Source organism: Streptomyces radicis, from assembly GCF_003626575.1.
Taxonomy (GTDB): domain Bacteria; phylum Actinomycetota; class Actinomycetes; order Streptomycetales; family Streptomycetaceae; genus Streptomyces; species Streptomyces radicis.
Genome location: NZ_RBDY01000004.1, coordinates 1 through 55,402, shown reverse-complemented (window position 1 = coordinate 55,402; position 55,402 = coordinate 1). Strand labels below are relative to the sequence as shown.

The following is a 55,402-nucleotide window of genomic DNA, read 5'->3' as shown; positions in this document are numbered from 1 at the left end:
GCGCGCCGTTCCTCCCCTCGTACGCCACCGACGCCAGCATGGAGACCCGCTGGGCCAGCGACTGGAGCGATCCGCAGTGGATCCAGGTCGACCTGGGCGAGGTGACGGACGTCGACCATGTGCAGCTGGTGTGGGAGAGCGCTCACGCGCGCTCGTACCAGGTGCAGATCTCGGACAACGGCACCGACTGGCGCACCCTCCACGAGGTGACCGAGGGCCAGGGCGGCGCCGAGACGTTCGCGGTCTCGGGGTCGGGCCGCCACGTGCGCGTGCTGGGCACGGCGCGCGGCACCGGATGGGGCTACTCCCTCTACGAGTTCGGCGTCTACCGCTCCTGAAAGGGGGCGGTGGAGAGCGCTCTCCCGGCTCTCGGCCCCCACCGGAAATCGCTCTCCCGGTCGGAGAGCGCTCCCCAACGCCATATGGGGGAGAGCGCTCTCCCCGGCCGATCGAGGAGAGCGCTCTCCCCCACCCACCCCCATCCCCCGCCCGGCCGGGCGGGGGACAGGGGCCTTCGGTCAGCTCACGTTGAGGTTGGAGCTGCCGCTGCTCTGGTAGCCCTCGGTCGCGAGGATCATGTAGTAGCTGAAGTTGCCCAGGCCCATCCCGGCGCGGGACCACGCGTCGAAGTGCGTGCCGGTGTTGATGGTCCCGCCCGTCTTCTTCGACTGCCGGACGCTCCAGAACTGGGGGAACGTCCTGGTGCCCTCGACGGACGGGGCGTTGTAACGCATCGTGCGGTAGATGTCGAACGTGCCGCCGTCCGCGTTGACCGTGCCACGGTGCTCGCCCGTGGGCCGGTAGGTGCCCCAGTTGTCGACGATGTAGTACTCGACGAGGGGGTTGGACGTCCAGCCGTAGAGGCACAGGTAGCCGTTGCCGGACGGGCTGAAGCTGCCCGAGTAGTTGACGTTGCGGCGGCTGCCGTTGCTCCAGCCCTTGCCGCAGACGAAGTTCCCGGTGTTGCGCCACGACGTGCCGTAGTTGCCACCGGAGCCCAGGGTCATGGAGACGGTTCCCTGGGCGTCGGTCCAGAACGAGTAGTAGTACCCGTTGTGGACGCCGGTCTGGTTCTGGGTGATGGTCTCCTGGGCACGGGCGATGCCGGGGACCACGAGCGCGGAGGCGCCGAGCGCCAAGGCGCCGGCACCGCCGACGAAGCCCCTTCGACTGAGCGAACGGGCGGGGGCGTTGTCCATCTCCATGCTTCCTCCTCATGGCGGCTGGCGGAGGCCAGGCAGCGCGATATGGCCCCGGAGGGGCCTGTCGGTGGGGGGTGGCGCTCAACCGCGCGTCGGCGTCGTCCAACGCCGCGGCGGTGTGCCGGTCGTCGTGCGCGGTCGACGCCGGAGAGCCGGGTCACAAGGGGCGGCCCGGACCGACAGTGGTGCGGGTCTGTCGATGGCAGCAGTGTTGGACCGGCCCCGTGACTTGTCAACAGTTCCCGCAAGTATTCCGGAAGCATCCTCCTGGCCTGAGGTCTCCCCGAAAGACATGATGACTGGTCAACGCCGTGCATCCCGCGTTGAATCGGCGAACGGTCGATGGGTTATCGGCTCAACGGGCGTGATCACGGCCGCAGTTGCCGAAAATTATCGGAAGTCTTCCGGAGTGTATGGGGCGTGCCGAGGTGGCCCCGAGGGGGAGTTGGGGGGCGCGCGCCGGTCAGTGTTCGTCGCAGGTCTCGCGCCCGTCGGGCCCGACGGTGACCAGCTCCACCAGGAGAACTCCCGAGCCACCGAGCCGCCCGAGGTCCACCTCCGCGACGGCCGCGGGGCCCGCGTGGATCCCGCCCACGAACCACCGTTCACCGGCGCGCCGGGCCAGCGCCGCGTCCCGCGTGAACGCGGTGGCCTCGCCGGTGACGACGGCGCCCGCCGATTCGGGCAGCTCGTAGCGGAAGGCGACCCCGTCGCGGGCGACGCGGACGACGAGGTCGAGGCGCACCGCGCCCTCGCCCGGAAGGCGAACACGGCCTCGTTCATGGGGCCTTGGACGTGCCGCCGCTTGCCCGTGGTCGTCGTATACGCCTCGGTGACACCCCGGTCGGCACGGCCGAGGAACGTCAGGCCCCGTTCCGCGCTGATGTTTCGCTACGTGGTGTGTCGGCACGTGATGTCCGGATGAGTGGATTCCCGTCCTGGCGGCCTGTCGAGGACCGTTGCCGGACATCGGCGCCGGACGCGCGAAGTCCCCGCCCGGTGGCTCCGGGCGGGGACCGTGGGTGTGCGTCGGCGTTCAGCGTTCCAACGTTCAGCGCTCAGTGCTCAGCGTTCAACGCGCGGCCGACACACGAGAGTTCGGCGGACGCGCCTGGTCAGGGCAGCGTCACCCCGGAGACGGCGGCCGCCTCCGTGACCCGCTGGTAGAACGTCGTGCCGCCGGAGGAGCAGTTGCCGCTGCCGCCGGAGGTCAGGCCGTAGCCCACGCTGCCGTACCAGAGCGGGCCGCCGCTGTCGCCGGGCTCGGCGCAGACGTTGGTCATGATCATGTCGTAGACCACGTCACCGCCGCCGTAGTCGACGGTGTAGCCGAGGCCGGTGACGCTGCCGCACCACACGCCGGTGGTGCTGCCGCTGCGGCAGACCGCCTGGCCGACCGCGGGGTCGGCGAACGCGGTGATGGTGCCGCCGCCGAGCACCGTGCTCGGCACGGACGCCGGCTGCGGGTCGTACTGCACGAGCCCGAAGTCGTCACCGGGGAAGTACGAGCTGACGGTGTAGCCGATCTGGCTCACCCCGTCGCTCCACAGCGGGTAGGGCGGGGTCGGGCCGTAGGGGTCCTCGGTGCAGTGGCCCGCGGTCAGGAAGTAGAACGTGCTGCCGGAGCGGACGTTGAAGCCGAGCGAGCAACGCCACCCGAGGTCCGCGTAGATGGCGTCACCGCCCTGGAGGTACTGCTCGAACGTACCGGGGGTGCGTTCGATGTCGAGCGCGCCGGAGAGCGCTCCCGCGCTCTCCTCGATCGCCGCGATCTCCGCCTTGCCGACGGTCTCGTCGACCAGGACGTGGACGGATCCTGTGGCCTCGTCGACGGCCCAGGCGGTGCCACCCACGTCGGCCGCGTCGACGGCCTCGGCGGCGGTGGTGAGTTGGGCCGCGCTGAACGGCTCCGCCGAGTCGGCCCGGGCGGCCCCGGGCACGGCGAGGGCGGTCAGGGCGATCAGGCCCGAGGCGACGGCGAGGGCCCTGAGGCCACGGGCCGTCCGGCCACGGGAGATGGTGCGCATCGGTCTCACTGTGCTTCCTCCCAAGGGATTCATGGATCCGGTGGATGAGCTGGCCGTGAGGTGCGGGAGATGTGACGTGCACGCGCGTAGACGGCATGACCACGACAAGTGCTGCACGAAATCCTCCCACCGTGACGCGCATTGACAAGGAGGGCATTCGGCCATGCGGGCCGTGACGCGGCGGCCCCCGTGGGGCGGCCGACCAGTGGCGCGGCGTGGCTCCGGCGGGCCTCGTGGGCTCAACGGGCCGCCGCGCCCGGCGGCCGAAGCGCCGAAACGGCATGTCACGGCCGGATGAACGCCGATGAACGGCCGCCGGGCCCCGTTCCTCGCCCCGCATGGCCTGAACGCCGCGCCCGCGCCCGCCGTTCAGCGGTCGGCGTGACCCAGGCTCCTGCCGGGCGCCACCATGTCGCGGACGAGCCGCTTGACCGCCGTCGGCTCGGGAAAGCCCTGGTCCTCGCGGTCCCAGACCACCTCGTCGTCCACGCTCACCCGGAACACCCCACCGGTTCCCGGCACCAGCGCGACCTCGCCCACCTCGGCCTCGAACGTCCCGAGCAACTCCTGCGCCAGCCACGCCGCCCGCGGCAGCCACCGGCACCGGGTGCAGTACTCGATCCGCACCACGGGGCCGCCCCCGCCACCGGATGAACCCGCCATCGTCCGCCACCTTTCGCGAGGGAGTGCTCCCACGCCCGAAGCGTCTCACCCGCCACGGGGCGCGCGGCGTACCACCCGTTCCGGCCCGGGTCTCGACCGCGCCGTCGCACGGACGACACCGCACGGACGACACCGCACGGACGACACCGCGCGGACGACACCGCATGGCCGCCGTCGTACGGACGCGGAAAACCGTTGGAGCCCTCCCTTCGCGTTCCCGTAGAGTGCCCGCGGCCCATCGCCGTGAGGACAGAGGACAGACCCGCGTGACCCCGCCCGCTCTTCAGATCTGACACGTTCCGCTCACCTGTGGCCGACGCTCTCGTCGGCGCCGCCGGGCTGCCCTTGCGCGCCCGGTCGTACAGCGTTTGAGGTCGCGCGCAATCGGCCTCGTGTCAGGTCTTGAGAGATCATGTCTTCACAACCTCATATCGTGCTGCCCTGGGTCGTCCGCCGGACCAGGCTGCCTCTGCTGTCGTTGCGGTGCGTGGACTGCCGGTCGGAGTCGGCCACCACGGGCAAGGGCAGGTTCCGCGTCAACGCCAACGGCAAGCTCCTTGACGTGTGGCTGCTGGTCCGCTGCGTGTCCTGCGATCGCACGAGCAAGCTCACCGTGCACGAGCGCGCGCCGGTCAGGTCCTTCGACCCGGCCGAGCTCCACGGCTATCACGTCAACGATCCGGAGCTGGTGGCGTCCAGGCTGCTGGACCCGTTGCTCGCCCGGCGCGGCCGCTTCACCCTGGACTGGACGGGGGCCTGGCGGCTGGACACCCCGGCGGTGTGGCTCGACGGGCCATGGCCGGTCCGGGTGGAGGTCGCGTTCGACGATCCGGTACCGGTGCGCCCCGAACGGCTCATCGCGCACGGGCTCGGCCTCAGCAGGAACGAAGCGCTGCGCCGGATCAAGTGCGGCATTCCGCTGCGCCGCCCGACGAGCACCGGATTCACCTTCACCGTGCTCGGGGGCGACTGACGGATGTGGCCGCGGCGGGTCACCCGGCCCGCCGCGGTGAGGTCCGCGGCACGACAAGACCGCCGACTCCTCGGGAGCGGCGGTCTCAGACCCGCCCAATCCTCCGGGCAGGGGTGTACCCGGCTCTGGTGCACCATGCGGACCAGAGGAGGCGGAGTCGCGCCGGGCCTTGGCGGACATGGCGATGGCCACCGAGCAGGCCGAGACGGTTTCTCTTCGCGACCGGACGAAATGGAAGGCGGGCCGCTCCCTCTCGCCCCTGACCTCCCGAGCGGAGATCGCGGACGAGCGCGGGACGCAGACGTTCGGCTGAGCCTTCCGATGTTCCGGCCGGTTCGCGGCGCGCCGGTGACGATCGACGCGGCCGAGGGCCGCTGCGCGGGCGGCCTGCTCCCGTGGGAGCAGGGCCGGACTCCCTTGGGCGGATGTGGCGTTGCCGGTGGCGTTGGTTGACTGGCCAGCCGCGGGACGGGCGCGCGGCGGGCGCGTTCGGGGCCGCGGGAGGGAAGGTGACGCGGTGTTCATGGCGATGAGGTGGCTCCTGGTGGGCGCGTCGGTCCTGCTGGCGGCGGCGCCCACCGCACCGGCGCGGGGGGCCGAAGGCGCGCGGGTCGTCGAGGAACGGGAGACCGGCGAGCGGATCACCGATCTGACGATCTCCTCACCGGCGTCGGGCGGCGAGGGCCGGGTCCGGCTGCTCACCCCCGACGGGTGGGACGAGCGGGGCGCGGACGACGCATGGCCCGTGCTGTATCTGCTGCCGGGCGGCGACGGCGACCATCTGACCTGGACCGTCGACTTCGGGATCCAGGACCTGCCCGAGCTGCGCGACACCCTGGTGGTCATGCCGGACATGCCGTTGTTCGGCTTCTTCACCGACTGGTGGAACGGCGGCGCGGGCGGCCCGCCCGCCGTCGCCACGTATCACCTGGCCGAGGTCATGCCGCTGCTCGAACGCGACTACGGCGCCGGGGAGCGGCGGGTCGCGGCCGGGCTCTCGCAGGGCGGCTTCGGCGCGGTGTCGTACGCGGCGCGGAACCCCGGGATGTTCCGCGCGGTGGCCAGCTACAGCGGCTTCGTCCACCCGCTGCGGCACCCGCACGCCGTGGCGGCGGCGATGCGCTACCTGGGCCTCGACCCGCTGGCGCTGTGGGGCGACCCGGTGGAGCAGCGGCGCGTGTGGGCGGCCCACGACCCGTACCACCTCGCCCACCGGCTGCGGGGCGTTCCCGTCTACCTGGCGTCCGGCGACGGCAGGCTCGGCGCCCTCGACCCGCCTGGCACGCCGCCGGACGAGGAGGTCCCGGGGCTCGAGGACCCGGAGAACCCGTTCCCCGACGACGTCCTGTCGCCCACGGAGACGCTCATGGGCGAGGAGTCCCGCCTGCTGGCCGAGCGGCTGCGCGCCGTGGGCGCGGACGTGACGACCCACTTCTACGCGGGCACGCACGCCCCGGCGTACTGGGAGGCGGAGTTGCGCCGGTCGCTGCCGATGCTCCTGGAAGCGCTGCACGGCGAAACGTGGTTCGTACCATCGGCGCCGATGGCGTAGGGTGGGAACCACGACGCGGGGTGGAGCAGCTCGGTAGCTCGCTGGGCTCATAACCCAGAGGTCGCAGGTTCAAATCCTGTCCCCGCTACTGCCCGACGGCGCCCCGGCACCCCAAGTGCCGGGGCGCCGCGTCGCGTTCACGCCCTTCGCACGGACGGCACATCCGCCGCCCGCGGAGCACGGCGAGGCTCTGTACCGTGACCGGCGGCGGAACGGAGGAGCCCACCATGAACGACACGCTCGTGACCAGGCTGTGGCGCGCGGCGCCCATGTCGCTGCGCGGGCGGCTCGTCCTCGGCGTCACCGTGCTGGCCACCGCGGCGGTGCTGGCCTCCCAGCTCATCGGGTACGCGGTCCTGCGCTCCTGGCTGCTCGATCGGACCGACCGGCAGCTGACCGGGTTCGTGCCGCCCTCTCCCGCCTTCCTCGACGCGCGCGACGGCGCGCTGCCCGTTTCCGACGAGGGGCTGCCGAACGCACTGCCCTCCGACTTCCAGGTTCACTTCTACGACGCGTCGGGCCGCCTGCTGCCCCGGGCCCTGGCCGCCGACGACCGGCCGGGGCCCCGGCTGCCTGACTCGGCGGACGACCTGGGGCTGCGGGAGGGGCACCCGGAGACCGTGGCCGCGGTCGGCGGCGACACCGACTGGCGGGTCCTGCTGGACTCGGGACCCGACGGCCTGCGGGCCGTCGTGGCGCTGCCGCTCGACACCGTCGAGGACGCGACCTCCGCGTTCCTGTGGCTGGGCGCGGCGCTGCTCGTCGCCACCGTCGCGGCCCTGCTCGCGCTCGGCCGCTGGGTGGTGCGCCTGGGGCTGCTGCCGTTGACGCGGACCGAACGCGTCGCCGCGCGGATCGCCGCGGGGAACCTCGACCTGCGGCTGCCCGACACCGACCCGCGCACCGAGGTCGGGCGCCTCGGCCACGTCCTCGACTCCATGCTCGACCGCCTGCGCACCGCCCTGGCGGAGCGCGAGGCGTCCGAGGAACGACTGCGCCGGTTCGTCGCCGACGCCGGGCACGAGCTGCGCACGCCCCTCACCACGATCCAGGGCTACGCCGAGCTCGCGCGGCGCGGGGACCGGCGGTCGCCCGACGAGATCGCCGAGGCCGACCGGCTCATCCTCCAGAACGCCCAACGCATGAGCCTGCTCGTCGACGACCTCCACCTGCTCGCCCGGCTCGACAGGGAGCCCTCCTACCGGAAGGCCCCCGTGGACCTGCTGTCGCTGGCGGCCGACGCGGTGAGCGCCGCCGCCGTGGACGGCTCGTCCCACCCGGTGGACCTCGGCCCCCTGCGCGACCGCGCCGACGCGGACGATCTCGAGCTCGTCGGGACCCTGGGCGACCCGCACCGGCTGCGGCAGGTCCTCGAGAACCTGTTGTCCAACGCGCGCACGCACACCCCCGACGGCACCCCGGTCCATGTGCGGGTGGGCACCGCCACGGTCGGCCCCGCCACGGGAGGGACCGAACGCCCCGGGCGCGTCAGCTCGTCGCCGCCCCTCGAGGCCGGGACCCCCGTCGGCGTCGTCGAGGTGGCCGACGAGGGCCCCGGGATCCCGGCCCGGCACGCCGAGCACGTCTTCGAGCGCTTCTACCGCGTCGACCCGTCCCGTTCCCGCGCCCACGGCGGAAGCGGCCTCGGACTGGCCATCGCCGCCGCCATCGCCGAGGGACACGGCGGCCGCCTCGAGCTCGACACCGCGCCGCGCGCGGGCAGTACGTTCCGGCTGGTCGTGCCGCTGCGCCCGTGCGACGACGACCCCGTCGGCTGAGCACGCCCCGGGCTCACGCCTGCCCCGCGCCCGCGTCCCCGCGTGGCAGGCGCAGGCAGTACCCGACCCCGCGAACGGTGTGGATCAACGGCGGGGGACGCGCGTCCACCTTCTTGCGCAGATACTTGATGAACGTGTCCACGATCCGGGTGTCACCCGCGAAGTCGTAACGCCACACCTCCTGAAGGATCTCGGCCTTGCCGAGCACCCGGCAGGGGCGGGACAGCAGGCAGACGAGCAGGCGCAGCTCGGTGGGCGACAGCCGCAGCGGCCGCCCGGCGCGGCTCACGTCGTGGGCCAGCAGGTCCACCTCGAGATCGGCGAAGCGCAGCACGCCCTCATCCGCCGCGCCCTCCCTGGCGGCGACGCCCGCCCTCCTGAGGATCGCGCGGACGCGCAGCAGCACTTCCTCGACGTGGAACGGCTTGGGAACGTAGTCGTCGCCGCCCGAGCTCAGCCCCGTGATGCGATCGGCGAGGTCCCCGAGGGCCGTCAGGAAGAGGACGGGGGTGTAGACGCCCGCCGCACGCATCCGGCGGGTCACGTCGAACCCCGAGATGTCGGGCAGCATCACGTCGAGGACCACCAGGTCGGGCCCAGGGCCGCCGACCTCGGCGAGCGCCTCGCCGCCCGTGCGGGCGCCACTGACCGCGTACCCGGCCGCGCGCAGGGCGGTGACCAGCAGGGAGTGGATGTCGGGGTCGTCCTCGACGACGAGGATGTGCGGGGGAGCGGGCGGGAGCGGTGGGTCAGCCATGGCGCCGAGATGTCCGTTCTGCTGTGGGGGCGAGGGGGAAGGGGTGTCTCAGCCGGTCACCACCTCGTCGTTCGCCAGGGCCTCGGCCCGCTCGGTGAGGGTGGCGCGCAGCTCCTCGGCCGCCGCGTCGATGGCCGCCGCGTCGACGTCCGAGGCGTCGACGCTCGCCCGCGTGACCTGCTCGGTGATCTCCGCCAGGGCGTCGATGGCCTGGCCCGAGCCGTAGAACCGCTCGTACAGCTCCGCGTAGGCGGCGTGGTAGTCGTCGGTGAAGGAATCCTCCGCCAGGAACCGCTCCTTGAGGACATGCCCCATCACGCGGCCCTCCTCGAGCCCATCGGGCGGCCCGCTCCCGAGGAAGCCCTCGGGCATCTCTTCGGGGAAGCCCTCGGGCATGTCCCCCGGCGGCTCGCCCCCGGGCATCGCCCCCTCGGGCATCCCTCCCTCGGGCAGCGCACCCTCGGGTATCTCGTCGCCGGGCCGCCCGCCCCCGCCGCCGCCCCCGCCGCCCGGGACACCCAGGTCACCCGGGTCACCCATGCCGACCTCGTCGTCGGGGCCGGTGTCGGCCGCGCCCGAGAAGGCGAGGTTGTAGTCCCAGCCCAGCACGCTGAACTTCCGCGTGTCCAGGTCGTACCAGAGCAGATAGTTCTTTCCCGGGCCCGCCATGTCGTCGAAGTTGAGCAGGAGGTTCTGCGTGGCCACATAGGCCGCCAGCGACGCGATGTCGACATGGTCGCCGAGCTCGGCGGCGAACTCCTCGTCGCTGGCCTCGTCGACCCACCTGATGAGGCGGATCAACGGGCCGAGGTCCTGGCTGCCCTCCTTGTTCAGCTGCTCGAAGGAGTCCTCGTAGTCGGTGGGGTCGTCCCCGACATACGCGAAGCTCCCCTCGGCCCGCGCCCGGTACAGCACGCCGTTGCCGCCGAGGGTCGTGGTGGCGTAGTCGGTGCTGGGGTTCTCCACCATCAACCGGGTCACCGTGGGCCGGTCGTTGACCGTCACGGAGGCGAAGCCGTACGGCTCGGCCGCCTGGCCGCTGCTCTCGGTCAGGGCCAACGACAGCGCCTCGTTGAGCGGAACCTCCTCGTCGCTCCCCGGACGCAGGGCGATCTCCCGATGCCCCTGGTAGGTGCGGCCCTCGACATACTCGTCGATCTTGATCAGCCACGGCAGCTCCTCCGGCCTGTCCTCCGACAGGCCGTAGGCCGTCATCCCGCCGCCACCCTCCGGCCGTTCCCCCTCCTGGCCACCGGGTCCCACGCCGGAGCCGGTGGAACGGAGGCTCATCAACGTGGAGTTGCCCTTCAGACGGATGCCGACGTCCTCCACGACCGTTCCGTCGATGACGAGATCGGCCCTGATGTAGTCCTTGGTGCCCTCGTCGCGGAACTCCGCCATCATCCGATCGAAGTCGTCCTGGGTGTAGTCGAGCTCGACCGAGTGCGTCACGGAGGCGTCGTACAGGTCCACCGTCCCCTGGATCTCCTGGGTGATCGGGTCCGTCTCGGCCTGCGACGCGCTGGTGACGAACGGGGCGACGCGGGCGTCGCCGAACACCACGACCAGGACCGTCAGACCCACGGCGAACGCCGCGGCGGGCCTCCAGTGCTGGCGCAGCCGCACCGGCACGCGGTCCCGCAGACGGTGCCACGGGCGGCGCCCGCGCCGCGCCCCTGGCGCCGAGGGCGCGCGCATCACAGGTCGGTCTGGTCGTAGCCGGTCAGCACGGTCACCCGCTGCCCGAACGTGCGTTCCTGGAGGGCCGCGACCAACTCCCCCGGCTCGGCGCCCTTCTTCAGCCGCACCGTGTAGAAGACCTCCGTCAGCGCCCCGCCGCGGATGCTCTCGGTGCTGACCAGCTCGAACTCCGTGGTGTAGCGGATCAGCACGTCGCGGATGGCCGGGGTGTGGTCCTCGCCCGTGGGCACCTGCACCTTGACGACCTGGCGCTGCACATCGAGGTGGAACCAGTTGAACCGATGCATCACCACGACGATCAGGCAGATGGCGAGGGCGGCCACGGCCGCGAGCGTGTAGAACCTGGCACCGCAGGCCATCCCTATGCCCATGGTCAGGAAGACGAACCCGACGTCCCGCGTCTCCTTGATCGCGTTCCGGAAGCGGATCACCGACAACGCGCCCACCAGGGAGAACGCCCGGGCGAGGTTGGAGCCCACGACCAGCATGATCAACGCGATGACCATGCCGATGATGACCAGCGTCTGCACATAGGACTGGCTGTAGGAGATGTTGCGGTGCGTGCCGCGGTACACGTACCCGATCACCGTGCTCAGGACGAAGGACAGCCCCATCGCCAGGACGATGTCCATGATGCTGAAGGTCCCGCTGAGTTCCTGGATGTCGAAGTTCACCGGGCTCGCGCCTCCGTGTGGGCCCCGCCGGACGGGGACGGGTGGGTGGGGGTCTGGGTCTGGGTGGGAATCCGGGTGGGGGAGGGCCCTTCCTCACCCGAGACATGGAAGACCGACCGCGGGGCGCGGCCGAAGGTCTCGATGCTCTGGACGTACTTCGAGACGCGGACGAGGGCGAGGTTGCGCCGGGCCGCCAGATCGGTGATCCAGTACGGCGTGCGCTCGTTGACCTTGACCTCCATCACCGCCAGGTGCGGCGGGATGATGAACCTGTTCTCCGCGCCCCCGGTCCCGAAGTGGAAGTCGCGGTCCCGGCCGCGGACCCTGCGGTCCAACGTGACCCGCAGGCCGGTGTCCTGGTCGCGGCCGATCAGCGCCTCGCGCTGGTAGCCGGTGATCGCGGTGGGCCGGAGGTTCAGCCGGACGATCAGGTCCAGGACCTCGTGGACGAACGCCCGCTCCTCGGGGGCGTGCTCGATCAGCTCCCGGTCGTCGCACAGCCGCAGCGCCGTGCGATAGGGCAGCGCGATGCGCCGCTTCTGGGTGACCCTGTTGACCCGCTGCTTCACCTCGACGCAGACCACCGAGTCGTCGGTCACCGCGGCCAGGTCCCCGTAGTGGCGGATGCGCAGCTTGCGGCGGAACTTCAGCCCTTCGATCTTCTCCCAGTAGAACCGCAGCCGAGGCGTGTCGTAGTACAGGCTCCACACCCCGTAGCCGCCGGGCGGGCTGTTGAGGTCCCGGTCCATCCGCCCGGCCAGCTCGTCGCGGATCCCGGCCGCCTCCCGCGCGGGTACCAAATACTTCAACTCGTACCGGTTGAAGGCGTGCAGGCGACTCGCCACCCGCAGGGGCGCCTCCCGCTGCTCCGCCCGTTCGCCATGCCTCCCGGTGGGTCGCCGCCGCACCACTCGGGCACCTCCTGTCTCTCTCGGTCCCATGTCGTTGACTGCGGCAACGAAAGCAACCGTGCATGAGAGGGGCATGAGAAAAGAGGGAGAACTCCCGGAGAATCACCGGAGAACGCCCGGAGAACGCCGGGAGGCGGCCGTCAGCTGAGGAAGTCGAGCAGGGCGGCGGTGAGTTCGGCCGGGGCGTCCTCCTGCACCAGATGGCCCGCGCCGGCGATCAGGCGCAGCCGCGCGCCCGGGATGCGGGCGGCGAGGTCATGGCCCCTGGCCACCGGGATCCAGGTGTCGTCCTCGCCCCAGCACACGAGCACGGGGAGGTCGATCGCGCCGTACCGCTCCTGCACCTCGTCGGTGAAACGCCGGTCGGCCTGCGCGATCTGGCGGTAGAACGCCGCCTGCCCCGGCTCGCCCAGCCAGGGCGCCACCAGCCGTTCGAGCGTGGCGGGGTGCAGCCCAGGGCCGCTCGCGGACGCGATGTACTCCCGCACCAGGGCGCCGTGCAGGGCGGGCGGCAGCTGCTCGAACACCGGGGCGTGCGCGCCGACGAGCCGGAAGAACGGCGAGCCCCACGGCGCGAGCGCCACCGGGTCGACCAGCGCGAGCCGCCGGTAGCGCGCGCCGTGCAGCAGATGGGCGCGCAGGGCGACGGCGCCGCCGAAGTCATGGGCGACGACAAGGGGTTCGGGCAGGCCCCAGTGGTCGAGGAGCGCGCGGAAGGCGCGGCCCTGCGCGGCGAGCGAGACATCCTGCCCGTCGCGCATCTCCGAGGCCCCGTAGCCCGGCATGTCCCAGACGAACACCTGGAAGCGCCGGGCCAGCGCCCGGGCGATCGCGCGCCACACGTACGACGAGAACGGCGTCCCGTGCAGGAGCGCCACCGGGGGTGCCGCGGGATCGCCGAGCCGGTTCCACCGCACCGCCCCGGTCGGCCCGTCGAACGTCTCGCCGAGCCGCCACTCGTCCATCGCCGCCCGCCCTCCGTCGTCGCGTGGTGCCGAGGATGCCGAAGGTGCCGACCCTACCGGCCGCCCGTGTCCCCCGGGTGGGAGCGGGCGATCAGGTCCGTCATCGCCCGCTGGAAGGCGAGGCGCCGCCGCTCGCTCCAGCCCTCCGTCAGCCGGTCGAAGACCTCCTCCTGCCAGTGGTGCGCCTGCTCCAACAGGACGTGCCCCGACGCGGTGAGCGCCGCCTCGCGCCGGCGGGCGTCCGTCTCCGATGCCCGCATCGACAGATATCCGGCCTCCGTGGCGCCCTTGACGAGCCGCGACGCGCCGCTCTGGTCGATCCCGATCTCGTGCGCGATCGCGTTGACCGTGGCCGCGACGCCGCGTCGGGTCAGGGAGTGGACCGCCTCGGTGACGAGCACGAGACGACCCCGCTCGCCGCCCTGGGCGTCGCCGCCCGGAGACCTGCGCGCCCAGTGCCGGACGAACGCGAACAGCACCTGTCCCGGCCCGGCCTCGCTCATTCGGTGGCCGCCATCTCTCGGCAGATGTGCGCCAGATCGAGCGCCGACGCCAGATCGGGCAGCCGGAGCGCGGCCGTCACCTGGCCATCGACCACCCGGAAGACCGTCGCCACCCGGGTCGGGACCTCGCTCCCCGGCCATGAGGCGTCCTCCTCCACCACCATGAGGCGCCCGCTGATCGGGTGCCACGAGCGGGGAACCAGCGTGATCCCCGAACGCCCCACCCACTCCGCGAACTGCCCCGGCGTGATCGGGCCCGCGCCCCTCGGTCCGTGGCCAGGGCGATGGCCGTGGCGTTCGACGTCCCCGCGTGGGGCTGCTGCCGTGTCGTGGCTCGAGCCTGTCAACGCGGCGTTGGGAAGGGGTCACACGGCCCGAGCGAGGCGCTGGGCGACCTCGTGCCGCCGGGTGTCGTGGCGCAGCTCGGCCCAGCTGGCGGCGGAGCGGTGCCCGGCCCAGTGCGGGTGGTAGGCGATGCGGCAGGACAGGTGCAGCAGGCGGCGGCGCAGCACCGTGTACTCCTCGGGTCGGCAGGTGACCAACCGCTGGTAGGTGTGGTTCCAGGCGTGCTGATCGCGGACCAGGTCGTCGGGGAAGCCGGAGTTCACCATGCCCATATTCAATCACTTGTTCGAATCTGGGGGGCGTCGCCACGCCAGGCTCGGCCCACCTTTTGTGTCACAGGCCTTTTGTGTGACAGGGCCAGGCCGCCCCGGCGGTCCGTGCGGCGTCCGCCCAACTCCCCTTCCCCCCAAGGCGGTCGCCCCGGCCCCTTCGCGGAATCTCCTCACCAACCGTCGGGTCCCGGGCCCTGGGGCTCCGCCGGATTCCGGTCTAAGGTCTTTGTCGACATCCCGAGGAGGCGTTCGTGATACGACGCGGGCTACCACGCGAGCACAGCACCCACCGGCGCGCCGGGACGGCGGCGGCCGCCGGGCTCGTCCTCGCGGTCTGCGCGACCCTGCTGGCCTCGGGCGAGCCCAGCTCGGCCCAGCAGCCTTCGGTGGCCCCCGAGGCGCTGCGCGTCGAGGTCGTCAGGACGCTGCCGCACGATGTGAACGCCTTCACCCAGGGGCTCGAGATCGCCGACGGCGTGCTCTACGAGGGCACGGGGCGCGTGGGGCAGTCGTTCGTCTCGGCGACCGACCTGGCCACGGGCGACGAGCTGGCCAGGGTCGACCTCCCCTCGCCCCTCTTCGGCGAGGGCATCACCGTCACCGACACCTCGCTCTGGCAGCTGACATGGCGGAACGGCATCGCGTTCGAGCGCGACCCCGCGACGCTGGAGGAGCTGCGCACCGTCTCCTACGAGGGCGAGGGCTGGGGACTGTGCCATCAGCCGGAGCACGGGCGCCTGGTGATGAGCGACGGCTCGGGCGAGCTGACGTTCCGCGACCCGGAGACGTTCGAGGAGACAGGCCGCGTCGAGGTGCTCTCCGACGGGCGGCCCACGTCCGACCTCAACGAGTTGGAGTGCGTCGGCGACACCGTCTACGCCAACGTCTGGCAGACGGACACCATCCTGCGCATCGACCCCGCGAGCGGCGAGGTCACCGGGGAGATCGACGCCTCTGGGCTGCTGAGCGAGGACGAGGAGTGGGCGGCCGACGTCCTCAACGGCATCGCCAAGACGCCGGAGGGCGACACGTTCCTCATCACGGGCAAGCTGTGGCCCCACCTGTTCGAGGTCCGCTTCGTCCCCGCGTGAGAACGCCGCCGCCCGTCACCCGACCCGGCGGTGGCGGCCCGCGAGTGCCCCCGCCACGAGCTGGGGGAGCATCAGCGCGGCCATCACCGCGAGCACCGCGCGCCAGCCGCCGGTGTGCTCGTGGAGCGTGCCGACCAGGATCGGCCCTGGGACGGCCATCAGATAGCCGACGCTCTGCGCGAAGCCCGAGAGGCGCGTCACCGTCGCGCCGTCCCTGCCGCGCAGCGCGATCATCGTGAGCGCGAGCGGGAACGAGCAGTTGGCGACGCCGAGCAGTACCGCCCACAGCCAGGGCGCGGCGGCCGGGTCGGCCCACAGGCCCGCGTATCCGGCGAGGCCGAACAGCCCGACGGCGACGGCGATGCCGCTCTGGTGCGCGAGGCGCCCCGCCACCGCGCCGAGCGCGAACGACAGCGGCACCCCGAGCACCGACGTCACCGCGAACAGCAGGCCCGCGGCCTCGGCGGAGAGCCCCGCGTCGCGGTAGATCTGCGGCAGCCAGCCGATGATGACGTACGCGGCCGTGGCCTGGAGGCCGAAGTACCCGGCCAACGCCCACGCGGTGCGGTCGCGCGTCAGGCGCGGCCCCGGCGCGCGAACGGCCCGCGCGCCCCCGGCCGCGCCCCCGCGTGAACGCCGCTGCCGCGCCAGCGCCACCCACGGCGGAACGGCCACCGCGGCCAGCGCCGCCCACAGGCCGAGCCCCACCCGCCAGTCGTCGCCGAACGCCCCCGCCAGCGGAACGGTGGCCGCCGCGGCCGACGACGCGCCCACGTTGAGGGCCGTCGAGTACAGCCCGGTCATCGCGCCCACCCGGTCGGGGAACCGCTGCTTGACCACCACGGGCAGCAGGACGTTCGCCACCGCGATGCCCGCGAGCGCGAGTCCCGTCAGCGCGACGAACGCCGCCGTCCCCCCGGCGAGGGGCCGCAGCGCCAGGCCCGTCGCGAGCGCCGCGAGCCCGGCTGCCACGACGGCCTCGGCCCCGTGCCGCCCGGCCAGCCGCGGCGCGGCGAAGCCGACCGCCGCGAAGCACAGCGCGGGCAGCGACGCCAGCAGCCCGGCCAGCGTGGCGCTCATCCCCAGCGCGGCGCGGGCCTCCTCGAGCAGCGGCCCGAGGCTGGTGACCGCGGGGCGGAGGTTGAGCGCGGCCAGGATGAGCGCGGCGATCGCGAGATGGGGTATCCAGCGCCCTGTCGCCGCGGATCGGACCGCGGATCGCTCGTTCGGCATCCCCTCATCGTAAAGTCATGGGATGAGTCTACGTCCCATCAATCGGCCCTCGGGGCTGTTCGACGAGGTCATCGCGCAGCTGCGGCAGCAGATCACGTCGGGCGCCTGGCCCGTGGGGTCGCGCATCCCCACGGAGCCCGAGCTGGTGCGGGAGCTCGGCGTGGCCCGCAACACGATCAGGGAGGCCCTGCGCGCCCTCGCCCACAACGGGCTGCTCGACATCCGCCATGGCTCCGGCACCTATGTCGTGGCGACGAGCGAGCTCGCGGGCGTGATGCGCCGCCGCTTCGCCGCCGCCGACCAGCGCGCTGTGCGCCAGGTGCGGCGCGCGTTGGAGGAGTCGGCCGCGGGTCTTGCCGCCCGGCACCGCACGGACGAGGACCTGCGCAGGCTGGACGCGCTGCTCGAACGGCGCGAACGGGCCTGGGAGTCGGGCGACCGCGACGCGTTCGTCCACGCGGACGCCGCGTTCCACCTCGCCGTGGTCGCCGCGTCCCACAACGAGGTGCTGCTCGAGCTGTACGCCGATCTCGGGCATGTGATCGCCGACTCGCTCACCGAGCACTTCGGGCCCGCGCTGCGCCCTGAGGACCACATGGACCACGCCCGCCTGCTCGACGCCATCCGCGCGGGCGCGGAGACGACGGCCGCGGCCGAGGCGGCCTCCCACACGGCCGGTTGCCGCGCCGTTCCGACGCACGGCGGCGGCGCCGGGCTCACGGCAGGCGAGGGGGGAGCGGGAACGTGATGCCCGTCAGGCGCTCCGACAGGGCCCACAGGCGGGCGCCCCCGAGCGGGTCGGTGTCGGCCGTGGGCGGGCGCTTCGCCACGGGGAGGCCCGTGCCGCCGCGGGCCGGGCCGTAGTACCGGCCGCCGACCGCCTCGGGATCGGTCGCCGCGCGCACCGCCGCCCAGGCCCCGCGGTGCTTGCCCTGCGCCACGGGCGCCAGCAGCCGGGCCCCCGCGCGGGCGGCGGGCGAGGGCTCGTTCACCCCGGCGCGGAAGGGGCTCGCGGCGTCAAGGCCGAGCCCCGGGTGCGCGACGACGGCGTGGACATCGGCCCCCGCCGCGCGCAGGCGGCGGTCCAGCTCGAAGCCGAAGGACTGCGCGGCGTGCTTGGACCGCGCGTAGGCGCGCTTGCCGCGGTAGGAGCGCTCGCTCATGAGGTCCTCGACGTCGCCGGGGCCGAACCCCGTCCGCCGCGTGATCACGCTGCCCACGGGCACGACCCTGCTGCCCGGCGTCGCCGCGAGTGCGGGCCAGGCCAGCGCGGTGAGCGCGAAGTGGCCCAGGTGATTGGTGCCGACGGCCAGCTCGAAGCCCTGCCGGGTCGTGCGCCTGACCCTGCCGGGGTGGACGACGGCCGCGTTGTGGACGAGACCGTCGAGGCGGTCGAGGCGTGTGAGCGCCGTCGCGGCCGACGCGACCGACTCCAGGTCGGCGAGGTCGAGCGGCACCGTGACGACGTCGGCGCCCGGCGCCCGCTCGCGCAGCGACGCGGCGGCGGCGTCCGCGCGCCCCGGGTCCCTGGCGAGGAGGACCACCCTGGCGCCCGCCCCGGCGAGGTGCTCACAGACGAAGTAGCCGATCCCGGCGTTCCCGCCGGTCACGGCGAACGCGCGCCCCGTCAGATCGGGCACGTCCCGCGGCGTCCAGGGCGCGGGCTTCTCCGCTCGGGTCACGGGAGCGACCCTAGGTCCTGTCCTGGCGGCGGGCTCAGATGCGGGTCCACACGCTGCCCGCCGGGTCGCCCTTGTGGGTCGTCCAGGACAGCGTGAACCCCGACCCCGACCACGGTCCGATGCCCGCGGAGCGGGTCAGGGCCGTCAGGGTGTCGCGGCGCTCGGGCGGCTGCCGCGTGAGCGCGCTCACCAGGCCGAGGGCCGGGCTGTCGACGTCCGTGGCCAGCAGCTCGATCCACGACGTCCCGCCCTGCGGATGGGCGACCCGCCACTCGCCGAACCACTCGCGCACCGCGAGCCTCCGCAACGCGCCCCAGCCGCCGCGCGGCGCACCGGTCGGCCGGGCCGCGAACGCGCCGTTGAGCCTCAGCTCCCACACCACCGTGGGGCTGGTGCCGTCGTGGAAGTCCTCCCGCCACCGCCCGGCGAAGCGCGCGTCGATCCCCGACTGGCCGTGGAAGTGCACGCTGCCCACGTGCTGCGCCTGGACGACGTTCTCCGCACGCCCGGAGAAGTGGTTGCCGAACCCACCCCCTGGCCCCCTGCCGAACTCCCCGCGCTCACCCATGAGTCGAGTCTACGGAGCCGCCGTCCACCGGGGTCGGGGTCAACGTGTGAAGCTCCGGATCCGATGAGCTGCCCGAGGAACGGCTCGTGGACGGCGAGGAGATGCCCCACGACTCGCCCCGCACGCCGCGGGGCTGCCGGATACCCACTTATATGTGGGTACTTGGCAGCGGGCGGCCGCCGGGCGACGCTGGTGGTGGGCGGTCGAAGGGGCCGCCCGACGCACGGGACGCGGAGGTGGCCGTGGATCAGGGGGTGGCCGGGCCGACCGGGGTGAGCCGCTCCAGGCGGCGGTGGCCCCAGTCGGAGAGGGGAGCCAGCGCCTCGGCGAGGTCGCGGCCGAACGGAGTCAGCGAGTACTCCGTCTTCAGGGGCAGCCCCTCGTGCACCTCCCGGTGCACGAGGCCGTCCGCCTCCATCTCCCTGAGCGCCTGAGTCAGGACCTTCTCGCTGAGGCCAGGCAGCCGTCGGCGGATCTCGCCGGGGCGCCGCGGGCCCGACTCGAGCAGCCACAGCAGAACCGTCTTCCACTTGCCGTCGATCACGGCGATCGCGGCGGTCACTCCACAGACATTCGTGTCCTGGGCACGACTGCGCGTCATCTCTGCCCCTTTTGTTCGTTTATGTCGCTCACCTATGGGAGTTGCTCCATGTCCACACCCTCCGAACAGTCTGCCGTGACCCCGACCGTGACCGTGATCGGTCTGGGGCCGATGGGTCGGTCGCTCGCCGGGGCGTTCCTCGACGCCGGTGTGCGGACCACGGTCTGGAACCGCACGCCGGGCAAGGACGGTGACCTGGTCGAACGGGGCGCGATCGCCGCGGCCTCGCCCGAGAAGGCCGTGGCGGCGAGCCCGCTGACCGTGGTCTGCCTGGTCAACTACGACGCGTCCGACGCCGTCCTGCGCCGCGACGCCGTCGCCGCGGCGCTCAAGGGCCGGACGGTCGTCAACCTGACCGCCGACACCCCCGAACGCGCCCGGGACACCGCCGAGTGGGCCTCGGGCCACGGCGTCCGCTACCTGGACGGCGCGATCATGACGCCCACCACCACGATCGGCACGCCCGAAGCGGTGTTCATCCACAGCGGGCCCGAGGCGCTGTACCGGGAACACCGGGCGGCCCTCGACGTCCTCGGCGGCACCCACACCTTCCTCGGCGAGGAGATCGGCCGGGCGGCGGCGTACGACGTCGTGCTGCTCGACATCTTCTGGACGTCGATGGCGGGGTACGCGCACGCCCTGGCGGTGGCGCGGGCCGAGGGGATCACCGCCCGCGAACTGGCGCCGTTCGCCCGGGGGATCGGGTCGATCCTTCCCGCGATCATCGAGCAGACCGCGGAGGAGGTGGACACCGGGGCGTTCACCGAGCAGGGCAACCCGATCACGTCGGCGGTGTCGTCGATGACCCATGTCGTCCACACGTCCGAGGCCCATGGCATCGACGCGGGCGTGATGCGCGCGGCCGAGGGCATGGCCCGCCGCGCCATCGGCCTGGGCCACGGCGCGGACGGCTTCATGCGCGTCGCCGAGACCCTGGGCCGCACCGCCTGAACGCCGCCCCGGCCCCCGGACGCCCAGGGGGCGCCCGGGGGAGGGGCACTACACCTGGCCGCTGATGTCCACCCGGACCGATAGCAGGTCCGTGCCGAACACCTTGACCGCCGCGCTGTTCCCGCGGGGGAGCTTCTTCAGGCGGGCGCGGGCGTCGTCCTCGGGGAGCGGGGTCGCCACGCCCTCGTACCAGCGGCCGCCCACGCGGACCCGGACCCGGGGGTTCGCGCGGATGTTCCTGATGTACTGCGACTTCTCGCCGTGCTCGGACACGAACCAGAACTCCCCGTCCGCAAGCCGCCCGCCGACCGGCGTCCGCCGGGGCCGGCCCGAGGTGCGGCCGATCGTCTCCAGCAGCGTCTGGGACTTCACCCGCCGCCCCATGGGGTTGAGGATCCGTCGCTGGAAGGCCGTGACGGCCCGGTGCTTGAAACCGCTGCTGCGCGCCATTCCCGCACCCTAGAACACCGGGCCCGCCCGCGCGTCGGCTCAGCCCAACGGAGCCCGCCCGCTGGCGGATGGCGCCCCGGGGCGTCACCGTCGGGAGGAACCGCGACGCCGGGATGTCGCGACGTCGGCCGGAAGGAGGTGCGCTCGGGTGCCCGAGGGAATCGCCTATGCGAGGATCCACCCCGCCATCGGCGTCGCCCGCGTGGGCAACAGCACGCGCCCCGACGGCTGGTACCTCGGGCCCGAGACGCCCGACCCGCCGCCGCTGCCGCCCGGCACGGTCAAGGACCCGGACGGGGCGATCAGGCGCCAGGGGGCCCGCTTCCGCCTCTACGCCCATGACGCCCAGGACCGCGTCATCGGCGAGCTGATCCCCGGCGAGGAGGGGGTGAGCGTCGAGTGGGGCGTGCACGTCGCCAACGCCAAGGCGGCCTGGTACGCGTTCAACCTCGCCCTCGACCTCGACGAGGCCGCCTCCCTCAGCTCCCCGCGCCGCAACGCCGGGATCACCGACCGCGCCTCGCTCGTCATCGACCCAGGACCCAAGAAGATGAACGCCGCCCCCGGGCAGCGCGTGGCCCTGACCGGCGGCTCCTTCCGGGGCACGGCCGTGCCGCTGGGCGAGATGCTCACCGACGAGCGGGGGCGCCTGATCGTGCTGGGCGGGCGGGGGCGGGCCCGCTCTCCCGGGAACGCGCCGCTCACGTCGTTCGCCAACAACGACGGCTGGTGCGACGACACCTCCGACGGCCCCGTGACCGCGCGGGTCACCGTCGCCGGGGTGGCCGTGCGCGTCGAGCCCGCCTGGCTGATCGTCGCCCCGCCCACCTACGCGCCGGACGTCAAGACCGTGCGCACCCTCTACGACCTGCTGTACGACCTCTATGTGCGGGAAGGCTGGCTCACGGCGCCCACCACGCCGTCGTTCGACGGGGATATCCTGCCGATCCTGCGCCGCTTCCGCGAACTCCAGTGGGTCAACAACGGCTTCGCCGCGCGCTTCGGGCACAGCGGCCCCGACGACTTCCTCGCGCCCGGCAGGCTGCGGCGGCTCGCCAGCCCGGGCCCGAGCCACCAGGAGCTGCGGCGCCAGGTGTTCACCGCGCTGCGCGACTACGACCGCGACGGTCTCTCGCCCCTGCCCTGGCCCTGGATCTACGGCGACGCGATGGCCAGCAGGCCCAGGTCCCCGTGCCAGCACCTGGCGCTCTCGGCCACGCAGAAGGAGCTGCTCCTCGCCTGGGCCGAGGGGAGGTTCGACGCCAGGCCCTGGCCTGGCTTCCCCGACGACGTCGACGACGCGCCCCTGGCCGAGCGCCCCGGGCTGCTCGACCGGGCCGCCCTCGACTTCTGCCTCGCCGACGCGTTCCACCCGGGGTGCGAGGTCACCTGGCCGCTGCGCCATCTGTCGCTGTACGGCGCGCCGTTCCGTGTGCGGGGCGGCGGGCCGCCGGTGACGCAGGACCTCGGGGCCGCGCTGACCCGGCAGAAGGCGCTTGCGGCGGACGGGCCCCTGCACGGGCAGCGGCCCGGCGGCCTGACCCGCTGGATGGCCGTGCCCTGGCAGACCGACACGGCGAGCTGTCGCTCCGGCTACGAGTCCGCGCTCGGCCTCGGGCCGCGCTACGACCCGCACCTTCCGACGTTCTGGCCGGCGCGCGTGCCCAACCATGTGCTCGCCGAGGCCGACTTCGCCATCGTCAACGCCCCCACCGCGCCGGGCGTCGACGAGGCGGAGCGGGAGGCGGCGTTCGCCCGGCGGGCGTCCTGGCTGCGCGGCCTGAGCGGCGACCCGGCGCAGCAGCGCGCGCAGGCCGTGCGGGACTGGCACCGCTTCGGGGTCGTGGAGACCCGGGAGTACACGGTGGGCGACGGGGCCTTCCCCGAGCGCCTCGGGGTGGAGTCGGAGCCGGGCTTCCCCCTGGAAGGCGTCTCCCCGACCAGGAACCTGGTGAACGTCCATGTCGAGGAGGCCACCGCCAGGAGCGGCGAGCGCAGCCGCGAGGTGGCGCGGGATGTCGCGGAGGCGACCGGCCTGGCCGAGGAGGACATCGTGGTCGGCTACGTCGACAAGCTCGATCCGTTCGGCGAGGACCGCGTGGGCGGCCCCGAGCCGGACGGCGGGGGAGAGCGGTGAGGTGGCGCGGCCGTGTACGACGTCGTGGTGGCGGGCGGCGGGCCCGCGGGCTCGGCCGCCGCGCTGACCCTGGCCCGCGCGGGCCGCTCGGTGCTGCTCGCCGACGCGGGCGCGGGGCCGCCCCAGGTCGGCGAGGCGCTGCCCGCCGCGGCCAGGCCCCTGCTGCGCGACCTGGCCGTGGCCGACGCCGTGCCGGGGCCAGGGCATCTGCCGCGGCTCACCATGCTCTCGGCCTGGGGCTCCCCGGCCGTCGCCGCGACCGAGAGCGTCGCCGATCCGCACGGGCCCGGCTGGCACCTGGACCGCGGGCTGTTCGACGGAAGGCTCAGGGACGCGGCGCGCGCGGCGGGCGTCCGGGTCGAGGCGCGCGCCATCGTGCGCGCCCCCGTCCGGCGGGCTGACGGCACCTGGGCGCTGGCCCTGCGCACCCCCGAGGGGCGCCAACTCCTGTGCTGCCGCTGGCTCGTGGACGCCACGGGCCGCCGGGCCGCGATCGCCGTGGCGTGCGGCGCGACGCGCACGATCGAGGACCGCCTGATCGCGCTGCACCGCACCGAGCGCCCTGGAACCGAGCGCCCCGAGGCCCATCACCCCGAGACCGAGCGCCCCGAGACCGAGCGCCCGGAAGGCGCGTCGGGCCCCGCCCTGGTCGCCTCGGCCCCCGACGGCTGGTGGTACACCGCGCCGCTGCCCTCGGGCCTGGTGCTGGTGGCGCGCTTCACCGACGCGGACCTGCCTCCGGCGCGCGCCCACGCGGGCTTCCGCCGCGCCGCCGCGCACACCTCCCGGCTCGAACCCGTCACCGGCGACGGCTGGATCGCCGCGGGCGACGCCGCCGCGACGTTCGACCCGCTGTCCTCGCAGGGCATCCTCACCGCCCTCGCCACCGGGATGGCCGCGGGCCGCGCGTTGGACGCCCACCTCGCCGGCGACCGCGCCGCCCTGCGCCGCTACGCCGCCCGGATCGCCGCCATCACGGCGGCCCACCGCCGCAACCGCCTCGACCACTACGCCCTCGAACGCCGCTGGCCCGCCGCGCTCTTCTGGCGCCGCCGCCACATCGCCACACCCCCGGCGAACCCTGAGCCTCATGACACCCACCCCGCTCACTTCGATCACTCACGGTGAAAAGACCAGCATCCTCAGTGTCGGCCATCGGGGTGACCGGACGGTATCCCTCGAAAGAGTGAACCAACATCGCACATCGATCCGCTCAGGCCAGTGCCTCGGCCAGGAACGACCGGAGCGAGGCCGTCGCCCGGCGCGCGGACACCTCGTGGTACGCGACCCCGCCCTCGGGGTCGTTCGCCGTGGGCGCGGTGAAGGCGTGCAGCGTGTGGCCATGGGCGTGGATCTGCCAGTCCAGGCCGCGCTCGGTCAACTCCCGCCCCAGCGCGGTCACATCGGCGGGCGGCGCGAACGGGTCGTCCCAGCCGTGCAGCACGAGCACCCGGGGCCCCGCGGGCCCGGGCCGCCGCTCCGGCATGTCCCCCGGCGGGGTGAGCACGCCGTGGAAGGCGGCGACCGCCCGCAGCTCCGCCCCGGCCCGCGCCAGGTCGAGCACGCACAGCCCGCCGAAGCAGAACCCCACGGCCGCCACCCTGCCCCGGTCGACGCCGGGCAGCCCGGGCCCCGCCGTGGCCATTGCCACGACGTCGATGAGCCGTTGCCGCAGCGCGACCCGGTCCGCCATGAACGCGGCCATCCGCTCCCCGCGGCGTTCGGGCCCGGCCTCCGTCGCCTCCGTGCCGAACAGGTCGACGGCGAACGCCGGATACCCCCACCCGGCCAGCGTCTCGGCGAACGCGACCTGGGCGTCCCCGCGCCCCTCGAGACCGGGGAAGACCAGCACCAGCGGGCGCTCCCCCGGAGCCCCCGCGCCCCCCGGAGCCCCCGTGCGCCCCGCGTCCGCGACGAGCACCCCCTCGCACGCGTCGCCGCCCAGCTCGTACGCGATCCGTCGGGTGGACATGGTCGGCATCACGGCCCCTTCCGATGGCTGACGTCCCGGCGTCCCGGCTCCGGAGGCCCCGACGCTACAAGCCGAGCCCCGCCCCCGCGGCGCGGCTCGGCCGAGGCAGGCCCCGCGCCCACCCCCTCGGGGCGCGGGGCCTGGCCGCCGGGCGCCCGCCGTGCGGGCGCCCGGTCAGGACTCCCAGGGCCATGGAGCGTTCCGGCCGCGGTCAAGGAGGTCCACCATCGTGAACAGCTTGTCGCCGAACCCCGCGATCTCGTACCGGCCCGGGCGGCCGGTGTTGATCGAACTCGGCGCGTATCCGGCGGTGTTGACGCCGAACATCGGCACCGACGCCGGGATCGCCTCGGACACCGCGATGCTGTCCGCGCCCCGCCCCCCGTAGGTGGTGGGGTGCCGGAACGCCTGCATGTCCGAGATGATCACCACCCGGTCATGCCCGCGGAACGACGAGCGCAGCGCCGCGACCGTCTCCGTGCCGTGGCCGACCTCGCCGATCCGGTCGCAGAACGCCTCCGCCTCCCGCAGCACGCTGCCGCCCCGCGCCGTCCTGTGGATGAAGGTGCCATCCGCGTAGCCCACCAGGTCCACCGTGCAGCCGCGGGCCACCAGCGCCGCCGCGAACAGCGCCCCGACGTCCACATGCCGGATCCGGCTCCTGGCCGACACCGGGCTCCGCATCGACGCGGAGGTGTCCACCAGGACCAGCGTGCGGCCCCTCAACGCGGGGATGTTCGCCGTGGACGCGGCAAGCGCCCGCTCCAGCGCGTGCCCCCACCGCAGCGAAGGCGCCGCCCGGTACGCCGACAGGAACCGGTAGGGGAACTGCCGCGAACGCCGCACCTCCGCCGGGTCGGCCAGCCGCGCGCACACCGCGTCGGCCACCTCGTCGGGGACGCCCGCCTCGTCGAAGTTCCGAAGGTTCCGCGTCAGCGCCATCAGGCCCATGTGCGGGATGATCGCGGACCACGCGTCCGCGTCCATCGCGCCCAGGCCCGCGAGCGCCTCCCACGTCATCCCCGCCGCGCCGAGCCGCGCCGGGTCGGCGAGGAACCACGCGCGCCGTTCGTCCCGCGGCAGCGCCGCCGCCGCGCGGTGCGCGGAGACCACGGGAAGCCGGTCGGTCACCCGGACCGTCGCCCGCTTCCGGCGCCGGTCCGCGAGGTGGTCGAAGAGGTCGGCCTGCCACGGCCCCGCCGGGGTCGGCTTCGCCAGCGCCACGACGTCCGCCATGCGCCACGCCTGCCCGACGCCGTCGTACTTGAGCGCCGCCCGCTCGCCGTAGAGCCGCGTCACGGCGTCGGCGACCCCGCGCTGCACGCCGCCCGGCAGCGTGACCCGGCCGGTCCGCCGCTTCCAGTACGCGATGAACTCGGCCGGCTCATCCGCACGCACGAGCGCCCCCGCGACCATCTCGCGCACGGACACGGTCGCGGGCCTCTCGGTGCCCGCCCGCCGCGCGAGCGCGGACTCGGCCGCCATGACGAGCGCCGCCGACCGCATGTTCATCTCGCCCCGCAGATAGGGAACGAAACGCGCCACCCAGTCAGGGTCCTCACGCGTCGCCTCGCGCACCAGCTTCTGGAAACGCCGGTCGCGGCCCTCGGCGGCCTCGTAAAAGGTGTCCTCGCCGACCATGTTGACCGCGGCGAAGAGAAACAGGTCGCTCTTGGCGTCCCTGCTGAACGCCGCCCCGCCCTCGAATGTCGTGGCCGACCCGGTGGTGGTCACCGGAGAAGTCGGCGCACCGGCCCGCTTCCTCGTGAACTTGCCCATGAATTCCCCCTGGAGAAAAGCGATGGGGCGAGGGCCGATTCCCCAAGGGAGGGACGCGAGTACCCGGCGCACGAAGAACACAGTGCTCTACCGTTTGAGCTACGCCGGCCAGAAAGAGCCGGCGGCGGGACTTGAACCCACAACCACTCGATCCGCAGTCGAAGTAACTCCGTGCTGCGCTTCGCGTCCCACCCCTGCGGAATAGGCCTACCCCATCGCTCGCGAGTGCCATGCGCCCGGGGGTGAATTTCCTTGGAAGTGAAGAAGTAACCCCCGGACTTCGCTTCGCGACGCACTCAGCATAGGCACTCGACCGCCGCCCCCGCACGGCCATTTATGCCGTGCGGGGGCCGGGGCGCCGGGAACGGGCACCGCCGTCTCAGGGCAGGATCGGCGTCCAGCGACAGCGGGCGGTGCTCCCGCATGAACTGCCGCTGCGCCTCGTCCCACTCCCTGCCGTCGCCGACCAGCTCGGCCACGAACACCTCGACGCCCCCGGTGTGTGTGGGCCCGGCGATCACCGAGTTGACGGTGACGCCGCTGCCCGCCCCGGCCTCCCCGAGCCCGCGGGCGACGGCGTACCCGATGCCCTGGGCCGATCCGCAGACCACGGCCGTTCGTCCACTCGGTTCGATGCGCACCCGGGGAACCCTGGGTCGCCGCCGCTCAACGGACCCCCGCCGCCCCGCCCTCCTCGCCCGGGGAGGGCGGCAGGCGCAGCACGAGGGCGCGCAGCTCGGGCGGGGCGAGGTGCAGCTGCCGCACGACGGAAGCCCGCGCCGCCATGGCGGCGACGAGCAGCTGCCGGTCGCGGACATCGGCCCGTTCGTCGCCGACGTCCGCGTCCAGGATCTCGGCGAGCGTGTCGAGGGCGGGCACGAGGGAGACCTCGATCTCGTCCGGCAGGGCGTCCATGTAGACGGTGTCGTCGGTGAGGACGAGATCCACCACGTCCCGGGCGGCCTTCCGGTAGGACTCCAGGTCCCCCGCCAACCGCAGCTCCTCCGCGCGCTCCCGCTCGCGGACCGCAAGGGGGAAGAGATCTTCGATTCTCATGGTGGGCTCCTGGGGCGTGGTCGAACGGTCAAACGGTGCGCTGGTAGGTGACGCCGAGGTGGTCGAGCAGGGGCATGCACGCGTCGGGGCACGGTGTCGCGGGTGTTCCGTGGGCGTTGCCCTGGGACGCGCTTCCTCTGACCCGCACCGTCTCCATGCTCGCCACCTGGTCACCGGTCGGGAAGGCCGCGGGGCCCTCGGCCGCCTCCGCCCTGGCCATGGCGTTGATCTCGGCGCAGTTCTTCTGGGTGTGGCCGGTGGCCTGCATCGCCTGCTCCAGCCTCCCTCCCGGTGGCACGGCGACATGCTCCCCGTTGGCGCCGTGGTACCGCCTGCCGGACGGGCTCACATACTCCGAGGCGAAGTGCGGACCACGCTTGTTCGCGGTCGGACGCAGACTATCCGCGTACGCGGTGAGCGTGCAGCTGGTGAGCCCGAGCGGGTCGGCCCAGTTCGAGGGGTTGTGCACATAGGCGCGGGCGTTCCCCGCGGGCGCGAGGCCGAGGGGGTCCGCGGAGACGAAGGACGCGGACGCCGGGTCGTAGTGGCGGTAGACGCTGTAGTGCCAGCCGGTCTCGGCGTCCGCGTACTGCCCCGAGAAGCGCAGCGGCGTGTCGACCGGGTCGGTGCCCGCGCCCGTTCCGGCGCCTTCGATCGGCACGCCCCACACCGTCGCGGAGCGCCGCCACACGACGTGGCCGTCGTCGTCGAGCAGCTCGGTCGGCGAGGCGACGAGATCGGTGACGATGCTGTGGAAGCGCCGGTCGAACTCCCGCTGGTCCGCGCCCGGCACGGCCTCGATCTGCGCGACCGGGTGCTGTCCGCTGTACTCCCACGTGGTGTGCGTCGTCCCGTCGCTCTCCTCGACGAGGGTGGTCCCCGACCAGGCGAAGGTGACGCGCTCGGCGACCGATCCGTCATCGGCGAGGCGCTCCTTGGCCGTTCGGCGTCCCAGCGCGTCGTAGCCGTAGCGCCACCGGGTCCCGTCGGGGGTGGTGACCTCGGTCAGCCGGTCCTCGGCGTCCCAGCCGTAGTGCCAGGTCTCGGGTTTGCGGGAAAGCCGCTTCCTGGACCGGACGGTGACGCGGCCCGCGGCGTCATAGGTGTAGCGGAACGCCCCCGCGCGGGTCACGCGCATGCCCGCGAACGCGCGCTCCCCCGTGGCGTCCTCGGAGAGCCCGTCGGCGGAGCCCCCGTCCCAGCGGGCCAGGGACTGGTTCCCGGCACGGTCGTAGGCGTAGGACTCGGCGCCGCCCGGCCCGTCGACGCCCGTGATCCGGCCGATCGCGTCCAGGGTGAACCGGGTGGGGCCCATGTCGCCGTGCTCGACGGCGGTGAGGTAGTTGTCGGCGCGGTAGGCCAGGGACCTGCGCAGGGTCTCGGCGCCGTCGCGGCTGACGGTCTGCTCGGTCAGCCGACCCGAACGGTCCCAGGTCTGCGCCATGGTCAGCGCCGTCGTTCGCAGGGTGCGGGTGGTCTCCCTGCCGTAGGCGTCGAAGGCGAAGTCGAGGTCGCGGCCCGCCGTGGTGAGGGTGCCTCGGCGGCCCGCCTCGTCGAACGTCCAGCGCGAGGTGACACCGGACGGGGTCATCCGGCCGGTGACGCGGCCGAGTTGGTCGAACGTGTGCGACACGGCGCGCCCGTCGGCGGACTCGACGGTCACCCGCCCGAGGGCGTCCCGTTCGAGGGCCAGCTCGTGGTCCGTGCCGGTGGCCCCGATCAGTCGGCCCTGGCGGTCATAGCGGTACCGGACGCGCTCGCCGTCGGCGGCCTTCTCCAGGATCTCGCCGAGCGGGCCGCGTTCCCAGGTGAGGGTCTGGCCCACCGCGTTCGTCCTGCCGATGACCTCGCCCGCCGCGTTGTAGGCGTAGGACACCCGGCGGCCGTCGAAGTCCTCCTCGGCCACCAGGCGCCCCGCGGCGTCGTAGGTGTACTCCCAGGTGAGGCCCAGCGGATTGACGACCCGGGTGATGCGCAGCTCGGTGTCGCGGATGATCTCGTAGCGGCCGCCGTCCGGGGTCTCCTGGATCCTGGGCACGTCGAAAGGCCCCGGCACATAGCGGCTGGTGGCGGAGCTCGCGTCGGTGTGGCGCAGGAGGTTGCCCTCGCCGTCCCACTCCCATGTCTCCTCGCCGCCCGCGACGTTCACATGCCGTGCGGGCCTGCCCTCGACCGTCCACTCCGTGCGGGCGACGGCACCGCTCGGGTCCACGGTCTCGACGACCCGGCCGAACGCGTCGCGCCTGTAGCGGGTGACGGCCCCCGCGTCGTCGGTGACGCCGAGCACCAGCCCGGCGCCGTCGCGTTCGAGGCGCACCTCACCGCGGAGCGGCTCGGTGACGCTGGCGAGAGCCCCGTGGGCGTCATAGGTGTAACGGGTCGTGGCGCCCGCCGGATCCGTGACCGACAGGGTGTTCCCCGCCTGGTCGTAGGCCCGGACCCAGGTGCCCCCGTCGGCCTCCACCATGTGGGTGGGCAGGCCGAGCTCGTTGTAGCGCACGTGGATGGCCTCGCCGTCCGGGCGGACGAGCGCGCTGAGATGGCCGTCGTCCCCGTATGTGTAACGGGTCGTGCGGCCCAGGGGGTCGGCGACGGCCAGGACGCGGTCGTAGCGGTCGTGGCCGCGGGTGGTGGTGTGGCCCAGGGGATCCGTCCGGGCGATGAGCTGGTAGCTGTCGTTGAACCGGAAGACGGTGTCATGGCCGAGGGAGTCGGTGGCGACCGTGCGGTGGTGCTCGTCGTCGTAGGCGTAGCGGTACTCGAGGAAACGGCCGGTGCCGGTGGTGTGGACGCAACGGCCCCGCTCGTCGTAGTCGTAGGTGTACCAGTGGCCGTTGCGGTCCTCCCAGCGGGTGATCCTGGCGTGGTCGTCGTAGGTGAACGTCAGGGGTAGTCCTGAGGAGTTGTGGATCTCGCTCAGCAGGCCGTCGTGGTAGCCGTAGCGGCGCAGAACGGGCCGGTCGGGGTCGTTGAGCAGGCGCAGCTCGGTGACGCGGCCGTCGATGTGGGTGACGCCGATGTGGTAGCCGCCGTCGTGGACGACGTCGGTCGGGGTGCCGGAGGCGTCGTACCGGAAGCGGATGCGATTGCCGTTGCGGTCGGTGATCGCGGTCAGGGGCAGCTCGGCGCCGGGGCGCCCGGGGACGGGGGCGAAGTGGAGGGTCCGGCCGGTCTCCCGCTGATGGATGGTCAGGGGACTGCCGGGCCGCCCGTCCCAGGTCAGCCCCCACCGCGGGCCCTCCACGGGCAGCACCGGCGCCTCGGGCATCGGGAGCGGGTAGACCAGGGTCATCCCGTCGGCGGTGTGGAAACGGACACCGTACTCGTCGAGCTCCAGCCGTTGGTCGAGGGTGGAGGCCCAGGAGCGGCCGAAGCAACGTCCGTGGCGGTGGCTGGAGATGTGGTGGCGTTCGATGATCAGTGGGAGGACGCCGGGGAGTTGGACGTCGGTGGCCGACATCAGCAGCTCGCCGGTGGCCATGTCGACGGGGTCGCCGCATGCGTTGCGGCCGTTCATGGGGACGGCGTCGCCGCGGGTGCGGCGGCCCAGGCCCAGGGCGCCCTGCCGGATGCCGCGCAGTCCGGTGCGGGCCAGGCCCCTGACCCCGGCCGCCAGGGCGCCCAGCGTGGTGAGGCCTTTCATGCCGGGGATGCAGTCGAGTGCGGCCATGGCGACGTCGAAGAGTGATGCCTCGCCTCGGGCGTATTTGATCAGTGTGTCGGCCAGGACGATCAGCGCGGCGGCGAGGACGACCCAGGCCAGGGGGCCTCCGATGATCATGACGACGACGCCGAGGACGGCGACGACGAGCTTGGCGATGTCGACGATGGTGTCCCAGTTGTCGACGACCCAGTCGATGGCGTCCTCCCACCATGACCGGTTCTGGATGCCCGCGTCGGAGGCCGCCTCGATGTCGCGGGCGCAGATCCGGGCGGCCTCCTCGCGCATCTCCTTGGCCTGCTGGGCCAGTTCACGCGCCGCCGACAGATCCGCCTGCGCCGCGTCCACCCGCCCCTGCGCGGCCGATGCCGCCGCCTCGGCCGCGTCATGATCCCGCATCGCCGAGCGGATCTCCGACTCCGACGGCGGCTCGGGGTCCTCGCCCTCCTCCTGGAGGCGTTCGGCCTCCTCACCCGCCCGCCCCACCCAGTCCTCCGCGCCGCCCAACTCCGTCTGCGCCGCCCGCAGATCCGCCTGCGCCGCGATCGCCCGGTCCAACGCGCGATCCGCCTGCGCCTGCGCGCGTTGCAACTCCGGCCAGTACCGCGCGAGGGCGTCGGCGGCCATGTCGTAGGACGTCTGGAGCTTGCTCAGGTTCTCGGGAACGCCGTCGAACTCCCCGCGGAACGCGTCCGCCGAAAGACCCGACCAGTCCTGCACCGCGCGGTCGGACGCCATCCCCCGGATCTGCGCCAACGCCTCACCCACGTCGTCCGCGAACTCCTGCAAGTCCTCGGAGAGCGTCCGAACCTCCTCCGGATCCCCCGGAGTCGGATCCGAGTCCATGTCCACCGGCGACCAGTCAGAAGCACGAGCCATGACGTGCACACCCCCCCTGGAACGGACGGTTCGTCACCCATGACCACGACGGTGAAGGGGGAAATGGTTCCGAAGGGGTCATGTTCGCGCCAGGGGGGCGGACGTTTCGCGTGACGGGGAGTCGTCGTGGGTAAGCGGAGCGTATGCGTATCGCAGTGCTGGACGTGGGGGCCAACGCCGCGTGCCTCGTGGTGGCGGAGGTCGACGGGCGGGTGCCCGTGGTGGTCGGGACCGTCAAGTATCCGCTGCGGCTCGGGGAGTTGGCCGGGCCCGACGGGTGGCTCGGGGAGGCGGCCGTCGAGCGGGTGGTGGGGGCCGTCGGGGCGGGCCTGGGGGAGGCGGCGCGCCGGGGGGCGGGGGAGCCGTTCGCGTTCGCCACCGCGATCGTGCGGGACGCGCCCAACGCGGGGCGCGTGCTCGACGAGGTCCACCGGCGCACGGGGGTGTCGTTGCACACCCTGCCCGGGGAGGTCGAGGGCGCGTTGACGTTTCTCGCGGTGCGGCGCTGGATGGGCGCGGGCTCGACGGGTGGGCGCCGGGCGGGTGGCCGCGGCGGGCCGCTGCTGTCGTTGGACATCGGCGGCGGCACGTTCGAGGTGGCGCTGGGGCGGGGCGAGGCGCCGGATCTCGTGGTGTCGCTGCCGCTCGGCGCGCGCCCGTTGACGCGGCGGTGGCTGGCCGACGGGGATCCGCCGTCGGTCGGCGCGGTACGGGAGCTGCGGCGCCATGTGGCGGACGCGCTGCGGGTGTTGGGTGGGCGGGTCCGGGCGGAGGCGCCGTTGCGCGCGGTCGGCACGTCGCGGACGTTCCACCAGCTGGCGCGGCTGTGCGGGGGGCGTCAGCTGGCGCTGGCCGACCTGCGCTCCGCGACCCGCCGCCTGGCGGCGCTGTCCTCGGCCGAACGCGCCGCGCTGCCCGGCATCTCGGCGGCGCGCGCCCGGCAGTCGCTCGCCGGGGCGATCGTCGCCGAGTCGGCGATGCGCGCCATGGGCCTGGCCGCGGTGACCCTGTGCCCATGGGCGATCCGCGAGGGCATCCTGCTGCGGCACATCGAGGACGGCGCCACCTGGTGGCGGCACCCCTGGCCCCTCCATCCCGACGGCGCGGGATCAGCGGGGCGGCAGCGGCCGTGACCCAGCTCGGCCACGGGGACGCCGATCCACGGCCGGGCGGCCCGCCGCTGAACACGGCCGCCGCTCCCGCCGTTCACCGCGGGCCCACGGTCACCGCGCGGGCTCGGCGAGCGACAGGCCGCAGTCAGGCTCGCCGTCCAGCCCGTCGTCCCACCCGTCGTCCGCCCCACCGTCCGACCCGCCGCTCAGCTCGGCGACCGAGGCCGCCAGCCGCTCGCGCGCGGAGTCGTACTGCGACGGGTCCTCGTGGCCCCGGTACACCGTCTCGATGACCATGATGAGGAAGAGATACATCGTGTACAGGCGGCGCCGCGTCAGCTCGGCCTCGGTGAACGACGGCTCCCTGCCGTAGCCGCGCAGGAAGCTCAGCGTGCCGTCGGACAGCTCGGGCTCGGTGACGGGGAGGAACCTGGCCTCGAACAACGGGTCGCCGTACAGCGCCCGTTCGTGGTCGATGATGCTCACGAGCGCGCCGTCGCGCACCATGACGTTGAAGTCCCACAGGTCCCACTCGATGAACACCGGCTCGGTCACCTCGTCCAGGCTGTCCCCGTGCCGGGCCACGATGCGGCGGATCGCGTCGTAGTCCTGGCCGAGGTCGACGCCGCGCCGCTCGCCGTCGCGCAGGACGTTCTCCAGGAGGCCGGTGAAGACCTCGCGCCAGCTCGTGCCGCTCGGCGGCCCGCCGAGCAGCGGCCCGAAACGGTCGCCGGTGATGCCGTTGAGCGCGCGGTTGGCGGCGCCGAGCGCCTCCTCGCACGCGAGGTGACGCTCGGGCGGCAGGTCGTCCTTGACGACGCCGAGGTTGTCGGCGTCCACGTACTCCATGAAGAAGTAGTCCGCGTCGCACAGCTCGTGGGTGTCGTCGTGGAAGAGGACGGCGGGCACCGGCACGTCGGTGCGCTCGCGGATCAGGGCCAGCGCGGCGAGCTCGGTGCGCATCGCGTTCCGCTCGTAGGTCATCACCTCGACCCCGGCGGGCGGCGCTATCTTCAACGCCACCGACGCGCCGTCGCGCAGCCGCACGCGGTAGGCCACGTTGAACCAGCCGTGGCCCATCTCCTCCGCCCAGCCCTCGCCCTCGGGCACGCGGTCATCGCCGAACGCGCGCGCCACCATGGCGCGCAGCACGTCGGGCGACTGGCGGTTCTTGGTGATGCTCTCGGTGACGGGTTCCATGGGCGTGCCCCTTCGGCCTCGCGTTGCGCCTGCCGTCGAACACCGTAGACCGGCGCGCCGTCGCGGCGGCCACCCCCGGGCCCGCGCTCAGGGCCCGGCGGTGGCCCGTCCCGTCGCGCGGCCGTCCTTGACGTAACAGGCGAGCCGCCCGTCCCGCACGTCGCACACCGCCGTGTCACCGGGGTTGACCGTGCCGTCGAGCAGCATGTCCGACAGGCGGTTGTCCAGCTCCGACTGGATCGTGCGGCGCAGCGGCCCGGCCCCGAAACCCGGACGGTGGCCCCGGTCGGCCAGCCACTCCTTGGCCGTCTCGGTCACCTCCAGGTCCACCTGCTGCGCGTGCAGCCTGCGGCGGCTGCGCTCGAGCGGCAGGTCGACGATGCGGATGAGGTCGTCACGCCCGAGGCCGTGGAACACCACCGTCTCGTCGACCCTGTCGAGGAACTCGGGCCCGAGGTGGCGGCGCAGCTCGCCCATCAGGTCGTCCCTGATCGCGTCCACCGCGCCCCGGTGCTCCAGGACGCGATCCGACGCGACGGTGCTCGTCATGATCACGACGGTGTTCCTGAAGTCGACCACCCGCCCCTGCGCGTCGGTCAGGCGCCCGCGGTCGAGGACCTGGAGCAGCAGGCCGAGGACGTCGGGGTGGGCCTTCTCCACCTCGTCGCACAGCAGCACCCCGTACGGCGTGCGGCGCACCGCCTCCGTGAGTCGGCCCGCCTCCCCGTCGCCGGTGCGGCCGACGCGGTCGGTGCGGCCGCCGGGGCCGGGCGGGGAGCCGACAGCGCCGGGTGGGGAGCCGACGAGCCGCGCGACGGCGTGCCTCTCCCGGTACTCGCCCATGTCGAGGCGCACCAGCCGGTCATCCTCGCCGAACAGCAGCTCCGCGAGCGCCTTGGCCAGCTCCGTCTTGCCCACCCCGGCCGGGCCGAGGAAGAGGAAGCTGCCCGTCGGCCGGTCGGGGTCGCCCATCCCCGCCCGCCCGCGCCGCACCGCCCGGGCGACCGCGGTGACCGCCTCCTCTTGCCCGATCACCCGCCGGTGCAGGGCCTCTTCGAGCCGCATCAGCCGCTCGCGTTCCGTCTGGGTGAGCCGGGCGACGGGGATGCCGGTGCGCGAGGACAGCACCGACGCGATGTCGTCCTCGGTGACGAGCGGCACCTGGGCGGGCTCCTCGCCCAGATCGGCGAGCCGCTCCTCGGTCTCCCTGATCCGCTGCTTGAACTCCGCCGCGCGCTCGAAGTCCTCGTTGCCGACGGCCGCGTCCTTCTCCCTGGTCAGCCGGGTGAGGCGGTCCTGGAGGTCGGTCGCCTCCCGGCTGCCGCCGCCGTCGCGCAGCGCGACCCTGGCGGCGGTCTGGTCGATCAGGTCGAGCGCCTTGTCGGGCAGGAAGCGGTCGCGGACGTAGCGGTCGGAGAGCGTCGCCGCCGCGTCGACGGCCTCGTCCGTGATCCGCACCTGGTGGTGCGCCTCGTAGCAGTCGCGCAGCCCCCGCAGGATCTCCACCGTCTCCTCCACGGTGGGCTCGGGCACCATCACCGGCTGGAAACGCCGTTCGAGCGCCGCGTCCCGCTCGATGGTCCCGCGGTACGCGTCGACCGTCGTCGCGCCGACGAGGCCGAGGTCGCCGCGGGCGAGGGCGGGCTTGACGATGCTCCCGACGGCGTTCCACGCGTCGTTCCCCCGGCCGTTCCCCGCGCCCACGACCGTGTGCACGTCGTCGACGAACAGGACGACGCCCTTCTCCGCCGCCGTGACCTCCTCGATCACCTTTGTGAGCCGCTCCTCGACATCGCCCCGGTGGCGCGAGCCCGCGACCAGGGCCGCCATGTCGAGCGTGACCACCCGCCGGTTCGCGAGCGCCTTCGGCACGTCGCCCGCGACGATCCGCTGCGCCAGGCCCTCGACGATCGCCGTCTTCCCGACGCCGGGGTCGCCGATGAGCACGGGGTTGTTCCGCGCGCGGCGCGAGAGGATCTCCACGGTCTGCTCGATCTCCTCCGCGCGCCCCACCACCGGGTCGAGGCGCCCCCCGCGGGCCTCGTCGGTGAGGTCGCGGCCGTACGCGTCCAGCGTGGGCGTCGCACGCTCGCCGCCCGCCGGAGTCCACCGGCCCCCCGCGCTCTCCCGCAGCGCGCCGGGCGCCGCGCTCTCCGAACGCAGCGTCGCCCCCGCCGACGAACGCGGCTCCTCGAGCAGCGCCGCCAGGATGTGCTCGGGGCCGATGTACGACGCGCCCCCGGCCTGCGAACGGGCGTGCGCCGCCAGCAGGACCCGCTTGGCCGCCGGGGTGAGCGCGCGGTCCCCCGACCGGGTCCCGGTCGGCAGCCCGCCCGCCAGGTCATCGGCCAGCCGGTCCGGATCGGCCCCGGCCCGCGCCAGGACCCGACGGGCGGGCCCGACCCGCGTCGCGGCCCACAGCAGGTGCACGGTGTCCAGGTCGGAGCCGTCCTCGCCCGCCCTGCGCCCCGCGGCCTCGAGCAGCTCGTGCGAGGAGTCGCTGAGCAGCCGCCCGATGGGCACCCGCTGCACCGCGGGAGGTGAGGCCGCGGGGCTCATGCCGAAGAAGCGGTCGAAGAAGTCGGCGAAGGGATCTCCCGAGCCGAAGGCGGAGGTTGTCACCGTGATCACCCGTTCCCGCGACGCGGCGCGCGGCGCGCGGCCGCGATCGTCCGCACAGAGCCGATTGCCGTATGCGGCCAGTCTTGGCCGCGCCCCGGCTTCGTGCGACCGGAGCACGGCCCACCGGGTCACCCGTCCCTGGCACCCGTCCCGGTCACACGTCGCGGCGCCGCACCACGGCCGGGGCGAGCGCGACCGCGGCCACCGGCCACGCCGGGTGGACCAGCCACGCCTCGGTGATCGACACCGGGCACGTCCCCGTGGGGTGGTCGCGTGCGGGGTTCAGGATCAGCGCCTCCCACGCGCTCACCGGCATGGCGTCGCCGATCTCCGCGACCCACCGGTACGTCTCCCCGCGGAACAGCGAGCGCAGCAGCACAAGCACCCCGACCGCGGCGACCACGCTGCCCGGCCAGCCCCGGCGCCGCGGCCCGCGCCGCGCGGCGACGTCACCGAGCGGGAGCGCGAGGTGCTGACCCTGGTCGGCCGGGGCCTGTCCAACGGCGAGGGGCGCTCAGGCGGCCTGCTCGCGCTTGCGCTTCCGGTAGGTGCGAACCTTGGCGATGCTTCCGCAGGCGCGACCCTCGGGGCGTTCCGCGTACATGCCGCACCAGGTGCGGCTCCGGTTGCGGCTGTGGTCGTAGAAGACATGGCGGCAGTCGGGGCACGCCTTGAGCCTCGGCCAGCGGCCGTACGCCATGGCGTCGACCACCAACGCCAGCAGGTCGCCGACCGCGCCGGGGTGCTGGGGTCTGTGCCGCACGGGCGGGTCGTCGCCGAGCGCCGCGACGACCGGGTGGCGGGCCAGCCACCCCCGCAGCCCGTCGGGCGCGTGCTCGCCCAGCGCGTCCCTCAGGTCGGCGCGCAGCCGCAGCAGCTCCTCCCACTCGCCCGCGCCGACCGGCGCCACATCCGGCAGCGCGGCGCGCCAGGACGCCTCCGCGCCTGCCAGCCCGGGCAGCAGATCCTCGGGGGTCCGCGTGTCGTTCGGCAGGCGCCAGGTGTTGAGAAACGTCCTGACCTGCTCCAACGCTCCCGGCGCGACACTGACCGCACTCACGCCGCCCACTCTAGGCGTTGACGGTCCCTCATGTCATGCTTACCTTCTAATCCTATGACCGGTAACGGATATGGCGCGTTGCTGCGCCGCCCCGGCCTGCGGCCCTGGCTCGCCCTGTTCCTGTGCCAGCGCTTCCCCGTGGCCATGGCACCGCTCGGGCTCGTCTATCTGGGGCGGGGCGCGGAGGGCTCGCTGGCGAACGGGGCGGTGCTTGTCGGCACGCACGCGCTGGCCGAGGCGCTGACGGCCGCGCCGCTGGGGCGGAGGTTCGACCGGCGGCCGGTGCGGCGGGAGTTCGCCCTGGTGCTGGGCGCGGAGGCCGTGCTGTTCGGTCTCGCGGTGGCGCTGGCGGGGCGGGTGCCGCTCGTGGTGCTGGCGGCGCTCGCCGCCTCGGCGGGGGCGGTCGCGGCGGGCGCGATCGGCGGGCTGCGCACGATGGTGCTGCGGCTGGCGCCGGGTGAGGCCAGGGCGGCGCTCGGGCTCGAGTCGGCCGCGGGCACCTCGGCGTGGATGGTGGCCCCCGTCCTGGTCGCGGGGCTCGGCGGCTGGCTCGGGCCGCTGGCGCCCACGGCGGTCATGGCGGGGTTCGCCGCGCTGGGCGCCGTGCTGGCCTTCGCGCAGCGGGAGGTGCGGCCGGTCGGCGTTCAACGGGTGGTGTCGGGACGGGAGATGGCCCGCGACCTGGCGCCGCTGTTTCCCGCGTGCGCGCAGACGGCCGCGTCGAACCTCGCGGTCGGCGGGCTGACCGTCTCGCTGTTCGGGCTCCTTCCGTTGCTGGGCGTCTCGGGCGACGCGTCGGGGGTGTGGCTGACCGTGATGGCGGGGGCGGGCATCGCGGCCGGGCTGGGCTATGGGGCCCGCGCGTGGCCGGGGCGGGCGGCCGTCCAATCCGCAGTGCTGCTGGGCGCGTTGGGCCTGTGTGTCGCGGGGACCGGGCTGGCCACCCATCAGGCGATGGCGCTTGTCCTGGTGGGGGGCGCGGGGGCGTTGCAGGCGCCGTTCGGGGCGGCCAGGGCGCTGGCGGTGCAGGGGTCCCTGCCCGAACACACCTGGAGCGTGGCGTTCTCCCTTCTCTATGTCGGCGCGGGTGTCGGGTATGGGATCGCCGGTCTGCTGGCCGCGCCGCTGATCGAGCGGTCGGGCCCGCGTGCGGCGATCGTCGTGTGCGCGGCGCTCGCCCTGGTGGTGACCGGGGTATCGGCCGCGGTGGAGCTACGCCGCCGCCCCGCGGTCACCCCCCGTCCGGTGTCTCCGGCTCTCGCGGGTCCTCGGTGGCGCCGCCGCGTGACCGGCACCGGATCGCGGCCCGGGCCGGGGCCCGACTGATCCGCTCGCGGCGCCGCTCGGGAACGACCTGGGCGTTCGGCGTCAACGTCCCATGACGGCAGGATGGGTGGGGCGGTCCAGGTGAGGAGTGTGCTGTGCGGGCTGTGGTGTTCGAGGAGTTCGGTGGGGAGCTTGCGGTGCGGGAGGTGCCCGGATCCGGTGGCGCCGCCCGGTGGGGTGGCGGTGCGGGTGGAGGCGACGCGGCTGTGTCGGAGCGATTGGCATGGGTGGATGGGGCGCCTGGCGCCTTGGAGGTGGCCCGTCGGCTCGGCGCCGAGGTCTGCGTGGGCGGCGCCGAGGCCGACGGGTCGTCGGGTGGTGTGGTGCGGGAGGTGACGGGCGGTGGGACGCATCTGTCGCTTGACGCCTTTGGCTCGGAGGCGGCCTGTGCGGCGTCCCTTGAGGGCTTGCGTCCGCGGGGCAGGCATGTGCAGGTGGGCCTGCTGCCGAGCGGTGCCTGGGTGCCGATGGACCGCGTGGTCGCGCTGGACCCGAAATCCTGGGCAGCCATGGCATGGCTGCTCACTCCTACGAGGAGATGATGCGCGAGGTGGCCTCCGGGCCGGAGGGGAGGGCGGCTATGCCCCGGTCGAGCCGCGCGTCGTCCAGCAGCGCGGCGAGGGTGGTGGGGACGGATCCGGTGTCCCGGCGCGTGGCGGCCGGGTCATCGCCGGTGCCGTGGGCGAGCGCCAAGCCCTCGGCGGGCGCGGTGGGTCGGGGATGGAGGGACATCGGGGTCACGGCGCCTTTCTCGTCAGCTTGTGTGCGGGTGTCGGGGTGGTCGGCCGCCCTCGGCGGGGAGGGGCACGGTCCCCGCGCGTGGGCGGCCGGTGGGGTCGGATCAGGGAGTCAGCGGCCGATCGCCCTGCGGGCGCGCTGGCCGATGGGGATCTTGCATGGCTTCGACCGCTCGGTGACGGGGATCCGCACGGTCAGGACCCCCGCGTCGTAGTCGGCGGTGATGCGGTCGGTGTCGAGGGAGTCGGCGAGCAGGAAGCGCCGGGAGAAGACGCCGAGGGGCCGCTCGGAGATCTCCATCCGCACGTCATCGGAGGCCGTGGGGCGGCGCTCGGCCCTGACGGTCAGGACGTTCTGCTCGACGTCGATGTCGATCGCGTCGGGCGAGACGCCCGGCAGGTCGAGGGCGAGGACGTGGTCCTCGCCCTCGCGATACGCGTCCGCCGGCATGCTCGACGGCCGGGACCATGTGCCCGTCCCGGCGAACACCTGCTGTGTCAGCCGGTCGAACTCACGGAAGGGGTCGGTGTGCATCAACACGGAGAACACCTCCAGTCGGTCACTGTCTGCCAGTGCGCTTGAACCTGACTCCGTTGTATCATGTCATCCATCCGATGACAAATCCCGATGTCATTGATAGGGTGACATCGGTGTCCGCGCCGCAGGAAAGGAAGCTCTCGTGACCGAATCCGGCCAGCCGCCCCCGCCGGACGGGCGGGGCGGCTCACCCACGTCGTTCCTCGCCGCGTTCGCGGCCCTCGGCGCCATCGACGAGGCGCTCAGCACCGCCGATCTGACCCCGGAGTCCGCCGCCGACGAAGGGGCGAGCGCCGAGCAGGTGTTGGGCGCGCTGCTCCTGCTGCGGCAGGTGCGTGACCGGCTCGCCGGGTGGGAGTCGGGGTTGATCGAGACGGCGCGCGACGCGGGCGCGAGCTGGGCCGATCTCGCGCGCCCCCTGGGGGTGGCCAGCCGCCAGGCCGCCGAGCGGCGCTATCTGCGCGTCCGCCCCGGGCCGCCGGGCTCGACCGGCGAGGAGCGGGTGCGCGCCACGCGCGACCGCCGCGCGGGGGATCGCACGGTCACCGCGTGGGCGCGCAGCCACGCTGCCGATCTGCGGCAGTTGGCGGGGCAGATCTCGGCGGTGCCCGAGCTGTCGGCCGACGCCCGCGCGTCCCTGTCCGCCGCGCTCGCCGCCGACGACGCGTCGGGCCTCATCGGGCCCCTGTCGGCGGCGCGACCTGATGTGGCGGGGGCGCATCCCGATCTGGCCGATCGTGTCGACGCGCTCACGCGGCATGCGGATCAGTTGAGGGAGGTGGGGAAGGTGGGTTAGCGCGGGCGGCCGTGGGGCACGGCTCGGCGCCCACGGGAGGGGCGCCTGGTGCGCGGCCGTCCCGGCCGCCGCCACCCCCTAGGGTCGTCGCATGGCGAGATACTTCGATGTGCACCCGGAGAACCCCCAGCGTCGGCTGGTCGACCAGGTGGTGGGGATCGTTCGCGACGGGGGGCTCATCGTCTATCCGACGGACTCCTGCTTCGCGCTCGGCTGCCGCCCGGGCGACAGCGCCGGGGTCGACCGGATCCGGGCGATCCGGCGGCTCGACGACCGGCACCATTTCACCCTGGTCTGCCGGGACTTCGCGCAGCTCGGGCAGTTCGTGCGGATGGACAACACCGTGTTCAGGGCCGTCAGGGCCGCGACGCCCGGGAGTTACACGTTCATCCTGCCCGCGACCAAGGAGGCGCCGCGCAGGCTGCTGCATCCCAAGCGCAAGACCATCGGGGTGCGCATCCCCGATCACCCGGTCGTCCAGGCGCTGCTGGCCGAGCTGGACGAGCCGTTGCTGTCCAGCACGTTGCTGCTGCCCGACCAGGAGGAGCCGCTGACCCAGGGGTGGGAGATCAAGGAGCGGCTCGACCACGTGGTGGACGCGGTCGTGGACTCCGGCGACTGCGGGACCGTGCCCACCACGGTGGTCGACTTCTCCGAGGGCGAGGCCGAGATCGTCCGCCATGGCGCGGGCGACCCCGCGCGGTTCGAGTAGGAGCCGTCTACCAGGGGCCCTGTTCGGGGCGGGCCTCGTCCGGGGTGTCGGGCCACGGGGGCAGGGTGGCGGCGATGACGCGCAGCCCGTCCGTTCCCGCGCGGAACTGGAACGTCGTGCCCAGCGGGATCGTCAGGCACACGCCTGGCGTGAGGGCGGTGGTCTCCTCACGCCCGTCCTGGCGGCGCCAGATGTGGCCATGACCGGCGATCACGTACCAGATCTCCTCGACCGTGGCGTGCGAGACGGCCTGGGTCACCTGGTGCGGGGCGAGTTCGAAGTGGGCGAAGCTGGCGCCGGGCAGCGTGCACAGCGGCCGGACCGCCGCCCCGTCGGGGGCGGTGACGTGCGGCGCCTCGTCGAGCCGCACGGTGGCGAAGGGGGTGGGGGAGCTCATGGCCACACGCTACGGGGCCTCGCGAGGGCGCCGGGCGTGGGGTCGCCCGCGCGTTCCCTGCCCCTGCGGCGGGTAGGGAGAACCCATGGCCAGGGCGAGCGGGCGGAAGAGGACTCCGGCGGCCCGGCGGGAGCAGCGGCGGCGGGCCAGGGAGCGCCAGCAGCGCAGGGACGCACAGGCGTTCAGGGACCGGCTGTTGGGCGGCGGCGCCGCGCCGGGCGCGGGCACCCGTCGGGAGTCCGACGCCGTCGGCGCGGGCGGCGACGACCCGCGCCCCCCGCGCCCCCCGCGCACCGGACGCGCCCCTCGCCCCCGCGACGGCGCCTCGCGGGCGCGCCGCCCGCCGTGCACGCCCTACACCTTCGGCGCCTGCTACTGCGGGAAGTGTTACGGCTGAGGGCCACCACCGAGGCTGGAGACCGCATGACCTTCGCCACCGTCGGCCCCGTCCGCTTCGAGCACCGCGACGACCCCCTGGGCCTGGGAACCCCCGCGCCCCGCCTGTCCTGGACGACCGCGACCGACGACCCCGACTGGCGCCAGACGGCCTACGAGCTGCGGCTCGACGGGGTGCCCGGAACGTTCACCCGCCGCGTGGAGTCCCCCGAACAGGTGCTCGTCGACTGGCCGTTCGCGCCGCTGGCCTCCAGGGAGCGCGCCACCGTGCGGGTCAGGGCGGCGAGCGGCGCGCGCTGGACCGACTGGGGCGAGCCGGTCACCGCCGAGGCCGGGCTGCTGGTGCCGGAGGACTGGATGGCCAGGTTCGTGAGCCCCGCGACCATCGGCCGCGTCGGCGACCCCGCGCCCCTCCTGCGCGGAACGGCCACCGTGCGCCCCGGCATCGCCTCCGCGCGCCTCTACCTCACCGCCCATGGCGTTCACACGACGACGCTCAACGGCACGCGCGTCGGCGACGAGGTCCTGGAGCCCGGCTGGACCAGCTACGCCCACCGCCTGCGCTATCGGGCCCATGACGTGACCGCCCTGCTGACCGAGGGTGAGAACGTCCTGGAGGCGTTGCTCGGCAACGGCTGGTACCGCGGCCGCCTCGGCTGGGCGGGCGCGGGCGCCCTCTACGGGCAACGGCTGGCGTTGCTCGCCCAGTTGGAGGTGGTGTACGAGAGCGGCCTGGTCGAGACGTTCGGCACCGACGGCTCGTGGTCGGCGCGCCCGAGCGGCGTGCTCGCCGACGACCTCTACGACGGGCAGCGCACCGATCTGCGCGCCATGCCCGAGGGCCCGACCGACGCGGTCGACGTGCTCGACGCTGACCTCGGGCGGCTGGTCGCGCCCGAGGGCCCGCCGGTGCGGGTGACGGACGTGCTGCCCGCGGCGCGCACCTGGACCTCGCCTTCGGGCCGGACGCTGGTGGACTTCGGCCAGAACGTCGTCGGCCGGGTCAGGCTCACCACCAGGGGCACGCGCGAGGGCGGCGAGGTCACGCTGCGGCACGCCGAGGTCCTGGCGGACGGCGAGCTGGGCACGCGCCCGCTGCGCGGCGCCAAGGCCACGGACACGTTCGTCGTGCCCGCGGCGGACGACCTGGTGCTCGAGCCCGAGCTGACGTTCCACGGCTTCCGCTACGCGGAGGTGAACGGGCTCGACGCGTTCGACTCCTTCGAGGCCGAGGCCGTCGTGGTGGGCACCGATCTGCGCCGCACCGGCTGGTTCACGTGCTCGGACCCCGATGTCGAGCGGCTGCACGAGAACGTCGTGTGGGGCATGCGCGGGAACTTCCTCGATGTGCCCACCGACTGTCCCCAGCGCGACGAACGGCTCGGCTGGACCGGCGACATCCAGGTCTTCGCGCCCACCGCGAGCTTCCTGTTCGACACGGCGGGCTTTCTGTCGACCTGGCTCGCCGACCTGGCGGCCGATCAGCTCCCGGACGGCTCGGTCCCGTTCGTGATACCCGACGTGCTGCGCGGCGAAGGGCCGACCGCGGCGGCCTGGGGTGACGCCGCCGCCTTCGTGCCCTGGACGCTCCACCAGCGGTACGGCGACACGGGGATCCTGCGGCGGTCGTTCGCGTCGATGCGCGCGTGGGTGGACAAGGTGGCGTCGCTGACGGTGGACGGGGTGCGGGCCGGGGGCTTCCAGTTCGGCGACTGGCTCGACCCGGCCGCGCCGCCCGACGACCCCTTCGCGGCGCGCGCGGACAGCGACGTCATCGCCACCGCGCACCTGGCGCGCTCCGCCGAGATCACCGCGCGCGCGGCCCGCCTCATCGGGGCCGAGGGGGAGCGCTACGCGACGCTCGCCGCCGCGACGCGGGAGGCGTTCGCCCGGCACTATGTCACCGGCGCGGGGCGCGTCCTCTCCGACGCGCCCACCGTGTACGCGCTCGCGATCGAGTGGGCGCTGCTGCCCACGCCCGGGCAACGTGAGGCCGCGGGGCGGCGGTTGGCGGACCTGGTGCGCGCGGGGGGCTTCCACATCGCGACCGGCTTCGTCGGCACGCCGCTGATCACCGACGCGCTCACCTCGACGGGCCACGCGGACCTGGCGTTCCGCCTCCTCATGGAACGCGGCTGCCCCTCCTGGCTCTACCCGGTCACCATGGGCGCCACGACGGTGTGGGAGCGCTGGGACTCGATGCTCCCCGACGGCAGCGTCAACCCCGGGCAGATGACATCGTTCAACCACTACGCCCTCGGCGCGGTCGCCGACTGGCTGCACCGCGCCCTCGCGGGCCTGGCCCCCGCCGCGCCCGGCTACCGCGAGATCATGGTCAGGCCGTATCCGTACCGCGCGTTCACCCATGCCTCGGCGCGCCATCTCACGCCCTACGGCGAGGCGAGCGCGGGCTGGCGCAGGGCGGCCGGGCGGCTCACGGTCGAGGCGGTGATCCCGGTGGGCACCCGCGCGACGGTGTGCCTGCCGGGCGGGGAGACGCGGGAGGTCGGCCATGGCCGCCACTCCTGGACCGTGCCCGAACCGCCGCCGGTGGAGCGGAGGATCGGGACGGTCCGCGACCTGATCGACGACCCAGGGCTGTGGGACGCGGCCGTCGCGCTGCTGGTCGAGCACGGCCTGGCGCGCGACGCGGACGACGCCGCGCTCCGCGCCGCCCCGTACCTCGACGCCCCCGCGGCGGACCTCACCCGCCACCTGTCCCGCCACACCCCGACACCGGCGGCGGAGGTGACGGAGGTGACGGAGGCGGCGACCGGGGCGCTGGCGGCGCTGCTCGGCACGCCCTGAACGGGGGTCAGGAGACGGCGGATACGCGGGGGGCCGTCACTCGTGGTCTCCCGTGGTCTCCCGTGGCCTCGGCGTGGTCGGCGCGGGCCCTGGCCCAGTCCGCCCACTCCGCCAGGGAGTCGAAGATCCTGACGCCCGCCTCGAGCGTGGTGCGCATCGCCTCCACCGGGGGGCCGCTGCCGAACGCGCCCGCGTCCTTGGCGTCCGCGTAGCGCCGGTACATGTCGCGCATCGCGCGGTAGCGGTCCGCCTCCGCGGTCAGGTGGCCCAACAGCTCCTCGGGCGCGAGCCGCCACGCGAACAGCGAGCGCGGCAGCGGCTCGAACCGCAGCGTGTGGTCGGGCTCGGTGAGCAGCCACGTGTGCAGCTCGCGCGACCCGGCCTCGGTGAGCCGGTAGGTCTTGCGCGCCCGCGGGCCCTCGCTCTCGATCTCGATCAGGCCTTCGGCGGCGACCGCGTGTTCGCCGGGGTGCGGAGCCCCGCGGACGCGGCGCTCTTCGCGGGCGTCGCGGGCGTCACGCCGCTCACGGTCGACGTCACCGACCCGGACTCGGTCGCGTCCGCGGCCGGGGCGGTGGGGGCCGCGGTGGACGGCGGTGGCCTCGACGCGTTGGTCAACAACGCCGGGCTCATCGTCGAGGGCCCGCTCGAGTCGTTCAGCGTCGCGCTGCGCGTCGAGCTCGCGCCCTGGCGGATCCCCGTCGTGGTGGTCGAGCCGACGGGCACGAGGACGCCGGTGCTCAGCAAGGCCGCGGAGGCGAGCGCCAAGGCGAGGGCGGTGGCGGATCCGGCGCTTGTCGCCCTGTACGAGCGGCAGTTGGCCGCGGCCGCGGAGGCGAGCGCCCGCATGTCGCTCGCGGACCCCGACGACATCGCGAAGGTCCTGGTCAAGGCCGTGCACGCGAGGCGGCCCAAGGCGCTGTGGACCGCGGGCCGTGGCGCGGGCCTGCTGCCGACGATCGGCCGCCTGCCCACGGGCCTGTCCGACCGCGTGGTGGCGCGGGCCCTCGGCGTCGCGAAGATCGAGGCCGGGGCGTGACGGCGGGGCCGGGGCGCCGGGGAGATCGGCGCCCCGGCCCCGGGGGTGGCCCTGCGGGGGCGGTTCGGTGGGGGCGGCTCAGCGCACGGGCGCGCCGGGCCCGAGGGGGATGCCGATGGCCCACCAGGCCAGGAACAGCAGCGTCCACGCCACCGTCATCGCGACGGCGAGCGGCAGCGTGTAGGAGACGAGCGTGCCGATGCCCGCGTTCTTCCGGTAACGCTGGAGGAAGCCGAGCGCCATCACGAAGTACGGGCTCATCGGCGTGATCGCGGTCGAGCCCGAGTCGGCGATGCGGAAGAGCGCCTGCGTCGTCTCCGCCGGGACGTCGACCAGCATGAGCATCGGCACCAGCACGGGCGCGGCCAGCGCCCACATCGCCGAGCCGCTCGTCACCATCACGTTGACCAGCGTCAGCAGCACCAGCACCATCAGGAAGATCACCACGATGGGCAGCCCGCTGTGCTCCAGCGCCTCGGCGGCGCGCACGGCCAGCACGTCGCCCAGCCGCGTCCAGTCGAAGTACGCCAGGAACTGGGCGATCGCGAAGAACAGCACCAGCACGGGTGCCATCTGCCTGATGCCCTCGGCCATCAGCCTCGGCACGTCACCGGCCCGCCTGATCGTGCCCGTGCCGACGCCGTGGACGATGCCGACCAGGCCGAAGAGGAACGCCACCACCGCGGCGATCCCGTCCAGCAGCGGCGACTCCACGATGCTGCCGCCCTCGCCGCGCAGCGGGGAGCCGTGCGGCGCCATCACGGCGACCAGCGCGGCGAGCGCCACCACGAGCGCGGCGGTCGCCCGGCGCAGCGCGGCCCGCTCCCGGTCGCTCAGCCGCAGCGCGCCCAGGTCATCGAGCTCCGCGTCGGGGTCGGCGTCCAGGTCGGGCCGCCTGCTCAGCACGAGCTTGGTGACCAGCGTGATCACGGCGGCCAGCAGGACGGAGGAGGCGATGTTGAAGAACCAGTTGCTCAGCGGCGACACATACGCGTCCTCGCCGCCGACGATCTTCGCCGCGGCGGTGGTGATGCCCGCGAAGATCGCGTCGTTGGGCGTGGGCACCGGGCTGGCGTCGTAGCCCGAGGCGATCGACGTGTACGCGACGACGACGCCGAGGATCGGGGAGCGCCCCACCGCGCGGAACGCGAGACCGCCCAGCGGGACCAGGATGATGTACGCGGCGGCGGAGGCCACATGGGCCACCGTCCCGGCGAACGCGACGGCGAAGACCACCCAGGACGCGGGCACCCTGGAGACGCCGACGCGCATCACCGCGGCGAGGAAGCCGCTGCGTTCGGCGACGGCCACGCCCATGATCACCACGACGATCGTGGCCATCGGCGGGAAGGTGGCGAAGTTCTCGATCATCGTCGAGACGGCCATGGCGAGGCCTTCGCCACTCAGCAGGCTCCGCGCGACGACCGTCTCGCCGTCGCTCGGGGAGACGACGGAGACATGCGCGGCGGCCAGGATCGCGCTGATCGCGGCGAGGATTCCTGACAGGATCCAGAACAGCCAGAACGGGTGCGGCAGCGCGTTGCCCGCCCGTTCGATCACCGCCATCGCGCGGACGATCCAGGGGAGTCGGGCCGTGGTGTCCTCGCGGGGGAGCGTGGGTGAGGTCATGTCGGCCCCCCTCAACGCGCCGACGCGGTGGCCGACGCGCTGGCCGCGGCGGGGAGGCGGTGGCCGCGCACGAACCGCCACAGCTCCTCGTGCGCCTCGATGGTCTGCGTGGTGACGCCGCCGCCGCTGTAGGAGTCGGCGCCCGGCCACGTGTGCCCGCCGTCGGCGACGGCGACGTGCTCGACCCGCGCGCCGCGCTCGCACCCGACCCAGCGCGAGACCGCGATGTCGGGCTTGACGGCGCGGGTGAACGGGTCCGCCGCGCAGCCGTTGCGCCCGGCCCACGCGGCCACCCAACCGGATATCGCGGGCAGACCGCGGTCGGCGTCGCCGCCGTAGGGGATGGTGACGTCGCCGGTGCCGTGGAACGCGATCACCGGGACGGGCCGCGAGGGCGCGCAGCCCTCGCCCGTGCCCGGGTAGTACGCCCCGGCGACCGGGGCGATCGCCGCGACGCGGTCGGCCATGCGGCACGCGAGCAACGCCGCGAACCCCGCGCCGTTGGACTTGCCGGTCGCGTACACCCGCCGCTCGTCCACGCACAGCGCGGCGGTCAGCGCGTCGAGCAGGTCGGCGGTGAACGCGACGTCGTCCACGCCGGGCGCGGCGTAGGGCGCGCCCTGCCACGCCTGCCGGTCGCCGTCGCCCGTGCCGACGACGCCCTCGGGGTAGACCACGACGGCGGGCAGCGTGGACAGCTTCGAGAACTCCTCGGTGCCCGCGCCCGTGTTGCCCCTGCCGTGGAAGGCGAGCACGACGGGCCAGCCGCGGCGGGACGCGTAGTCCTCGGGGAGGTGGAGGCGGTAGCCGCGCGCGAGGCCGCCGCTCGCGAGGGTGTGGTCGGCGCTCGTGCCGGGCTCCTGGGGAGCGGGGAGGCGGCAACCGCGGCCTGTGGCTTCGGCGTTGGTGGCGTTCGTCCCGGCCGTCGCGGGTGGGGCGGCTGTGGCGGTCGTGGCGGCCGTCGCGGGTGGGGCGAGCGGGCCGCCGAGCAGGGTCAGGCCCGTCAGGGCGGTCGCGGCGCTCGCCAGGAGGCGGGGTCGGGTGCGCTTCGTGGCACGTTTCATGGCAGGTTCCTTTCGCCGGACGTCGATGTCCGGCGTCCGAGCGGGAGCGGTGCTTCTCGGGGGGCTCCGAGGTCCCTCGAGGTCTTCGGGGACCAAGGGGACTTCGGGGCCTCGGGCCGTGGGGACGGTGCGGCGGCGTCAGGCGGCCAGCCACGCGTCGACGAACGCGACGAGGCGGGACACGATCGCGTCCACGACCGCCGCTCCGTCGTCGGGGGTGACGCGCGTCGGGTCGCCGAGGACGCCGTTGGGGGTGAGGCGTTCGTAGGGCAGGGCCAGGGCGGGGTGTCCGCCGCGGGTCAGCCTGGCGAGCGGGGTGAGCTGGTGGAACGCGGTCGACCCGGCGGTGAGCCGGTCGGCGCGGACCAGGTGGGGGGCCAGATGGAGGAGCTGCGCGGTCTCGGCCTCGCCGCTGTGGCCGTGCACCTCGCTGACGCCGAGACCGGCGACCACGTCACCGGCGAGCGCGGTCAACGGCGTCCAGGCGAACTCCAGTTCGGGGAGAGAGCCGAGCAACTCCTGGGCGACGGTGCCGAGCGTGGCGTTGTTCCCCGCGTGCCCGGTGACCACGAGCAGCTTGCGCCAGCCGTGGCGGTGCAGGTCGGCGGCGTACTCGGCGACCAACGCGGCCAGCGTGGCCGGGCGGATGCTCACCGTCCCGGCGAACGCGCGGTGGTGCGGGGAGACCCCGACCGGCAGCGAGGGGCCGATCACCGCGCGCCCCGCCAGCCCCGCGGCCACCAGGTCGCAGACGCGCTCGGCCCTGATCAGGTCGGTGGCGAGCGGCAGCCCGGGGCCGTGCTGCTCGAACGCGCCCGCCGGGATCAGCACGACCGGGCTCGCGGTGACGGCCTCGGCGGCCTCGGCCGTGGTCATGTCGCCGAGGTGGTGAGGGCGGGGGGCGCTCATCGGGGCATTCCTCGCGGGTCGGGGTCCGCGGGGTCCGCGGGGTCCCGGGGGTTCCGGGGGTCTTCGGGGAAGTCGGCGGCGGCCACCGCGTCCCTGATGGCGATGAGGTGCTCGCGCGTGAGGCGTTCGGCCTCGTCCGCGTCGCCGTCGCGCACGGCGGTGAAGATCGCCACATGCTCGGCGTGGTCGCGGACGCGGTCGTTGTACCGGTGCCTGATCTCGGTCTGCTCGGGCGCCCTGACCGCGAGCAGCGCCTCGACGGCCTCGCGCAGCAGGGCGTTGCCGCTCGCGGCGGCGAGCGTGACGTGGAAGTGCAGGGCGACGCGGAGGGAGTCGCCCGGCGGGTGGAGGGCGTTGTCCGTGGCCGCCGCCAACCGCTCGACGGCGACCGGCTCGCGCGCCCTGGCCGCCGCGGCGGCTATCGCGGGCTCGAGCACGAGGCGCGCCTCGACCAGTTCGAGGACCGAGGCCCGGCTGCGGCCGCGCAGATGAGGATTGGCCAACAGGCGGCGGTCGATCCCGGGCCCCACATAGGTCCCCGAGCCGTGCCTGAACTCCACGACCCCCATCGCCTCGAGGCGCCGCAACGCCTCGCGCACCGTCGGCGTGGTGACCTCGAAGCGGCGCGCCAGGTCCCGCGAGGAGGCCAACGCGTCGCCTGGGCCGAGCCGTTCGGTGCGGATGATCGCGACGATGCTGTCCGCGAGCCGCTCGGACAGCGACACCTCGTTGTGACTCATATAGTGAATAGATCACTTGATCTCCTCGGGTGTCAATGCCCGTGCGGAGATCGGGTGCTTCGTGTTCCCGGCGCTCCTCTCGCTCCGGGCGCGCCGGGCGCTCCTACTCCAGGCGCCAGAGGGCGATCTCGCGGTCCTGGAACGTCGTGGTGGCCAGGGTGCGCCCGTCGGGGCTCAGGGCGAAGCGGGCGAACGTCCCGCCCGTGTCCACCCGCCCCACCCGCGCGTGCGTCTCGGCGCTCCAGGTGTGCAGCCCCGCGTAGTCGGCGGTCAGGATGCCGCTGCCGTCGGTGCTCCAGGCGAGGCCGGTCGCGCTGCCCCGGTGCTCGGGCAGCCGAGGCCCCGTCTCCTCGCCGGTGGCCGGGTCGTAGAAGCGGACCTCGGAGCCCGCGGCGAGCGCGAGCGTCGCCCCGTCGGGGCTCAACGCCAGGATCTCGGGCGTGCCGCCGAAGTCGGCGGGCGGATGGGCGAGTTCGGCGCCGCTCGCCACGTCCCACAGCCGCAGCCCGTCGAATCCGGAACGGTCGACGCGGGCGAGCGTCGCCCCGTCGGGGCTGAACGCCAGCCGGTAGGCGCCGTCCACGGCCAAGGGCTCGCCGCGGGCGCGGCGGGTACCCGTGTCGTAGAGGCGGATCTCGTCGTCCAGGAAGCCCGAGGCGGCGAACGAGCGGCCGTCGGGGGAGAAGGCGATGGTCTCGAAGACGGCCAGCGAGGACAGCAGCGGGTCGGCCGCCTCGCTCCGCGCCGCCACGTCCCACAGGCGCAGCACGCCGTCGAACGTCTCGACGGAGGCGAGGCGGGTGCCGTCGGGGTTGAAGCGCAGCGCGGAGATCTCGTCGCGGTGCGCGGTGAGGGTGCCGAGGGGCGTGAGCCGGGGGCGCTCGGGGAGCGGGACGGGCGGGGGCGGGCGCAACGGCTCGGGAGTGGGCGGTGCGTCGGGGGCGTGCGCGCCGGTGCCGCCGTCGTTCGGGGCGCCGCCGTTGCCGTTGGGGCCGTTGCCGTTCGCGTCGGTGCCGTTGTCGCCGCCGAGGAGCGCGAGGGCGGTGGGCACGGCGACGGCGGTCACGGCGAGGGCGGCGCCCGCGCCGATCAGGAGGCGGCGCCGGGAGGGCGGCGGTTCGTTCAACTGCTGGCGCAAACGGTCTCGTTCGGCCACCAGATCGCTGTGCTCCTGTCGGAGCGCATTATCGTCCGGTCGGCTCTGCTCCATGTCCGGGTCCACCGTCGGTTCGCTCCTCCTCGGGCTGCTGGCCCTGCTGGCCCTACTCGCCTTACTCGCCCTGCTCGATGCGCCAGAGCCGTACGGTCTCGTCCTCGTGGGTCGCCAGCGTTAGCCCGTCGGCGGAGAGAGCGGACGCGTTGAAGTAGTGCTCGACCGCGATCGGTCGGGAGCGTTCCTGGTGCGTTTCCGTATCCCAGAAGCGCAATCCGCGATCACCGCGGGTGCCCAACGTGACCAGGCCCGTTCCGTCCCCGCTGTACGCCATCGCGCGCACGCCCCCGCTGTGCGCGATCAGCGGCTCGCCGCGCTGCCTGCCGTTCGTCGTGTCCCAGAAGCGCACGACACCGTCCCCCACGAACGCGCTCACCGCGAGCGCGGCCCCGTCAGGGCTGAACGCCAGCTCGCCGACGCCGCCCTGATGCCCCGTGAGCCGCTCGCCCACCGGCGTGCGCGCCGCCACGTCCCACACCCGCACGACGCCGTCGCCTTCGAACGAGCCGCCCACCGCGAGCGCCGCCCCGTCGGGGCTGAACGCCAGCCGCTCAACGCCGCCCCCGTGGCCGGTCAGCGGGGGCCCGAGCGGAGCGCGCGACGCGACGTCGTACAGGCGCACCTCGGCGATGTCCTGGCCATGGGTGACCGCGGGGCCACCGGCCGCGAGCACGGTGCCGTCCGGGCTGAACGCCACGGCCTCGAACGCGTCGACCGCGTGCTCCCGTCGGGTCAGCGGCTCGCCCACCGCCTCGAGGGAAGGGACGCGCCACAGCTCCGCGCGGTCCCCGCCGCCGGTGGCGAGCGCGGTGCCGTCGCCGTTGAACGCCACGGTGAGGAACGCCACATGGGCCGAGGTCAGCGGCTCGCCGAGCGGCTGTCGCGTCGCGACGTCCCACAGCCGCAGCCGCCCGGTGTCCGCCTCGCTGACGGCCAGCGTGCGGGCGGCGGGGCTGAACCACAGCCCGGCGAGCCGGTTGCCATGGCCGGGGAGCGGGCCGAGGGCGCGGAGCGTGGGGCGCTCGGGGAACCCGCGCGGGGGCGGCGGCGTTTCGGGGCGCGCGCCCGGGGCGTCGCGTGACGGCGCGCCGGGGTCGGCGGGCCCGCCGGGGTCGGCGGAGCCGTCCGAGTCGCCGAGGGCGAGCAGCGCGGTGGCCGTGCCGCCCGCGACGACCGCGGCGGCGAGCAGGCGCCGGCGTGCGAGCGGGCGCGGCGGTGTGAGTGAGCGCTGTGGTGCGCGCGGGCGCCCTGGTGCGCGTGGGGCGCGTCGGCGCTCGGCCGCGCGCTCCCTGAGCCCGGCCACCTCGTCCCTGAGCCCGTCGACCTCCCCGCGCAGCCGCCGCCGTTCCTCGTCGTCCCCCATGCCCCGCCACCCTCCACCGGCCGCTCGCCCTGCACCTGTGCGCGACCCTAGTTTCGGCGCCGGGGACCCCTCCCGGGGCGAACGGCTCCTGGCGGCGCGGGGGAGCGGGCGCGGAGGGTGTGCCGCTTTCCCGGGGGTAAGTGGCCACTTTGAAGTGGGTACTTGTCACGCTGAGTGATCGGGGTGAGGCTGGAGTGCGTGGGACGGCGAGGGGTCGTCCCGGCCTTCAGGAGTGGGGAGTTCGGTCATGAGAGGCGATGCGGGTGCGAGGAGCTCGTCGGCGGCGGGGGTGTCCGCGCCGGTGGCGGTGATCGGGCTCGGGGCGATGGGGCGGGCGCTGGCCGCGGCCTTTCTCGCCGCGGGGCGGCCGGTCACCGTGTGGAATCGGACGGCGGCCAGGGCCGACGAGCTGGTGGAGCGGGGCGCGGTCCGCGCGGCCTCGCCCGCCGAGGCGCTGGCCGCCGCTCCGCTGGTGGTGGTCTGCCTGCTCGACCACGCCACGATGCGGGAGGTCCTGGCACCGGCGGCCGCCGGGCTGCGCGGCCGCACCCTGGTCAATCTCACCAACGGCTCCCCGGCGGGCGCCGCCGAGATGGCCGCCTGGGTGGGCGGCCACGGCGGTGAGTATCTGGACGGCGGGATCATGGCCGTTCCGACCACGGTGGCGACTCCCGGGGCGTTCGTGCTCTACAGCGGGGAGCGGCGGATCTTCGACGCGCACCGCGAGGCGCTGGCCGAGTTGGGCGACGCCCGGCACCTGGGCGAGGACATCGGGCTGGCCGCGCTCCACGACCTGGCGCTCCTCGGCGCGATGAATCTGATGTTCGACGGCTTCCACCACGCGGTCGCCCTGGCCACCTCGCGGAAGGAGGGGAGCGCGGTGGGCGTGACCGAGCTGCTGGTGCCCTGGCTGACGAGCATGCTCGGCCTGCTGCCCGCCTTCGCCGCCGAGGTCGACGCCGAGTTGGCGACGGGGGAGGAGCCCCGGCTCATACAAGGGCTCGACGTCCAGTTCGCCGCCCTGGCGAACATCATGGCCGCCTCCCGCGAGGCCGGTGTCAGCACCGCGCCGCTCGAGCCGGGCCTGACCGCGCTGCGGGCGCTGCGCGCCGAGGGCCGGGACACGTGGAGCGCCCCGGCCTCGGTGCGCCTGCTGAGGGAGGCGCCACCCGACCGGAGTCGACCGACGCTCCGGACGCCCTCGGCGCGGGAGGTGACCGTGGACCCGCGGTGAGCTTGTTCTTTTTCTTCTGGCCTCGAACGGTGTCCCGAACGTGGTCACTCACCTGGGCATTCGCCTGACATGAGGGCGGCCTTCGTCTGATCCTGTGCTCCGTCACGAGGAGAACCAGTCGAAG

Annotated in this window: 54 protein-coding genes, 1 tRNA gene and 1 pseudogene (1 of these 56 cut by a window edge); 20 read left to right on the top strand and 36 right to left on the bottom strand. The window is 74.0% G+C overall.

The features are described 5' to 3' along the window. A protein-coding gene (locus D7318_RS07860; RefSeq protein WP_120696159.1) for a discoidin domain-containing protein crosses the window boundary here: on the top strand, positions 1–338 show its final stretch. 1,423 nt of this gene lie to the left of the window's left edge; the window shows 338 of its 1,761 coding nt (coding positions 1,424–1,761); its start codon lies off the left edge, out of view; its stop codon occupies positions 336–338. Between the two features lie 180 nt (positions 339–518). Here D7318_RS07860 and D7318_RS07855 read toward each other — a convergent pair whose 3' ends face one another. From D7318_RS07855 to D7318_RS07840, 4 genes are all read right to left on the bottom strand, one after another. Beyond that, a complete protein-coding gene (locus D7318_RS07855; protein WP_408055463.1) occupies positions 519–1,199 on the bottom strand; it encodes a glycoside hydrolase family 11 protein in 681 nt (226 codons plus the stop codon). Positions 1,200–1,665: 466 nt separating this feature from the next. After that, the gene (locus D7318_RS33770) at positions 1,666–1,947 is read right to left on the bottom strand and encodes a glycoside hydrolase family 97 N-terminal domain-containing protein (RefSeq protein WP_230423500.1); all 282 of its coding nucleotides are present in this window, start codon (positions 1,945–1,947) and stop codon (positions 1,666–1,668) included. Positions 1,948–2,317: 370 nt separating this feature from the next. Continuing rightward, positions 2,318–3,238, bottom strand: coding sequence for a S1 family peptidase (locus D7318_RS07845; protein WP_408055457.1), 921 nt, complete (start codon positions 3,236–3,238; stop codon positions 2,318–2,320). A gap of 360 nt (positions 3,239–3,598) precedes the next feature. Continuing rightward, a complete protein-coding gene (locus D7318_RS07840; RefSeq protein WP_120696156.1) occupies positions 3,599–3,892 on the bottom strand; it encodes a SelT/SelW/SelH family protein in 294 nt (97 codons plus the stop codon). A 433-nt stretch (positions 3,893–4,325) separates the two neighbouring features. Between D7318_RS07840 and D7318_RS07830 the strand changes: the two genes are divergently transcribed. From D7318_RS07830 to D7318_RS07815, 5 genes are all read left to right on the top strand, one after another. After that, positions 4,326–4,865: a DUF1062 domain-containing protein gene (locus D7318_RS07830; RefSeq protein ID WP_220729554.1), complete on the top strand. Its 540-nt coding sequence runs from the start codon at positions 4,326–4,328 to the stop codon at positions 4,863–4,865. 178 nt (positions 4,866–5,043) lie between these two features. Beyond that, positions 5,044–5,178, top strand: a complete 135-nt coding sequence (locus D7318_RS34555) for a hypothetical protein (RefSeq protein ID WP_268987333.1) — start codon at positions 5,044–5,046, stop codon at positions 5,176–5,178. 210 nt (positions 5,179–5,388) lie between these two features. Beyond that, complete coding sequence (locus D7318_RS07825) at positions 5,389–6,417, top strand: alpha/beta hydrolase (RefSeq protein ID WP_120696410.1); 1,029 nt, start codon at positions 5,389–5,391, stop codon at positions 6,415–6,417. Between the two features lie 14 nt (positions 6,418–6,431). Continuing rightward, positions 6,432–6,505, top strand: a tRNA-Met gene (locus tag D7318_RS07820). Positions 6,506–6,644: 139 nt separating this feature from the next. After that, positions 6,645–8,195: a sensor histidine kinase gene (locus D7318_RS07815; RefSeq protein ID WP_120696154.1), complete on the top strand. Its 1,551-nt coding sequence runs from the start codon at positions 6,645–6,647 to the stop codon at positions 8,193–8,195. A 13-nt stretch (positions 8,196–8,208) separates the two neighbouring features. On the opposite strand, the gene D7318_RS07810 is transcribed toward D7318_RS07815, so the two are convergent. From D7318_RS07810 to D7318_RS07775, 8 genes are all read right to left on the bottom strand, one after another. Continuing rightward, complete coding sequence (locus D7318_RS07810; RefSeq protein WP_120696153.1) at positions 8,209–8,952, bottom strand: response regulator transcription factor; 744 nt, start codon at positions 8,950–8,952, stop codon at positions 8,209–8,211. A gap of 48 nt (positions 8,953–9,000) precedes the next feature. Then, on the bottom strand, positions 9,001–10,650 hold the full coding sequence (locus D7318_RS07805) for a CotH kinase family protein (RefSeq protein ID WP_120696152.1): 1,650 nt from the start codon (positions 10,648–10,650) through the stop codon (positions 9,001–9,003). Then, positions 10,650–11,327, bottom strand: a complete 678-nt coding sequence (locus tag D7318_RS07800) for a DUF4956 domain-containing protein (RefSeq protein WP_120696151.1) — start codon at positions 11,325–11,327, stop codon at positions 10,650–10,652. The genes D7318_RS07805 and D7318_RS07800 overlap by 1 nt, the downstream gene beginning before the upstream one ends. Continuing rightward, positions 11,324–12,172 carry a polyphosphate polymerase domain-containing protein gene (locus D7318_RS07795; RefSeq protein WP_230423556.1) on the bottom strand — a complete coding sequence of 283 codons (849 nt, stop codon included), beginning with the start codon at positions 12,170–12,172 and terminating at the stop codon, positions 11,324–11,326. The genes D7318_RS07800 and D7318_RS07795 overlap by 4 nt, the downstream gene beginning before the upstream one ends. Positions 12,173–12,378: 206 nt before the next feature. Beyond that, positions 12,379–13,203: an alpha/beta fold hydrolase gene (locus tag D7318_RS07790; RefSeq protein WP_120696149.1), complete on the bottom strand. Its 825-nt coding sequence runs from the start codon at positions 13,201–13,203 to the stop codon at positions 12,379–12,381. A gap of 53 nt (positions 13,204–13,256) precedes the next feature. After that, on the bottom strand, positions 13,257–13,706 hold the full coding sequence (locus D7318_RS07785) for a MarR family winged helix-turn-helix transcriptional regulator (protein ID WP_120696148.1): 450 nt from the start codon (positions 13,704–13,706) through the stop codon (positions 13,257–13,259). Continuing rightward, positions 13,703–14,053 carry a hypothetical protein gene (locus D7318_RS07780; RefSeq protein WP_220729552.1) on the bottom strand — a complete coding sequence of 117 codons (351 nt, stop codon included), beginning with the start codon at positions 14,051–14,053 and terminating at the stop codon, positions 13,703–13,705. The genes D7318_RS07785 and D7318_RS07780 overlap by 4 nt, the downstream gene beginning before the upstream one ends. Positions 14,054–14,071: 18 nt before the next feature. Further along, positions 14,072–14,317, bottom strand: coding sequence for a hypothetical protein (locus D7318_RS07775; protein WP_120696147.1), 246 nt, complete (start codon positions 14,315–14,317; stop codon positions 14,072–14,074). Between the two features lie 257 nt (positions 14,318–14,574). Between D7318_RS07775 and D7318_RS07770 the strand changes: the two genes are divergently transcribed. Next, positions 14,575–15,414 (top strand): glutaminyl-peptide cyclotransferase, encoded by an 840-nt coding sequence (locus D7318_RS07770; protein ID WP_230423499.1) that lies wholly within the window; start codon positions 14,575–14,577, stop codon positions 15,412–15,414. Positions 15,415–15,429: 15 nt separating this feature from the next. Here D7318_RS07770 and D7318_RS07765 read toward each other — a convergent pair whose 3' ends face one another. Then, on the bottom strand, positions 15,430–16,647 hold the full coding sequence (locus tag D7318_RS07765; RefSeq protein WP_120696146.1) for an MFS transporter: 1,218 nt from the start codon (positions 16,645–16,647) through the stop codon (positions 15,430–15,432). A 22-nt stretch (positions 16,648–16,669) separates the two neighbouring features. Here D7318_RS07765 and D7318_RS07760 point away from each other — a divergent pair, with 22 nt between their 5' ends. Further along, complete coding sequence (locus D7318_RS07760) at positions 16,670–17,395, top strand: FadR/GntR family transcriptional regulator (protein ID WP_120696145.1); 726 nt, start codon at positions 16,670–16,672, stop codon at positions 17,393–17,395. Here D7318_RS07760 and D7318_RS07755 read toward each other — a convergent pair. The 3 genes from D7318_RS07755 to D7318_RS07745 all read right to left on the bottom strand — a co-directional run bounded on the left by D7318_RS07755 (position 17,364) and on the right by D7318_RS07745 (position 19,498). Next, positions 17,364–18,329, bottom strand: a complete 966-nt coding sequence (locus D7318_RS07755) for an SDR family NAD(P)-dependent oxidoreductase (protein WP_120696144.1) — start codon at positions 18,327–18,329, stop codon at positions 17,364–17,366. The genes D7318_RS07760 and D7318_RS07755 overlap by 32 nt on opposite strands. A 34-nt stretch (positions 18,330–18,363) precedes the next feature. After that, the gene (locus tag D7318_RS07750) at positions 18,364–18,897 is read right to left on the bottom strand and encodes a hypothetical protein (RefSeq protein WP_120696143.1); all 534 of its coding nucleotides are present in this window, start codon (positions 18,895–18,897) and stop codon (positions 18,364–18,366) included. Between the two features lie 247 nt (positions 18,898–19,144). Beyond that, positions 19,145–19,498 (bottom strand): winged helix-turn-helix transcriptional regulator, encoded by a 354-nt coding sequence (locus D7318_RS07745; protein WP_120696142.1) that lies wholly within the window; start codon positions 19,496–19,498, stop codon positions 19,145–19,147. Positions 19,499–19,546: 48 nt separating this feature from the next. Between D7318_RS07745 and D7318_RS07740 the strand changes: the two genes are divergently transcribed. Next, complete coding sequence (locus D7318_RS07740; RefSeq protein WP_120696141.1) at positions 19,547–20,449, top strand: NAD(P)-dependent oxidoreductase; 903 nt, start codon at positions 19,547–19,549, stop codon at positions 20,447–20,449. 48 nt (positions 20,450–20,497) lie between these two features. On the opposite strand, the gene D7318_RS07735 is transcribed toward D7318_RS07740, so the two are convergent. Further along, entirely contained in the window at positions 20,498–20,899 is a 402-nt protein-coding gene (locus D7318_RS07735) for a nitroreductase/quinone reductase family protein (RefSeq protein ID WP_120696140.1), read from the bottom strand. Between the two features lie 148 nt (positions 20,900–21,047). Here D7318_RS07735 and D7318_RS07730 point away from each other — a divergent pair, with 148 nt between their 5' ends. Continuing rightward, positions 21,048–23,036 (top strand): LodA/GoxA family CTQ-dependent oxidase, encoded by a 1,989-nt coding sequence (locus D7318_RS07730; RefSeq protein ID WP_120696139.1) that lies wholly within the window; start codon positions 21,048–21,050, stop codon positions 23,034–23,036. Between the two features lie 12 nt (positions 23,037–23,048). Beyond that, complete coding sequence (locus tag D7318_RS07725; RefSeq protein ID WP_120696138.1) at positions 23,049–24,164, top strand: NAD(P)/FAD-dependent oxidoreductase; 1,116 nt, start codon at positions 23,049–23,051, stop codon at positions 24,162–24,164. Between the two features lie 85 nt (positions 24,165–24,249). Here D7318_RS07725 and D7318_RS07720 read toward each other — a convergent pair whose 3' ends face one another. The 5 genes and pseudogenes from D7318_RS07720 to D7318_RS07700 all read right to left on the bottom strand — a co-directional run bounded on the left by D7318_RS07720 (position 24,250) and on the right by D7318_RS07700 (position 32,383). Continuing rightward, positions 24,250–25,008, bottom strand: coding sequence for a dienelactone hydrolase family protein (locus tag D7318_RS07720; RefSeq protein ID WP_220729550.1), 759 nt, complete (start codon positions 25,006–25,008; stop codon positions 24,250–24,252). A gap of 174 nt (positions 25,009–25,182) precedes the next feature. Continuing rightward, entirely contained in the window at positions 25,183–26,787 is a 1,605-nt protein-coding gene (locus tag D7318_RS07715; protein ID WP_120696136.1) for a TROVE domain-containing protein, read from the bottom strand. A 398-nt stretch (positions 26,788–27,185) separates the two neighbouring features. Beyond that, positions 27,186–27,365: pseudogene (locus D7318_RS07710) on the bottom strand (oxidoreductase); the annotation flags it as partial. A gap of 88 nt (positions 27,366–27,453) precedes the next feature. Then, entirely contained in the window at positions 27,454–27,843 is a 390-nt protein-coding gene (locus D7318_RS07705) for a hypothetical protein (RefSeq protein WP_120696135.1), read from the bottom strand. Between the two features lie 28 nt (positions 27,844–27,871). Continuing rightward, positions 27,872–32,383, bottom strand: coding sequence for a DUF6531 domain-containing protein (locus tag D7318_RS07700; RefSeq protein ID WP_120696134.1), 4,512 nt, complete (start codon positions 32,381–32,383; stop codon positions 27,872–27,874). A gap of 143 nt (positions 32,384–32,526) precedes the next feature. Between D7318_RS07700 and D7318_RS07695 the strand changes: the two genes are divergently transcribed. Further along, positions 32,527–33,516 carry a Ppx/GppA phosphatase family protein gene (locus D7318_RS07695; protein WP_120696133.1) on the top strand — a complete coding sequence of 330 codons (990 nt, stop codon included), beginning with the start codon at positions 32,527–32,529 and terminating at the stop codon, positions 33,514–33,516. Positions 33,517–33,606: 90 nt separating this feature from the next. On the opposite strand, the gene D7318_RS07690 is transcribed toward D7318_RS07695, so the two are convergent. From D7318_RS07690 to D7318_RS07675, 4 genes are all read right to left on the bottom strand, one after another. Continuing rightward, positions 33,607–34,695, bottom strand: coding sequence for a phosphotransferase family protein (locus D7318_RS07690; protein WP_120696132.1), 1,089 nt, complete (start codon positions 34,693–34,695; stop codon positions 33,607–33,609). Positions 34,696–34,782: 87 nt separating this feature from the next. Next, positions 34,783–37,317: an ATP-dependent Clp protease ATP-binding subunit gene (locus tag D7318_RS07685; protein WP_230423498.1), complete on the bottom strand. Its 2,535-nt coding sequence runs from the start codon at positions 37,315–37,317 to the stop codon at positions 34,783–34,785. 154 nt (positions 37,318–37,471) lie between these two features. Next, positions 37,472–37,720 (bottom strand): hypothetical protein, encoded by a 249-nt coding sequence (locus D7318_RS07680; protein WP_120696131.1) that lies wholly within the window; start codon positions 37,718–37,720, stop codon positions 37,472–37,474. A gap of 111 nt (positions 37,721–37,831) precedes the next feature. Continuing rightward, positions 37,832–38,377, bottom strand: coding sequence for a CGNR zinc finger domain-containing protein (locus tag D7318_RS07675; RefSeq protein WP_147437640.1), 546 nt, complete (start codon positions 38,375–38,377; stop codon positions 37,832–37,834). Between the two features lie 54 nt (positions 38,378–38,431). Between D7318_RS07675 and D7318_RS07670 the strand changes: the two genes are divergently transcribed. Further along, positions 38,432–39,703 carry an MFS transporter gene (locus D7318_RS07670; RefSeq protein ID WP_147437639.1) on the top strand — a complete coding sequence of 424 codons (1,272 nt, stop codon included), beginning with the start codon at positions 38,432–38,434 and terminating at the stop codon, positions 39,701–39,703. Positions 39,704–39,798: 95 nt separating this feature from the next. Then, positions 39,799–40,245 carry a zinc-binding dehydrogenase gene (locus tag D7318_RS33755; RefSeq protein WP_329604840.1) on the top strand — a complete coding sequence of 149 codons (447 nt, stop codon included), beginning with the start codon at positions 39,799–39,801 and terminating at the stop codon, positions 40,243–40,245. Here D7318_RS33755 and D7318_RS33750 read toward each other — a convergent pair. Both D7318_RS33750 and D7318_RS07660 read right to left on the bottom strand, forming a co-directional pair. Further along, positions 40,232–40,435, bottom strand: coding sequence for a hypothetical protein (locus D7318_RS33750; protein ID WP_183091334.1), 204 nt, complete (start codon positions 40,433–40,435; stop codon positions 40,232–40,234). The genes D7318_RS33755 and D7318_RS33750 overlap by 14 nt on opposite strands. 117 nt (positions 40,436–40,552) lie before the next feature. After that, complete coding sequence (locus D7318_RS07660) at positions 40,553–40,981, bottom strand: Hsp20/alpha crystallin family protein (RefSeq protein ID WP_120696407.1); 429 nt, start codon at positions 40,979–40,981, stop codon at positions 40,553–40,555. A gap of 139 nt (positions 40,982–41,120) precedes the next feature. Between D7318_RS07660 and D7318_RS07655 the strand changes: the two genes are divergently transcribed. Next, positions 41,121–41,774 carry a type III effector protein gene (locus D7318_RS07655; protein WP_120696128.1) on the top strand — a complete coding sequence of 218 codons (654 nt, stop codon included), beginning with the start codon at positions 41,121–41,123 and terminating at the stop codon, positions 41,772–41,774. 91 nt (positions 41,775–41,865) lie between these two features. After that, positions 41,866–42,486: an L-threonylcarbamoyladenylate synthase gene (locus tag D7318_RS07650; protein ID WP_120696127.1), complete on the top strand. Its 621-nt coding sequence runs from the start codon at positions 41,866–41,868 to the stop codon at positions 42,484–42,486. Between the two features lie 7 nt (positions 42,487–42,493). On the opposite strand, the gene D7318_RS07645 is transcribed toward D7318_RS07650, so the two are convergent. Next, positions 42,494–42,883: a cupin domain-containing protein gene (locus D7318_RS07645; RefSeq protein WP_220729548.1), complete on the bottom strand. Its 390-nt coding sequence runs from the start codon at positions 42,881–42,883 to the stop codon at positions 42,494–42,496. Between the two features lie 85 nt (positions 42,884–42,968). Between D7318_RS07645 and D7318_RS07640 the strand changes: the two genes are divergently transcribed. Together D7318_RS07640 and D7318_RS07635 are read left to right on the top strand one after the other, a co-directional pair. Then, positions 42,969–43,280 (top strand): hypothetical protein, encoded by a 312-nt coding sequence (locus D7318_RS07640; RefSeq protein ID WP_120696126.1) that lies wholly within the window; start codon positions 42,969–42,971, stop codon positions 43,278–43,280. A gap of 26 nt (positions 43,281–43,306) precedes the next feature. After that, positions 43,307–46,087 (top strand): alpha-L-rhamnosidase, encoded by a 2,781-nt coding sequence (locus tag D7318_RS07635; RefSeq protein WP_120696125.1) that lies wholly within the window; start codon positions 43,307–43,309, stop codon positions 46,085–46,087. Positions 46,088–46,094: 7 nt separating this feature from the next. Here D7318_RS07635 and D7318_RS07630 read toward each other — a convergent pair whose 3' ends face one another. Beyond that, positions 46,095–46,358: a hypothetical protein gene (locus tag D7318_RS07630; protein ID WP_120696124.1), complete on the bottom strand. Its 264-nt coding sequence runs from the start codon at positions 46,356–46,358 to the stop codon at positions 46,095–46,097. Positions 46,359–46,556: 198 nt separating this feature from the next. Between D7318_RS07630 and D7318_RS07625 the strand changes: the two genes are divergently transcribed. After that, entirely contained in the window at positions 46,557–47,126 is a 570-nt protein-coding gene (locus D7318_RS07625) for a hypothetical protein (RefSeq protein ID WP_147437638.1), read from the top strand. 78 nt (positions 47,127–47,204) lie between these two features. Here the strand turns inward: D7318_RS07625 and D7318_RS07620 are convergent, their stop codons facing one another. From D7318_RS07620 to D7318_RS07595, 6 genes are all read right to left on the bottom strand, one after another. After that, positions 47,205–48,755, bottom strand: coding sequence for an AbgT family transporter (locus tag D7318_RS07620; RefSeq protein ID WP_120696405.1), 1,551 nt, complete (start codon positions 48,753–48,755; stop codon positions 47,205–47,207). 11 nt (positions 48,756–48,766) lie between these two features. Then, a complete protein-coding gene (locus tag D7318_RS07615; protein ID WP_120696122.1) occupies positions 48,767–49,819 on the bottom strand; it encodes an alpha/beta hydrolase family esterase in 1,053 nt (350 codons plus the stop codon). A gap of 138 nt (positions 49,820–49,957) precedes the next feature. Then, entirely contained in the window at positions 49,958–50,728 is a 771-nt protein-coding gene (locus D7318_RS07610; RefSeq protein WP_120696121.1) for a creatininase family protein, read from the bottom strand. Further along, the gene (locus D7318_RS07605) at positions 50,725–51,468 is read right to left on the bottom strand and encodes a FadR/GntR family transcriptional regulator (RefSeq protein ID WP_120696120.1); all 744 of its coding nucleotides are present in this window, start codon (positions 51,466–51,468) and stop codon (positions 50,725–50,727) included. Before D7318_RS07605 ends, D7318_RS07610 begins: the two co-directional genes overlap by 4 nt. 103 nt (positions 51,469–51,571) lie before the next feature. Continuing rightward, the gene (locus tag D7318_RS07600) at positions 51,572–52,624 is read right to left on the bottom strand and encodes a WD40 repeat domain-containing protein (protein ID WP_147437637.1); all 1,053 of its coding nucleotides are present in this window, start codon (positions 52,622–52,624) and stop codon (positions 51,572–51,574) included. 115 nt (positions 52,625–52,739) lie between these two features. Further along, positions 52,740–54,044: a WD40 repeat domain-containing protein gene (locus D7318_RS07595; RefSeq protein WP_120696118.1), complete on the bottom strand. Its 1,305-nt coding sequence runs from the start codon at positions 54,042–54,044 to the stop codon at positions 52,740–52,742. A 247-nt stretch (positions 54,045–54,291) separates the two neighbouring features. Here D7318_RS07595 and D7318_RS07590 point away from each other — a divergent pair, with 247 nt between their 5' ends. Next, complete coding sequence (locus tag D7318_RS07590; protein WP_120696117.1) at positions 54,292–55,278, top strand: NAD(P)-binding domain-containing protein; 987 nt, start codon at positions 54,292–54,294, stop codon at positions 55,276–55,278. Positions 55,279–55,402 lie beyond the last annotated feature (124 nt).

Bases quoted from the DNA above. Each gene is read 5' to 3' on its own strand.
- D7318_RS07855 (WP_408055463.1), bottom strand. From the start codon at position 1,199: ATGGACAACGCCCCCGCCCGTTCGCTCAGTCGAAGGGGCTTCGTCGGC.
- D7318_RS07840 (WP_120696156.1), bottom strand. From the start codon at position 3,892: ATGGCGGGTTCATCCGGTGGCGGGGGCGGCCCCGTGGTGCGGATCGAG.
- D7318_RS34555 (WP_268987333.1), top strand. From the start codon at position 5,044: ATGGCGATGGCCACCGAGCAGGCCGAGACGGTTTCTCTTCGCGACCGG.
- D7318_RS07825 (WP_120696410.1), top strand. From the start codon at position 5,389: ATGGCGATGAGGTGGCTCCTGGTGGGCGCGTCGGTCCTGCTGGCGGCG.
- D7318_RS07815 (WP_120696154.1), top strand. From the start codon at position 6,645: ATGAACGACACGCTCGTGACCAGGCTGTGGCGCGCGGCGCCCATGTCG.
- D7318_RS07810 (WP_120696153.1), bottom strand. From the start codon at position 8,952: ATGGCTGACCCACCGCTCCCGCCCGCTCCCCCGCACATCCTCGTCGTC.
- D7318_RS07805 (WP_120696152.1), bottom strand. From the start codon at position 10,650: ATGCGCGCGCCCTCGGCGCCAGGGGCGCGGCGCGGGCGCCGCCCGTGG.
- D7318_RS07790 (WP_120696149.1), bottom strand. From the start codon at position 13,203: ATGGACGAGTGGCGGCTCGGCGAGACGTTCGACGGGCCGACCGGGGCG.
- D7318_RS07785 (WP_120696148.1), bottom strand. From the start codon at position 13,706: ATGAGCGAGGCCGGGCCGGGACAGGTGCTGTTCGCGTTCGTCCGGCAC.
- D7318_RS07775 (WP_120696147.1), bottom strand. From the start codon at position 14,317: ATGGTGAACTCCGGCTTCCCCGACGACCTGGTCCGCGATCAGCACGCC.
- D7318_RS07765 (WP_120696146.1), bottom strand. From the start codon at position 16,647: ATGCCGAACGAGCGATCCGCGGTCCGATCCGCGGCGACAGGGCGCTGG.
- D7318_RS07760 (WP_120696145.1), top strand. From the start codon at position 16,670: ATGAGTCTACGTCCCATCAATCGGCCCTCGGGGCTGTTCGACGAGGTC.
- D7318_RS07750 (WP_120696143.1), bottom strand. From the start codon at position 18,897: ATGGGTGAGCGCGGGGAGTTCGGCAGGGGGCCAGGGGGTGGGTTCGGC.
- D7318_RS07745 (WP_120696142.1), bottom strand. From the start codon at position 19,498: ATGACGCGCAGTCGTGCCCAGGACACGAATGTCTGTGGAGTGACCGCC.
- D7318_RS07740 (WP_120696141.1), top strand. From the start codon at position 19,547: ATGTCCACACCCTCCGAACAGTCTGCCGTGACCCCGACCGTGACCGTG.
- D7318_RS07735 (WP_120696140.1), bottom strand. From the start codon at position 20,899: ATGGCGCGCAGCAGCGGTTTCAAGCACCGGGCCGTCACGGCCTTCCAG.
- D7318_RS07720 (WP_220729550.1), bottom strand. From the start codon at position 25,008: ATGTCCACCCGACGGATCGCGTACGAGCTGGGCGGCGACGCGTGCGAG.
- D7318_RS07715 (WP_120696136.1), bottom strand. From the start codon at position 26,787: ATGGGCAAGTTCACGAGGAAGCGGGCCGGTGCGCCGACTTCTCCGGTG.
- D7318_RS07705 (WP_120696135.1), bottom strand. From the start codon at position 27,843: ATGAGAATCGAAGATCTCTTCCCCCTTGCGGTCCGCGAGCGGGAGCGC.
- D7318_RS07700 (WP_120696134.1), bottom strand. From the start codon at position 32,383: ATGGCTCGTGCTTCTGACTGGTCGCCGGTGGACATGGACTCGGATCCG.
- D7318_RS07695 (WP_120696133.1), top strand. From the start codon at position 32,527: ATGCGTATCGCAGTGCTGGACGTGGGGGCCAACGCCGCGTGCCTCGTG.
- D7318_RS07690 (WP_120696132.1), bottom strand. From the start codon at position 34,695: ATGGAACCCGTCACCGAGAGCATCACCAAGAACCGCCAGTCGCCCGAC.
- D7318_RS07670 (WP_147437639.1), top strand. From the start codon at position 38,432: ATGACCGGTAACGGATATGGCGCGTTGCTGCGCCGCCCCGGCCTGCGG.
- D7318_RS33750 (WP_183091334.1), bottom strand. From the start codon at position 40,435: ATGTCCCTCCATCCCCGACCCACCGCGCCCGCCGAGGGCTTGGCGCTC.
- D7318_RS07650 (WP_120696127.1), top strand. From the start codon at position 41,866: ATGGCGAGATACTTCGATGTGCACCCGGAGAACCCCCAGCGTCGGCTG.
- D7318_RS07645 (WP_220729548.1), bottom strand. From the start codon at position 42,883: ATGAGCTCCCCCACCCCCTTCGCCACCGTGCGGCTCGACGAGGCGCCG.
- D7318_RS07640 (WP_120696126.1), top strand. From the start codon at position 42,969: ATGGCCAGGGCGAGCGGGCGGAAGAGGACTCCGGCGGCCCGGCGGGAG.
- D7318_RS07635 (WP_120696125.1), top strand. From the start codon at position 43,307: ATGACCTTCGCCACCGTCGGCCCCGTCCGCTTCGAGCACCGCGACGAC.
- D7318_RS07620 (WP_120696405.1), bottom strand. From the start codon at position 48,755: ATGACCTCACCCACGCTCCCCCGCGAGGACACCACGGCCCGACTCCCC.
- D7318_RS07615 (WP_120696122.1), bottom strand. From the start codon at position 49,819: ATGAAACGTGCCACGAAGCGCACCCGACCCCGCCTCCTGGCGAGCGCC.
- D7318_RS07610 (WP_120696121.1), bottom strand. From the start codon at position 50,728: ATGAGCGCCCCCCGCCCTCACCACCTCGGCGACATGACCACGGCCGAG.
- D7318_RS07605 (WP_120696120.1), bottom strand. From the start codon at position 51,468: ATGAGTCACAACGAGGTGTCGCTGTCCGAGCGGCTCGCGGACAGCATC.
- D7318_RS07595 (WP_120696118.1), bottom strand. From the start codon at position 54,044: ATGGGGGACGACGAGGAACGGCGGCGGCTGCGCGGGGAGGTCGACGGG.
- D7318_RS07590 (WP_120696117.1), top strand. From the start codon at position 54,292: ATGAGAGGCGATGCGGGTGCGAGGAGCTCGTCGGCGGCGGGGGTGTCC.